Below are 57,671 nucleotides of genomic sequence, written 5' to 3' on the forward strand. Positions count from 1 at the left end.
AGGGCCGACATGCGGACCGCGTTGCGCATGTAGTCGGAGAACACCAGGAAGGTGCCGCCGTAGACGCGGGTGTTGCCGTGCAGGGCGATGCCGTTCATCGCCGCGGCCATGGAGAACTCGCGGATGCCGAAGTGGATCGTGCGGCCGTACGGATCGGCCTGAGGCAGCGGGTTGCCCTTCGGCAGGAAGGACGACGCGGCGTCGATGGTCGTGTTGTTGGAGCCCGCCAGGTCGGCGGAGCCGCCCCACAGTTCGGGGACGACCGCGCCGAGCGACTGGAGCACCTTGCCGGAGGCGGCGCGGGTGGCAACCGACCTGCCCTCCTCGAAGACCGGCAGCGCCTCCTCCCAGCCCTCGGGCAGCTGACCGGCGACGATTCGGTCGAAGAGCCGCGCGCGCCCGGCATCCGCGGCGCGCCACCCGGCGATCCGCTTGTCCCAGGCGGCGTGCGCCTCGGCGCCCCGGTCCAGGGCCCGGCGGGTGTGGGCCAGGACCTCGTCGGCGACCTCGAAGCTCCTGTCCGGGTCGAAGCCGAGCACGCGCTTGGTGGCGGCGATCTCCTCGGCGCCGAGCGCGGAGCCGTGGGAGGCCTCGGTGTTCTGCGCGTTCGGGGCGGGCCAGGCGATGATCGTGCGCATCGCGACGATGGAGGGGCGCCCGGTCTCGGCCTGCGCCGCCTTCAGGGCCGCGTACAGCGCGTGGACATCGATGTCGCCGCTGCCGGCGGGCGCGATGCGCTGCACGTGCCAGCCGTACGCCTCGTAGCGCTTGAGCACGTCCTCGGAGAAGGCCGTCGCGGTGTCGCCCTCGATGGAGATGTGGTTGTCGTCGTAGAGGAGGACGAGGTTGCCGAGCCTCTGGTGGCCGGCGAGGGAGGAGGCCTCGGCGGAGACGCCCTCCTCCAGGTCGCCGTCGGAGACGATCGCCCAGATCGTGTGGTCGAAGGGGGAGGCGCCCTCGGGGGCGTCCGGGTCGAAGAGACCGCGCTCGTAGCGGGCGGCCATCGCCATGCCGACGGCGTTCGCGAGGCCCTGGCCGAGCGGTCCCGTGGTGGTCTCCACGCCCGCGGTGTGCCCGTACTCGGGGTGGCCGGGCGTCCTGGAACCATGGGTCCGGAACGCCTTCAGGTCGTCCAGCTCCAGCTCGTACCCTGCGAGGAAGAGCTGGGTGTACAGGGTCAGCGAGGTGTGCCCGGGGGACAGGACGAAACGGTCACGGCCGGTCCACTCCGGGTCGGCCGGGTCGTGGCGCATCACCTTCTGAAAGATCGTGTACGCGGCGGGGGCCAGGCTCATCGCGGTCCCGGGGTGGCCGTTCCCGGCCCGCTGTACGGCATCGGCCGCTAGGAGGCGGGCGGTGTCCACGGCACGCCGGTCGAGGTCGGTCCACTCGAAGCCGTCGGAGGTCTGCGTGCTCATCTTCAAGAAATCCTCGATCGAAGCGGGATTGCTGGCGGGACGCGTTCAAAAGTAAAAGTCTGACTTTTACGAGGGAAGGTCGAGGTGTGTCAGCCTGTGGTGAAAGTGGGACACCGGCGGCACGACAGGGGCGGCACGAGAAGGACATGGCGGACAGAACAGTCCAAGGCGCCGACGGCGGCGACGGCGACGGGATCAGAACCTTCCCCTTCCCGGTCGACCTGAGTGTCTGCGGGGTCGGCATGCAGGCCGGGCCGATGGGCGCCGGGCGCAGCTGGCACGCGGACGCCCCCCTCCAGCGCGTCCACCGCATCGACTTCCACGTGGTCATGCTGTTCGACGACGGCCCGGTACGGCACATGATCGACTTCGCCGAGTACGAGGCCACGGCCGGCGATCTGCTGTGGATCCGCCCCGGACAGGTCCACCGCTTCTCGGACACCGACGAGTACCGCGGAACCGCCCTGACCATGCAGCCCGGTTTCCTGCCCCGCGCCACCGTGGAGGCCACCGGCCTCTACCGCTACGACCTGCCGCCCCTGCTGCACCCCGGCCCGGCGCGGCTCACCGGCCTGCGCGCGGCCCTCGACCAGCTGCAACGCGAGTACGAGGACACCGCGACCCTCCCGCTGACCCTGCACACGGCGGTCCTGCGCCACTCCCTCACCGCCTTCCTGATCCGCCTCGCGCATCTCGCGTCCAGCTCCGCGGAGGCGGCCCGGCAGCAGGCCGGCACGACGTTCACCCTCTTCCGCGACGCGGTCGAGAAGGGCTTCGCCACCAACCACAGCGTCAGCGCCTACGCCGACGCCCTCGGCTACTCCCGCCGCACCCTCGTCCGCGCGGTCCGCGCAGCGACCGGCGAGACGCCGAAGGGCTTCATCGACAAGCGCGTGATCCTGGAGGCCAAGCGCCTGCTCGCCCACACGGACATGCCGATCGGCCGGGTGGGCGCGGCGGTCGGCTTCCCCGACGCGGCGAACTTCTCGAAGTTCTTCCATCTGCACACCGGGCAGACGCCGGTGACGTTCCGCGCGGAGCTGCGGTAGTGACCTGGGACCGTTGTCGGTTCCCGGTGGGGTGTCGGTCCCCGGTGGGGTGTCAGTTCCCGATGGGCGTCAGTACCCCATCGGGCGGTAGTAGCCCAGCACCGCCGCCAGTTGCGCGAACCACTGCCCCAGCAGCTCGCACGGCTTCGCCGTCACGACGCACTCGTAGACCCTGCCGTCGAGGTGGACGACGGCCGTCATCAGGGCCTTGCCCGAGGGGCTGGCCCTGTAGTGGACGCTGCGGACCTCCTGCCAGGGGAACTCGGCGGTGAAGCCGTGGTCCTCGAAGGTGACGCCCTCCATGTCGACCACGATCGAGTTGTGGCGGTCGACGGCCAGGAACTCCGGGCCCGCCGACGCCGGTTGGGGCGGCATCGCCGGCATCGCCGGCATCGCCGGCACCGGCGGCTGCGGGTGCTGCGGCGGTTGTGGGTACTGCGGCGGCGCCGGGGCGTACTGCGGCGGCGGGGGGCCGAAACCCGGTGGCTGCTGGTGGCCGTACGGCGGCTGACTCGTCATGGTTCCCCCGGTTCCCCGTGCTTCGTCCTCTCCCACGGAAACCTACCCGTCGGCTGTGAAACATTTCCGGGGGCCCGGCGCATCAGTGAAGTGAGAACGGATCGGGTGGCACGGTGACAGGGGGAACCACGTATGGGACGGGTCCGCGCGGACGAGTACGCCGAGTTCGCGGCGGCGCGCTCCGGGCATCTGTACCGGTCCGCGTGTCTGCTCACCGCGGGTGACACGCATCTCGCGGAGGACCTGGTGCAGGAGACGCTCGGGCGGCTGTACGTCCGGTGGGGGAGGGTGTCGCGGGTCGGCAATCCGGCCGGCTATGCGCAGACCGTCCTCACCCGGACCTTCCTCGCCCATCAGCGACGTCGCAGCAGTACCGAGCGGGCGACCGACGCGCTGCCGGACGTGCCGTACTCCACCGGTGACACGCCCCTGCGGCTGACCCTGCTGCAGGCGCTCGCCCGGCTGCCCGCCAAGGACCGGGCCGTGGTCGTCCTGCGCTACTGGGAGGACCGCTCCATCGAGGAGACCGCCGACGCGATGAACGCCAGTTCGGCGGCCGTGCGGACGCGGTGCGTGCGGGCTCTCGGGCGGCTGCGGGAACTGCTGGGCGAGGATCTCGCCGAGTACGCGCGGCCCTGACGGCACCCCGTCCGTTCCCGCTCTTTTCCGTTACCCGTCCTTTCCACTTCTTCCCACCCCATTTCGTTCCTTTCCGTCGCATCACTTCAACCCCCGGGAAACGGTGGTCCGCCATGTCTGGTGAACAGCACAGCGACCCTTTCGAGGAGCGGCTCTCCGCCGCCCTGCACGAGACCGGCGGCGCCTTCGACACCGACCGGGCCGCGCTCACCGCCGCGGGCCGGGTCCGCGGGCGGCGGCTGCGGCTGCGGCGCCGGGCCGCGGTCGTGGGCGGGGCGGCCGGGCTCACGCTCATCGGCGTGGGCGGGGCACTGCTCCTGCCGCCGAGCGCCTCCCACGATCCGGGGCACTCCTCCGTGGCCGCGAAGCCGAAGGGCACCGGCACCCCGACCGTCGCTCCCGTCACCGGTGACGAACTCATCCGCACGCTGGAGCATCTGCTGCCCAAGGGGGAGACCAGCGGCCAGGAGGCGCGGGGCACGGAGGAGTCCCCGGCGGCGCCGTACGCGCACCTCGTCTTCGACGACGGCAAGGGCGCGGGGGCCGTCGGTGTCAGCCTGACCCGGGTCGAGCCGGGCAGCGACGAGGCGCGTCAGGCCACGACCTGCCCGGACAAGACGTTCACCGAGTACGACCACTGCTCCACCAGCCGGCTCCCCGACGGGTCGACGCTCATGCTCCTCCAGGGGTACGAGTATCCCGACCGGCGCGTGGACACCAAGTGGTGGAACGCCGAACTGGTCACCCCGGCGGGCCAGCACGTCTCCGTGAGCGAGTGGAACGCCGCCGCCGAGAAGGACGCGCCCGTCACCCGGTCCGAGCCGCCGCTGACCAAGGCCGAGCTGAAGCGGCTCGCCACGGCCGAGGCGTGGCGCGGATACGCCGATTCCATCCCGCAGAGGCCCGAGAAGCCGACCGCCGCAGCGAGTGCACCCGCCGCGATCACCGGAGCGCGCACCACTCTCCTCGGGCTGCTGCCCAAGGGGCTGCACGTGGTGGCCAAGAGCGCCGACGACACCGACGCCGCCTACGCCGTCGTCGACGACGGCAAGGGCAGGAGCCTCGTCCAGGTCAATGTGCAGGCCGACATGCGGGACGTCGAGCGCGACCTCTTCGGTGACGGCTCCGAGACCCTGGCCGACGGCACCCGGGTCGCCGTCCACCAGGGACCGGGCGAGAAGGGCGGGGAGGGCGTCGTGATGTGGACGGTCGACACCATGCGGACCGACGGCCGGCGTGTCGTGATCAGCGCCTTCAACTCCGCCACCCAGCACGACGCCGCGACCCGCAAGACCCCGGCGCTCACCGTCGAACAGCTCCGGGAGATCGCCCTCAGCCCGAAGTGGCGCTAGGCGTACGGATCGGCGCACGCTCCGGGCGGCTGTACGGCGGCTGTACGGCAACTGCATGACAGTTGCACGGCGGCGGCGCCGGGGGCCGACCTCTGTGTGAAGGCCGAGCCGCCCGGCGCCGCCGGGTGTGCCGAACGCCCGTGTCAGTGACCGAAGTCGAACCAGTTCACGTTCACGAAGTCCGCCGGCTGACCGCTGGTGAAGGTCAGATACACGTCATGGGTGCCGGTGACGGCACTGATGTTGGCCGGGACCGTCGTCCAGGACTGCCAGCCGCCCGTGTTGGCCAGCGCGAAGCTGCCGATGGGAGAGTTGGAACGGCTGTCGAGGCGCACCTCGACCAGTCCGCTCACGCCGGAGCCGGCGCCGCTCGCCACCCGGGCGTAGAACTGGGTGGCCGCCGTGGAGCCGAAGTTCACGCCCTTGTACAGGGCCCAGTCGCCGCCCGCGACATAGCCGATGTCCTGTCCGCCGCCGGTGTCCGTCGTGGTCTCGGTGCTCACGCCGGACTGGCTGTCGTACGACTCGGCCTGGATGGCGCTGTAGGCGTCCCGGTTGCCGGAGGGCGGGGTCGTGGTACCGCTCCCGGCGGACTGCAGGACCTGTACGTAGTCGACGACCATCGGGTGCCCGGACTCGGTGCCGCTGTCCAGGCCGCCGCCCAGCGCGTCGGGGAAGGCGCCGCCCATCGCCACGTTGAGGATGACGAAGAAGCCGTGGTTGGTGGCGTTGGCCCAGGTCGTCGCGTCGACCTGGCTCGCCGTGACCGTGTGGTAGTTGACGCCGTCGACGTAGAAGCGGATCGCCTCCGGGCTCACCGAGCGGTCCCACTCCATCGTGTAAGTGTGGAAGCCCGACTGGCAGGTGGTGTTCGGGCAGGCGACGGAGTTGCCGATGCCGGTGGTCTCGTTGCAGGGGCCGCCGGGGTTGGTGCCGCAGTGCATGGTGGCCCATACCTTGTTCAGGCCCTGGACGTTCTCCATGACGTCCAGCTCGCCGACGCCCGGCCAGTTCTGGTAGTTGCCGCGGTAGGGGGCGCCCAGCATCCAGAACGCGGGCCAGTACCCCTCGGCCGCGGTGCCGGTGACGTTCGGCATCTGCAGGCGGGCCTCGACGCGCAGCTTGCCGCCGGCCGGGGGCTGGAAGTCGGTGCGGGTGGTCTCGATGCGGCCCGATGTCCAGTTGCCGGCCGAGTCGCGCACCGGGGTGATGCGCAGGTTGCCGTTGCCGTCGAGCGAGACGTTGTTCGTGCCGGCCGTCATCGTCTCGACCTCGCCGGTGCCCCAGTTCGCGGGGCCGCCGGGATACGAAGTCCCGGTGTCGTACTGCCAGTTCGAGGTGTTGACGCCGGTGCCCGCCGAGCCGTTGAAGTCGTCCAGGAAGACCTGCGTCCAGCCCGACGGGGGTGTGGGTGCGGAGGCGCTGGCCGGCAGGGTGGCGGCCGTGGCCGCGGCGGCCGCCAGACCGATCGTGGCGAGAACGGCGACGAGGGCCCGCCGCCGTCTGGGTATGCCGGAGGTTTCACTCATGGGGGTGCCTCTCGGGTACGGGGAGATGCGCGGGTGACCTCCGAGAGCCACTTCTGAGAGCGCTCTCAGGGTGGGCCCAATGTGCTCCCCGCTCCTTCGGCCGTCAAGGCTTGAATCAAAGAAAGTCCTTGCTTCCCGGTGGAGTTCATCCGGTGAAGCCGCCCACGTGCTAAAGGGCGCTGCCCGCCTTCCAGTCGGCCCAGGACAGGTTCCAGCCGTTCAGGCCGTTCGACGGCTCCACGGTCTTCTCCCCCGAGTTCTTCACGATCACCACGTCGCCGAGCATCGAGCTCTCGTAGAACTTGTAACCCGCCACGGAACTGTCGTTCGCGCCCTTGGCGTCGTGCAGGCCGACGCAGCCGTGGCTGGTGTTCTGGTGTCCGAACACCGAGGTGGAGGCCCAGTAGTTGCCGTGGACGAAGGTGCCCGAGGTGGTCAGGCGCTGGGCGTGCGGCACGTCGGAGATGTCGTACTCGTCGCCGAGCCCGACCGTGGACGACTCCATGCGCGTCTGCTGGAACCGCTCGCTGATCACCATGATCCCGGACCAGGTGGTGTGCTGGGAGCTGCCGCCGCTCACCGGGTAGGTGGCGATGGCCCTGCCGTCCCGCTCGACGGTCATCTCCTTCGCCGCCAGGTCGACCGTGCTGATCTGCTCGCGGCCGATGTGGAAGGTGACGTCCTTCGACTGCACACCGTATAGACCATCCGATCCCTCGACGTCCTTCAGCCGCAGACTGAGCGTGATCTTCGTCCCGGCCGCCCAGTAGGTCTGCGGACGGAAGTCCAGCCGGGTGTCGCTGAACCAGTGGCCGACCACCTCGACGGCGGGCTCCGCGGTCACCGTGATCGCCTTCTGGACGGCGGCCCGGTCCTTGACGGCGTGCGTGAAGACGACCGACACCGGCATGCCGACGCCGGAGGTGGAGTCAGCCTCGGGCGTGAAGTAGCCGACGAACGTCGCGCCCGGCGACCTGGTGGTGAACGTCGTCACGGTCTCCTCGGCGGCGCCCTTCGCCTTCGCCGTCACGGTGTACTTCGTGCCCGAGTACGGGTTCTTCGCCGACGTCCACTTCGTGCGGGCGTCGTTGTAGGAGCCCGGCAGGGCGGAGCCGTCGTTGCCGGTGACGGTGACCGAGGCCAGCGTGCCGTCGGTGACGGTGACCTCGACGGGGCTGGTGAATTCGGCCTTCCTGGTGCCGGAGGCGGGCGTGACCGCGATCGTCGCCCTCTTGGTCGTGACCGCCCCGGCGGACGCCGTGGTGCCCTTGCCGTCCGTGGCCGCAGGCGCGTCCGTGGACGAACCGCAGCCGGCGAGGGCCGCGGTCGGCACCGCCCCGAGAGCGGCGAGGATCCCGCGCCGGGACCACCGCCGCGGCTGCCGCCCCGACCGGTTCGATATGTGCGAGACGCCCACGACACGCCTTTCCGAGTTGTCCATCTGTGTCTGGGCATCCTGCGCCACTTGTCTGTAGTGATCCTTTGAATCCGAGGGCCGCTCCCTGAGATTCCGGTGAGGACCGATCCGGTGAGGACCGATCCGGTGAGGACCGATCCGGGTGAGGACCCGCGGCCGAAACGGCCAAAAAGCGTGGCTGCCCCTGCCGATCCCCCTGTGAACGAGGTATGAACAGCCGACCGGCGTCCTGAGTCTCCGGTGATGTCCCGCGCCCCGTACGGCTTTTTCGGAGGTATCCGTGACCGAAGTCCGCAAGCGGCACACTGTGGCCATCGTCGGAGCCGGCGCGGCGGGCGCCCTGACCGCCGTCCAGCTCTGCGAGACGGCGACCCGCCGCCGGACTCCCCTCGACGTCGTCCTGATCGACCCGGCCCCGGAGGCGGGCCGTGGCACCGCGTACGCCACCCCCGACCCGCGCCACCGCCTGAACGTGCCCGCGGGCAACATGAGCGCCTACCCCGACGACCCCGGCCACTTCACCCGCTGGCTGTGCCGGCACGGCGAACCACAGGTCACCGGCGCCGACTTCGCCACCCGGTACCGCTACGGCGCCTACCTCGCCGACACCCTCGGCCAGGCCGTCGTCCGCTCCCACGGCACGGCCGCCGTGCGCCGGCTGCGCACCCGCGCCGAGGGCTGCACCGGCACCCCCGACGGCCGGGTGGAGCTGCGCCTCGCCGACGGGGAGCGCCTGGCCGCGGACGCCGCCGTCCTCGCCACCGGCCCCGCCGCCCCGACCGCCGGCTGGGCCCCGCCCGCCCTGCGCACCTCGCTCCGCTTCGTCGGCGCGCCGTGGACGCCGGGCGCCCTGGACGGCCCGCGGGACGCCGCCGACGACGTGCTGCTCGTCGGCACCGGCCTGACCGCCGTCGACCTCGCCCTGACCCTCGACCGCCCCGGCCGCACCGTGCACGCCCTGTCCCGCAGCGGCCTGCTGCCCCAGCCGCACACGCTCGGCCCGGCCGGGGTGATGCCCGCACCGGAGGACCTCGACGACACCTCCCTGGGCAGGCTGCGCCGCGCGGTCTACCGGCACCTCAGCCGCTCCGTGCGCACCCACGGCGACTGGCGCCCCGGCCTGGACAGCCTGCGCCCGCACACCGTGCGGCTGTGGCGCAGCCTCACCCCCGAGGAGCAGGAGGAGTTCCTGGCCCGCGAGGGCGCCCTGTGGAACACCCACCGCCACCGCATGGCGCCCGCCACCGCCGAGCACGTCTCCCGGGCCCGCACCGCCCGCCGCCTCCACGTCCACACCGGTACGGTCGTACGCGCCGGCGCCCACGACGACGGCACCCTCGCGGTCGAGCTCTCGGGCGGCCGCACACTGCACGTCGGCTGGGTGATCGACTGCACCGGCCCCGGACGGCACCTCGACGACCCGCTGTGGCGCTCGCTGCTCGCGTCTGGCGCCGCCGTGCACGGCCCGCTGGGCATGGGCGCCGCCACCCGTGACGGCCGCCTCCTCGACGCCCGCGGCCGCACCGGGCTCCCGCTGTTCACGCTCGGCGCCCCGCGCCGCGGCGAACTGTGGGAGACCACCGCCGTCCCCGAAATCCGCGTCCAGGCAGCCGAGTTGGCCCAGCAGCTGCTGGCGCCCCTCACCCGAAGGCCCCGCACCGGCCGCCGCCCCGTCGACGGGCACGGCCTCGCCCTGTCCACCCACGCCGAGGCGGCCGCCGCCCACCGCACCGGACTCGACCGGGTCCTCAAGGTCCGCTCCGGAGCCGAGGACGCCTTCGCCCGCGCGGTCGCCCTCGACCCCGGCTTCGCCCTCGGCCACGCCGCCCTCGCCCTGCTGGGCCACGAGTGCGCGGCCCCCGTCGACGTGCCCCGCGCCCTCGCCGACGCACAGCGCTCGGCGCGCGAGCGGGCCGACGAGCGCGAGCGCTCCTTCGTGGACGTGGTCACCCGCCGGATCACCTGCGACGACGGGGACGAGACCCTCGTACGCCACCTGCGGACGTACCCCGGGGACGCGCTCGCGCTCGCCGCCGCCGTGCCCACCATCGCCTTCTCCGGGGTGAGCGACCTGCACGACGACGACGCGCTGCGCCTGCTCGAACTGACGTCACCGTCGTACGACGGCCACTGGTTCCACACCTCGCTGCTCGCCTTCCTGCGCCAGGGACAGGGCCGGCTGCACGAGGCGGGCGAACTCGCCCACCGGGCGCTGGCCGCCGAGCCCGCCTCCGGGCACGCCGTGCACGCCCTGGCACATGTGCACTACGAGTCCGGCGCGCACGAGGCGGGCCGCGACTGGCTGGACCGCTGGGTGTCCGGGCGGGGCCGCGGCACGGTCCACCGGGCCCACTTCTCCTGGCACATCGCCCTGCACGAACTGGCCCTCGACGACCCGGACGCGGTCCGCAGGCGCTGGTTCGCGCAGCTCGCGCCCGGCCGGGTCACCGGCGTACGGGCCCTGGTCGACTCGGGGTCGCTGCTGTGGCGGGCGCGGCTCAGCGACAGCTGGCAGGGCGAACTGCCCGCGGCGGACGTGCTGGACTCGGTCGGACGCGAGGTGCTGGAGCGGCCGGCGACCGCGTTCACCGCCCTGCACGCTGCGGTGGCGCTGACCGCCGCCGGCGACCTGCCCGCCCTGCGCCGGCTGCGCGACCACGCGGCGGGCGCCGATCCGGTGCAGCGTGAGGTCGTCGCCCCGCTGTGCGAGGCCCTGGAGGCGCTCCTGGAGGAGCGGTTCCGGGAGGCGGCCCGCGGTCTCGACGCGCTGCTGCCCCTGCTGCGCAGGGTCGGCGGCAGCGCGGCCCAGCGCGAGGTCGTCGAGGAGACGCTGCTGTACGCCCTGGTGTCGGCCGGCCGCTGCGGCGCGGCCCGCCGCCTTCTGGACGCCCGCCTCGACCGCAAACCGGCACCCCGCGACCGCCGGCTGCTGGCCGCACTGCCCGGCTGACCCGGCCTCCCGCCCCCTGCGGGGCCCCGTTTCCGACCAGCGGCGGAGACGGGGCCCCCTCCGTTTCCTTCGCCTGCCGCGGTCGGGCGCTAGTCATCGGCGCACAGCACTGCCTCCTCCGGCTCGTCGTCCTTTAACTATCAGTGCTTACCTACGGTTCCGTAACCTCACGGCCTGCTCAGCTTCACGTACCTCTCTTCACCCCACAGAAGGGACGCTCTGAGGTGATGTCATACAGGTCGAGGAAGCCACTGCCGAGGAGAGCCGCACTGCTCGCCGCCGCGGGCCTGCTCGGTGGACTGCTGACGGTGCCGACGGTGACCGCGGCGGCCGGAACGCCGCAGGCGTGCGCCGCGGCGGACGCCGACATATACCGGCCCCCGGACCACGCCACCGCCGCACCGGGCGACGTCGTCGCCTGCCGCCGGGTCGACTCCCTGCCCATGGTGGTCGGCGGCCCCCCGTCCGACGCGTGGAAGGTGCAGTACGGCTCCACCGACGGGCGGGGCAGGCGGGTCGGCGTCGCCGGCACCGTCGTCGTACCGAAGAAGCCGTGGACCGGACCGGGGCAGCGGCCGCTGGTCGCGTTCGTGCCCGGCACCCTCGGCATCGGACCGCAGTGCGCGTTCTCCAAGCAGCTCGCGGGCCAGTACCAGGACGCCTACGAGGGCCCGAACATCGCGGCGCTGCTCAACGCCGGTTACGCCGTCGCCGCGACGGACGGCCAGGGGTACATGGACGGCCAGGTCCACCCGTACGCCGTCGGCGCCGAGGCCGGCCACGCCACCCTGGACATGGCCCGCGCGGCCTCCCGGGTGCCCGGCAGCGGGGTGAGCCCCGACGCGCCGGTGGGGATCTGGGGCTACTCCGAGGGCGGCTCCGGCAGCCTGTGGGCGGCCCAGCTCGCCCGGTCGTACGCCCCCGAACTCGACGTCGTCGGCTCCGCCTCCGGCGGGATCCCCGCCGACCTCAAGCAGGTGGCGGCCAACCTCGACGGGAAGTTCTTCGCCGGGTTCCTGATGGACGCGTTCATCGGTCTGTCCGTCACCCATCCGGACATGCCGTTCGACGACATCCTCAACGACAGCGGCCGCAAGGCCGTCCAGGACGCCGAGTCGCTGTGCGCCGTCGGCACGGTCACCCGGTTCGCGGGCGCCCGGGTCGAGCAGTACACCGAGGACGGGCTGACCCTCGACCAGCTCTACGCCCTGCGCGGGACGGACGGCAGCACCTGGAGCGAGGTCGTCGACCAGAACAGGCTCGGAGCCGGCGTGGGCACACCGGGATCGGGGGCCCGCTACGAGATCGGCTTCCCGGTCCTGCAGTACCGCGGCCTGGCCGACGAGGTGATCCCCGCCGAGACCGGCCAGAGCACGCGCCGCGCGTACTGCGCCGCCGGGATCACCACCCAGTGGACGCCGTACCTCGGCGACCACCTCACCGGCGACGCGCAGTCGATCGGTGACGTCGTGAAGTGGCTCGGGGACCGGTTCGACGGAACGGAGACGAAGGGCAACTGCTGATCCCCGCGGCGGAGTCCGCCCGCCCGCGAACGTCCCCGCGCCGGAGCCCCACGGCGCGGGGACTCGGCACTCCATCGCGCACCGGCCGGTCCAGGGCGATCTGCCCGAGGGCGGCGGTCAGGGTGGTGAGGCGAGCGGCTGACGCTTCATCAACGGCCTTCCACGTCCACGAAGACGGGATTGGCATAGAACCATGTGTCGGCCCACGGGTCACCGTTTCCGGGCTCGTGGGGGATCGGGCCGTGCGGGTCGACCGACGCGCCCAGATACCCGGCCCCGTGCCGGTTGCCGTCGCTGCCGCGCAGCCGGACGTAGAAGGACTCGTCGCCGGCTATCAGCGGGATGCGCAGGGTGTACGTGCCCGTGCGGCCGGACACGTCCTTGGTCTGTACGACCTTGGTGTCCGGCGCCCGCCAGCTGTCGCGGTCCGTGACCGGGCCGCGCACGGCGCCCCGGATGACGTCCACATGAGCCAACCGGGGCAGGATTCCCCGGGGGTTGGCGCGGGAGGCGGTCGTCACCGTCACGTACAGCGTGATCCTGTCGCCCTTGCGGACCCGCAGCCGGCCGCCCAGCGTGACGCCCCGCCCGAGGTCGCAGTCCCGCTTCAGGCGCACGTCGAGCCCGTCGAGCAGATGCCCGTGGTCGAGCCAGACACGTCCTGCGCGCAGGCCCGCCATCACCGCGCGGTAGCCGTAGCGGGTCACGCCGACGTGGGTGCGGCTGAACTCGCCCGGCCAGAAGTCGCTGCCCGGCTGCGGGGTGTCGGTGTTCACCGGGTCGGGCAGCCTGCCGGTGTTGTCGAAGTTCTGCCCGGCCGGCCAGTCGCCGTTCTTCCAGGTGTCGAAGACGGTCCGGTGGTTGTCGGAGTTGGTGGTGACCGAGAACAGCCGTCCCTCGGCCAGCATCGAGTCCCACAGCCCGCCGACGGTCGCGGTCGCCCAGTCGAAGCCGCCGTAGGTGAGATAGGCGTCCGCCGGGTAGCCGGCGAAGGAGTTGGCGGACGGCTTGTTCTCGTACTCGCCGCGGATCGACGTCGAGCCGCGCCAGCCGGGGATGGCAGCGCCCTGGGCGCCGGGTGCGCCCTCCATGCCGATCATGATCTCGGGGGCGGCGTCGCGCCAGTTGCGCATCTCGTGCGGGGAGTCGATGCCCAGGCGCAGCGGGTGGTTGGCGAGGACGAGGACGTCGTCGACGTACCCGGTGCGGCGCTGTTCGGCCAGCCACTGGACGGCCTTGACCGCGTGGGCCTCGTTGCGGGCCGTGTTCGCGTTGTCGGGGGCGCCGTCGGTGTAGCCGAGGAGCTTGCCGTCGTAGGCGAGCTCGAACTGGGTGAGCAGGCCGACCTCGTTCGGGCCGGGGGCGGCGAAGACCGTGCAGTGCTCGGCGGCCGGGATGTACCACTCCAGGCCCTGGAAGATCAGCTGGCGCGGGTTCTCGGCGCGGGCCTCGAGGATCTCCTGGTGCTCCAGCTCGGCGCCGTAGGAGGCGTGACCGAAGTTGGAGTGCTCGTTGAACACCATCCAGTCCAGGCCGTACGTGGCGGCGGCCTGGGCCTGCTGGGAGAACGTGTACTTCGCGTCATGGCTGTAGACGGAGTGGACGTGGTGGTCGCCCACGAGGTAGGCGAGGCGCGGGTCGTCGCCGCCGAAGCCCCGGCCGGTGGCGGCGACGGCCGGGGCGGCCGCCCCGCCGAGGGCGAACGCGGCGCCGAACAGACCCGCACGGCACAGGAGTTGGCGTCTCGACACGCCCTGGGCGTCGAGATCGGCGGGGGAGACCGCCGGGTCGGCCCAGACGGGCAGCTGCTGCTCGGTCATGGTGCTCCTCGTGGTCCTCGTGGTCCTCGGGAAAGGGGGGTAGTGGGGCAGTGGGTCAGTGGGTCATGAAGGAGGTGACGGGCAGCGCCCGGGAGACGATCCGGACGTCGCCGAGCCGTCCGTACAGGATCTGGTCGATCTTCCCCGCGTACTCGTAGCCGCCGAGCAGCCACGGCAGCCCGGCCGAGGCTATGCCGACGGCGGGGGCGTGCGGGTTGCGGGCCACGGGGCAGCCCTGGACGTACAGGACCGTGTGCCGTCCGTCGTTCACGACGGCGAGGTGCCACCAGGTCTCGCGGGCGGTCTCGTCCCCCCAGTTGGTGGCCAGCTGCTGCTGGTCGAGCGGATGGACCGCCCACTGCGGGCCCGGCCCGTCGGAGATGGACAGCGTGGCGAGCGGCTCGTCCGGGTCGTCCGTGACCTGGCCGACGGAGCCGTTGCGGCCGGTGCGGCTCACCAGGCCGGACCAGGCGTTGTGGCCGGCGTCCCAGTCGGCGGGCAGGCGGTAGAACGCCTCGATGGTGTAACCGCCGCGGAAGGTCGCCGAGTTGAGGGGAGCCGCGTCGACCGTGCGCAGAAAGGCGCCCTTCAGCGGGGACTTGTAGCCCTGGAACTCCAGGCTGCCGTGGCCGGGCTGGTCCGGGTGGTGGTCCGGCGACCAGCCCAGCGTGCCGCCGCCGACCGGGACGACGGTGAGGTCGTTGCCGCGCCCGGAGAGATCACGGACGGTGCCGGAGGGCGCCGACTCGAACCGCCAGTAGGCCACCGTGCCGGGTATCAGCATCTTCGACGCGGGGCGCGCCGGACGCGCGGGCACCGGGTCGAAGCCCGAGAAGCGTTCCTCGAAGTCGATCCCGACCGAGAAGCGGTCCGCGTCGCCGCTCAGCTCGATCTCCTGCCGCTCCAGCTCGTTGAGCCCCTGCGCGGCCCGGCCCAGGATCCACGGGGAGACCGTCTCGACGTCGATGACCTTGCGGTCGAGGTCGAAGTGGTAGAGGCGGATCATCGCCGCGCCTCCGAAGTAACGGTTCTGATAGTTCGTCAGGTGGAGGTGGACCTCGTTGCCCGCCGCGTTCTTGCGGACCGCCCGGCCCGCGGGCCAGTAGTGTCCGTTGAGGGTGAGGAAGATCTGGTCGTGGTCCTCGATCAGCCGGTCCCACAGCTGCTGCCCGTAGGCCGACAACGTGTCGTCCCCGACGACCAGTTCGTGCGTGGTGAGGACGACGGGCGTCTTCGGGTGGGCGGCGAGGACGTCCTTCGCCCAGGCGTACCCCTGCGCGGACAGCCGCCAGTCCAGCGCCAGCACCATCCACACGCGCCCGGCGGCCCTGAACAGGTGAAAGGTGTGGTAGCCGTCCGGGGAGGCGCCCCCGAACGTCGGCTTGCCCCGGAAGCGCTCCGGCCCGAACACATCCAGGTACGGTGTCGCACCGCGCTGGTCGTCCGTCGACGACCGCACGTCGTGGTTGCCGGCCAGGACGCTGTAGCCGACACCCCGCCGGTCGAGGATCCCGAACGCCTCACCGATCGCGGCGACTTCGTCCCGGGTGCCGTTCTGGGTGAGGTCGCCGAGGTGGGACAGAAAGACGATGTTCTCGTCCCTGCCGTGCTCCAGCAGGTAACGCAGGGACGCCTCGACCGGCTTCCTGTCGATGCTGGGGCCGTCGAAGAGGTACTGGGTGTCGGGCATCACCGCAAGGGTGAACCGGCGGCTGTCGGGGTCGGGATGCCGGCCGCTCTCCCCGGCCGCCTCGGCGACGGCCGGCAGCGCGATCCCCGCGGTGGCCGCGGCGGTGGCAGCGGCCCCGAGCAGCGCCGTGGCCCTGAGGAAACCGCGTCTGCCGGCGCCCGCCTGCGCGGCCTCGCCCTGGCTGTGGTCATGCGACGTACACACGTGTGCTCCGTGAGAGTGGTGGGACCGGGCAGGATTCAGAGAACGCGCAGGGTCCAGCTCCAGCGGTGGACACCCGGCGCGATGCGGTACCGGGGTGAGGTGTCGGGCCCGCACGAGGCCGTGCCCAGGCCCCGGTGCGCCGCGTCGATGTGCACGACGCACCCGGGGCGCGGCACCAGCTCGTCGTGGTGCGACGCGGCGGTCAGGTCCTCGGCGCGGTGGCGGGTGACGGACACCTGGCGCGGCTCGTCCAGCACCACCGCGATGCCGGTGGCGTCCGGCGCCGACAGCGTGAAACGCCGCACCCCGTGCCGGCCGCCGCTCTCCTGCGGACGCAGATACGGCGTGAACAACTCGTCCACGGGGACGCGGTGATGACCGACCGGCGCCCCCGCACTCCGGTCCGGATACGACTCCCAGGGCCCCTGCCCGAACCACTCCAGCAGGCCGAGGCCCGGCGTCGTCCCGAAGACCGTGCCGACCCGCGCCACATCGTCGAACACTCCCCCAAGCTCTCGGCTCCGCTCGAGCAGGGGGGACCCCCATGGCAGCTCGGCCTCCTCGTCGACCCGGACGCCGCCCTCGACGGGGGTGAACACCTGCCGGTGCCGTACGACCCCGACCGTGCCGGCGTACTCGGCGGCCACCGTCACCCGGCCGCCGTCGCGCCGTACCGACACGACCTTGCGCACGAGCGAGTCGAGCCCCCAGGCCCGCCAGCGCAGCGCCATGCCGCCCAGCTCGTCGTTGTCGGTGGGCGCCCGCCACAGCGACAGCGTCGGGGCCGCCGTCAGCAGCGGATGGAGCAGGAGGCCCTCGCCGTCGACCTCGACCGGCCGGTCCACGGGAACGTCCCGCGCCACGGCCGGGCCGCGCAGCCGGATCTGCGGCACGCACACCTCGGTCCCGCGCGGCGCCCACGGCAGGTCCTCGGCCGTCGTCACCCGCAGGGTCAGCCAGGCCTCGCCGCCGTCGTGAGGCACCGCGAAGGGCAGCGGCACGGCCGCCGTCTCACCCGGCCGCAGATCGGGGAGCTCGGCGGGCGCGCTCAGCGTACGGCCGTCCGCCAGGGACAGCTCCCACGCGCCGGACAGCCAGTCCAGGCGCCGGAAGTGCTGGTGGTTGGAGAGGACGACCCCCTCGTGCCTGAAACACGCGATGCGCAGCGGCGCCGCGATCTCCCGGTGCTCGTACAGGACGGGCTTCGGGGTGCGGTCCGGGAAGACGACACCGTCCGCGACGAACGCGCCGTCGTGGATCGTCTCGCCGAAGTCGCCGCCGTACGCCCAGCGATGGCCGGGCCCGGCGACACCGTTGTCATACAGCCCGGCGCCCGCGCGTCCGGCCGGTCTTCCGTCGCTCACGCGCTGAAGAATTCCGTGGTCCCAGAACTCCCAGATGAACCCGCCCTGAAGACCCGGGGTGGCCTCGATGGCGGCCCAATGGTCGGCCAGCGTGCCGTTGCTGTTGCCCATGGCGTGGGAGTACTCGCACTGGATGAGCGGCTTGGTCTGCTCCCCGGACAGCGCGTGCGCCACACAGTCCTCGACCGGCGCGTACATCGGGCAGGCGATGTCGGAGGCGAGTTCCGGGTCCGCCCAGCCCCGCTTGGCCGCCCCCTCGTACTGGAGGGGCCGGGACGGGTCGTACCGGCGCACCCAGCCCGCCGCCGCGTCATGGCCCGCGCCGTAGTCGGACTCGTTGCCCAGCGACCAGACGATCACCGAGGGGTGGTTCCTGTCCCGCAGCACCATGCGCGAGACACGGTCCACGAACGCCCCCAGATAGCGCGGGTCGTCGGCGATCTCGTGGGCGTGGTCGTGGGATTCGATGTCCGCCTCGTCGACGACGTAGAAGCCGAGCTCGTCGGCGAGGTCGTAGAGCGCCGGATCGCTCGGATAGTGCGCGGTGCGGATCGCGTTGAAGCCGAACCGCTTCAGCAGCACCAGATCCGCGCGCATGTCGTCGTACGACACCGTCCGGCCCGTCAGCGGATGGAAGTCGTGCCGGTTCACGCCCCTGATGAACACGCGCTCGCCGTTGACCAGCAGGTCCCGGCCCGCGATCTCGACGTCACGGAAGCCGACACGGTGGTACGAGGTGTCGGCGACCGTTCCGTCCGCGCGGTGCAGGCGCACGGTCAGGCCGTACAGCTCGGGCGTCTCGGCGTTCCAGGTGCGCACCTCGGCCACCACGGCCGTCAGACGCGCCTCGCCGAGGAAGCCGGAGACCCGTTCCTCCTCGGCGTTGACCCGGTCGAACTCCGCGTCCTGCGCCAGGAACCGTCCGTCCAGCTCGCCGCTGACGTACCACCCCCCGGGCAGCGCACCGCCCGCGTCCCGCACCCGGCAGTCCACGCGCAGCCCGCCGTCCCGCCGGGCCCGCACGCCGACGTCGGCCAGATACAGCGGGTCCGTCGCGTACAACAGCACCGAGCGCGTGATCCCGCCGTGCCACCACTGGTCCTGGTCCTCGATGTGCGAGGCGTCCGACCACTTGATCACCGTCAGCCGGACGACGGCCCGCTCGCCGGGGCGCACGACGTCCGACAGATCGAACTCGGCGGCCAGATGGGAGTCCTTGGAGACGCCGACGGGCCGTCCGTCGACATGCACGAGGAGCACGCTCTCGGCGGCCCCGATCTGGAGCACGATCCGCCGGCCGGCCCAGTCGGCCGGTATGTCCACCTCGCGCTCGTAGACCCCGGTCGGGTTGTCCGCGGGCGACTGTGGAGGGAATTCTGCATACGGCATACGAAAGTTCGTGTACTGCGGCAGGTCGTCCGTGTCCTGCATGGTCCATACACCGGGAACGTATGCGGTCGACCATCCACCGGTGACCGGCGCGTCAGGCGCCGGCAGCAGTTGGAAGCGCCAGTCGCCGTCCAGACGGACGGCACCCGGCCGACGGTCGACGGCGCTCATCGGCAACCGCCCCCAGGAGGTCACCTCGGGTGCCTCCCAGGGGCGGAGAGCGATCAGTGGATCGGGCCAGCAGGGCACCGGTCATCACCATGCCGTAGTCGGTCGTGCCGTGGGTGCCGTTGAGCTGGGACAGTGCGACCTGGAGGGTCACGTTGTCCGGGTTGGTGAGGGCGATCAGGGGCCAGGCGTAGTCGTTCCACTGCCCCATGAAGGTGAAGATGCCGAGGAAGGCGAGGCCCGGACGGACGACCGGGAGCGCCACGTGCCAGTACTGGCGCAGGAAGCTCGCCCCGTCGATCCGTGAGGCGTCGAGGAGTTCGTCGTGGATGGCGCCCCTCATGTACTGGCGCATCCAGAAGATGCCGAACGCGTTGGCTGCCGCCGGGACGATCAGCGAGGTCATCGAGCCGATCCAGCCGAGCTTCGCCATGATCACGAACTGCGGGATGGCCGCGAGCTGCGCCGGCACCATGAAGATGACCATCAGCAGCGCGAACAGCACTCTGCGGCCCGGGAACTCGAACTTGGCGAAGACGAAGGCCGCCAGCGAGTCGAAGAACAGGACCAGGAACGTCACCGATCCCGCGACCAGCAGCGAGTTGAACATCGAGCCGAAGAAGTCGATGTTGTCGAAGAGGTGGCGGACGTTCTCCAGGAAGTGCGTGCCGGGCAGCAGCTTCGGCGGGTAGGAGAAGATCTCCGACGAGGCGTGGGTCGACATGATGACGGCCCAGTAGAACGGGAAGGCCGAGAGCAGCAGCCCGACGACGAGGACGGCGTGCAGCGCGATCCCTCTGCCGCGGGTTCCCTTGATGGATGCCATGGTGTGCGGGCCTCCCTAGTCTTCGCCCCGGCGCTGCACCAGGCGCCAGTTGATGATCGAGAAGAGGATGACGACGAGGAAGACGCCCCACGCCACGGCGGCGCCGTAGCCGAAGTCGTTGTTGTCGAAGGTCTGCTGGAAGAAGTAGAGGACCATCGTCCGGCCGGCGTGGCCCGGACCGCCCGAGAACGTCGAGTCGTTGGCGGTCGTCTGCAGCAGCACCTGCGGTTCGGAGAAGCTCTGCAGACCGGTGACGGTCGACACCACGAGCACGAAGAGCAGCACCGGCCGCATCATCGGCAGTGTGATCCGGAAGAAGGTCTGCACGGGACCGGCACCGTCCATACGGGCCGCCTCATACAGTTCACCGGGGATTGTCTGCAGTCCCGCGAGGAAGATGATCGCGTTGTAGCCGGTCCACTGCCAGGTCATCAGCGTGGCGATGGCGATCTTGATGCCCCATGGTGTGTTCAGCCAGGCCACCTGGTCGAGGCCGACAGCCTGCAACAGTGCGTTCACCAGGCCGAAGTTGGTGGAGAACACCGAGCCGAAGATGATCGCGACCGCCACCACCGAGGTGACGTTCGGCAGGAAGTAGGCGAAGCGGTAGACGTTCTTGAAGCGGACCGCCGAGTTGAGCAGCACGGCCGTCACCATCGCCAGGAAGATCATGGGGAAGGTGGCCAGCGCCCAGATGACGATCGTGTTCCCGACCGAGTTCCAGAACTCGCTGTCGTCCAGCAGGTACTGGTACTGCGACAGGCCCGCCCACTCCATCGGGCCGAGGCCGTCCCAGCGGTGCAGGGAGACGTACAGGGAGAAGCCGACGGGGATCAGGCCGAAGGCGAGGAAGAGAAGGTAGAAGGGCGAGATGGCGGCGTAGAGGTGCCAGTACCTGCGCACACCGTTTGCGGGCCGCGCGGCGGGCGTGTCCGCCGGTGCCGCCGGGGGTCTGTCCAGTGCGGGGACGGTGGCCATCAGTGGCTCACCCCCAGGTGGTCCGCTATGCGCCGGCATGTGCTCATGGCGTCGCTCCAGGCCTTCTTCGGGTCCTTGCCCAGGACGCCGACGTTCTTGATCTCGTCCTTGAGGGGCTGTCCGAGCGCCACGTCGAACGGGCTGTTGTAGGCGACGGCGATCTTCTGTGCGGCGGGCCCGAAGACGTCCATCGTGACCTGGCCGCCGAAGAACGGGTCGGGCTCCCGCAGCTGCTTGAGGCCGTAGGAGGCGGGAGTGGAGGGGAAGAGGCCCGCGTCCACGAATCCCTGGGCCTGGTTGGCTGCATCCAGTATCCAGGTGATGATCTGGAAGGCCCGCTCGGGCTCCCGGCACGCCTTGGTGATCGACAGGAACGAGCCGCCGTTGTTCGAGGGCCGCACGGGCATCTGGGCCACCCTCCACCTGCCCTTGGTCTTCGGCACACCGCTCTTGATGTCGTTGGTGGCCCAGGAGGCGTTGAGCTGGCTGGGCAGCTTGCCGTCCTGGATGGCCGACAGCTGGTCCGGAGTGCCGTTGACGAAGTCCGAGACGATCCCCCGCCGTTTCGCCTCCACGGCCAGCGCCCAGGCGGCGCGCACATGCTCCTGGTCGCCGATGAAGCGGCGGTCCTTGTCGACGTACCGCTTGCCGCCCTGCTGCACCGCGTTCTCGAAGACGCTGTTGACGTCGGTGAGCAGGGAGGTCCCCGGGATCCGCTTCTTGAGCCGCTCGCCCGCGGCGAAGAACCTCTCCCAGGTGTTCAGCTCCCGGGACACGTCGGCGGGTTCGTACGGCAGCCCGGCCCTGCGGAAGACGTCGTACTGGTAGAAGTGCGCGACCGGGCCGCAGTCGATGGGGAAGCCGACCATCGTGCCGTCGTCGGCGATGCCCTGGTCCCACTTCCACGACAGGTACCGGCTGCGGTACTTGTCCGCGCCCAGCGTCCGCAGGTCCACGAACTGGCCGGCGTTGGGCAGGTAGGACGCCATGTCCTCGCCCTTGAGGCCCGCGATGTCGGGGATGCGGGCGCGGCCGGTCATCGTCGTGATCAGTTTGGACCGGTAGTAGCCGCCGATCTTGATGGCCTGCAGGTCGACCGTGCTGTCGTAGCGGGCCCTGGCCTTCTCGACGACCGTGTCGCCGAGGCCGCCGTCCCAGTACCACAGGACCATGTTCCGGCCGGTCGAGCCGGTCGGAACGGCACAGCCGGCCGCCAGGCCGCCGAGCGCCGTGGCGGCCGCCGGGGCCAGGCCCGCGCGCAGCAGGCCTCTTCGTGAGAGCCGCACAGCTCCCACCGCCTTTCGGATCTGTTCGGGACTTACGTACGGGGTGTCAGTGCTGCCGTGCGGGCGGGGTGACGGGGGCGTACGTCACCGGCGGGCCCACTTGCGCCGGGATGCGGTCCGCGAGGAAGCCGTACGCCCGCCGCAGTCCGGGGTCGGTCAGCGAGCGCCACCAGCGGTCCACGCCGTACCAGCCGGGGGCCGCCAGTGCCCCGCCGTGGTGCCGTACGGACAGTCCGGCCGCGAGCACCGCGAACCGCAGCCGCTCCGTCAGCGGCCACCCGCCGAGCGAGGCCGCGACGAAGCTCGCCCCGAAGACGTCACCGGCGCCCGTGGCGTCGAGGACATCGATGTCAAGCGCCGGCACCTCCGCGTACTCGCCGGTCGTCTGGTCCACGGCGACGGCCCCGGCACCGCCGCGGGTGACCACGGCCACCGGCACGAGCTCGCAGAGCGCGCCGAGGGCCGCCACCGCGCTGTCGGTGCGCGTGTAGGCCATCGCCTCGGTCTCGTTGGGGAGGAAGGCGTGGCACAGGGCCAGCTGGTCGAGCAGGTCGGTGGACCACCGCTGGGCGGGGTCCCAGCCGACGTCGGCGTAGATGTGCGTGCCGTTCGCGGCGGCCTTGGCGATCCACTCGCGCGGTTCGGCCTCGAGGTGCACGAGGGCCGTGCGCGCCTCGGGCGGGTCGCCCATCAACGCGTCCTGCGAGTACGGCGGTTCCTGGCCGTGGGTGACCAGGGCCCTGTCCCCGCCCTGGGCCAGGGAGACGGTGACCGGGGTGGGCCAGCCGTCGGCGGTGCGGGAGAGGGAGACGTCGACGTGCTCCTGGCCGGCGAGGACGTCACGGCAGTACGCGCCGTAGAAGTCGTCGCCGAAGACCGTGGCCAGCGAGGTCCTGAGGCCGAACCGGGACGCTGCCACCGCCAGGTTGGCGATGCCGCCGGGGCCGCAGCCCATGCCGCCCGTCCAGATCTCCTCGCCGGGTGTGGGCGCCTTGCCCAGCCCCGTGAGGACGAGGTCGTAGAAGAGCAGCCCGGTCAGCACCACGTCGGGCCGGTCGTCGTCCACGGATACGTCCTCTCGTTCTGGAGAGCTCGTCAGAACTCTTCATTTCGGTGACCGGAATCGTGCGCCGCTCCTCGACATTGGTCAATACCCGAGCAGAACTGAGCATGGATTTGATTGAAGATGACGAGTAGTGTTCATGGCGTGCTGGCAGAACGACGACATCAACTCATCCTGCGGGCCCTGCGCTCCGGCGGTCCCGCGGCCGTCACCGACCTCTCCGGACAGCTCGGCGTGAGCCCGGCCACGATCAGGCGCGACCTGCTCAAACTGGAGGAGGACGGCCTGCTCACGCGGGTGCACGGCGGCGCGGTCGCGGAGGAGGGGGACCAGCCCTTCGCCGAGGTCGCCGAGGTGCGGGTGCCCGAGAAGGACGCCATAGCGGCGCGCGCGGCGGCGATGGTCAGGGACGGCCAGTCGGTACTGCTCGACATCGGTACCACCGCCTACCGGCTGGCCCGCCAGCTGCACGGCCGCCGCCTCACCGTGATCACCAGCAACCTGGTGGTCTACGAGGAGCTCGCCGACGACGAGGGCATCGAGCTGGTGCTGCTCGGCGGCATGCTCCGCCGCGAGTACCGCTCCCTGGTCGGCTTCCTCACCGAGGACAACCTGCGCCAGCTGCACGCCGACTGGCTCTTCCTCGGCACCAGCGGAGTGCGCCCCGGCGGGCAGGTGATGGACACGACGGTCGTGGAGGTGCCGGTCAAGCGGGCCATGATCAAGGCCAGTGACACGGTCGTCCTGCTCGCCGACTCGGCGAAGTTCCCGGGTACGGGGATGGCGAAGGTCTGCGGTCCCGAGGACCTGGACGTGGTGGTGACGAACGCGCCGGTCGACCCGGCGACCCGCTCCTGCCTGGAGGAGGCGGGCGTCGAGGTGGTCCTGGCGGGAAAGGTGCAGTCGTGAAGCTGACGATTCTGGGCGGCGGAGGATTCCGTGTGCCGCTCGTGTACGGGGCGCTGCTGTCGGACCGTGGCGAGGGGCGGGTCACTGAAGTCGTTCTGCATGATCTGGACGACAGTCGACTGTATGCAGTCGCCCGTGTACTGGCTGAACAGGCGTCGACCGCGGTCGACGCCCCCCGCGTGACCGCCACGACCGACCTCGACGAGGCACTGCGCGGCGCCGACTTCGTGTTCTCCGCGATCCGCGTCGGTGGCCTGGAAGGCCGGGCGAACGACGAGCGGGTGGCGCTGGCGGAGGGCGTCCTCGGCCAGGAGACCGTCGGCGCGGGCGGCATCGCCTACGGTCTGCGGACGGTTCCGGTCGCCGTCGACATCGCCCGGCGGGTGGCCCGCCTGGCTCCCGACGCCTGGGTCATCAACTTCACCAACCCCGCGGGCCTCGTCACCGAGGCCATGTCCCGTCATCTCGGCGACCGCGTCATCGGCATCTGCGACTCGCCGGTCGGCCTCGGCCGCCGTATCGCCCGGGTGCTCGGCGCGAACCCGGGTGAGGCGTGGATCGACTACGTCGGTCTCAATCACCTCGGCTGGGTGCGCGGCCTGCGGGTCGCCGGCCGCGACGAACTCCCGCGCCTGCTCGCCGACCCCGACCTGCTCGGCTCCTTCGAGGAGGGCAAGCTCTTCGGTACCGACTGGCTGCGGTCCCTGGGCGCGATCCCCAACGAGTACCTGCACTACTACTACTTCAACCGGGAGGCCGTCAGCGCCTACCAGCAGGCCGAGAAGACCCGCGGCGCCTTCCTGCGCGACCAGCAGGCCCGCTTCTACCAGGAGATGCGCGACCCCGGCGCCGCGGCCCTCGCCGCCTGGGACCGCACCCGCGCCGAGCGCGAGGCCACCTACATGGCCGAGAACCGGGAGACGGCCGGCGTCGGCGAGCGCGACGCCGACGACCTCTCGGGCGGCTACGAGAAGGTGGCCCTCGCCCTGATGCGGGCCATCGCCCGCGACGAACGCACCACGCTGATCCTGAACGTGCGCAACGCGAGCACCCTCTCCGTGCTCGACCGTGACGCCGTCATCGAGGTCCCCTGCCTGGTCGACGCCAACGGCGCCCACCCGGTCGCCGTCGACCCGCTGCCCGGCCACGCGACGGGCCTGGTGTGCGCGGTCAAGGCGGTCGAGCGCGAGGTGCTCGCCGCCGCCGAGTCCGGCTCCCGCGCGAGCGCCGTGAAGGCCTTCGCGCTGCATCCGCTGGTCGACTCCGTGAACGTCGCCCGTCGGCTCGTCGGGGGCTACACCGCCGTCCATCCCGGCCTGGCTTATCTTAAGTAAGCGCTTTCACCCCCGCTTCCTGGAGACTTCCATGCACGACGAACGCCGCCGGATCGAGGAGCGCGTCGAGCGCCTCCACAATCAGCGCATCAAGCCCGCGATCTACGCGGCCGCCGTCCCCTTCGAGGTGGAGGCCTGGCAGGCCCCGGGGGAGCCGGTGCCCTTCGAGGAGGCGGCGGCGGCCCCGTACGAGCCCTTCTCGATGGACACCCCGTGGGGCCCGCCGTGGGGGACGACCTGGTTCCGGATGCGCGGACAGGTGCCCGCCGCGTACGCGGGCAGGCGCGTCGAGGCCGTCATCGACCTCGGCTTCGTGGGCGACTGGCCCGGCAACCAGGCCGAGGCCCTCGTCCACCGCACGGACGGCACCCCGCTGAAGGCCGTCAACCCGCTCAACCAGTACGTGCCGATCGCCAACCCGGCCGCGGGCGGCGAGGAGATCCACTACCTGGTGGAGGCCGCCTCCAACCCGGACATCCTGGCCAACGACTTCGCCGGCCCGACGCTGTTGGGCGATGTACTGACAGCAGGCGACCGTCCACTGTATACATTCCGCCGTGCCGACATCGCCGTCCTCGACGAGGAGGTCTGGCACCTCGACCTCGACGTCCAGGTGCTGCGCGAGCTGATGCTGGAGCTCGGTGAGCACGACCCGCGCCGGCACGAGATCATGCACGCGCTCGACCGGGCGATGGACCTGCTGGACCTGGACGACATCTCGGGCTCCGCGGCCGGGGTGCGCGCCGCCCTGAAGCCGGTCCTGTCGAAGCCCGCGCACGCCAGCGCGCACATCGTCTCCGGAGTCGGCCACGCGCACATCGACTCCGCCTGGCTGTGGCCGATCCGCGAGACCAAGCGCAAGACGTCCCGCACCTTCTCCAACGTCACGTCCCTGGCCGACGAGTACGAGGAGTTCGTCTTCGCCTGCTCGCAGGCCCAGCAGTACGAGTGGGTGCGCGACAACTACCCGCACGTCTGGGCCCGTATCCAGGAATCCGTGAAGAAGGGCCAGTGGGCGCCGGTCGGCGGTATGTGGGTCGAGGCCGACGGCAACCTGCCCGGCGGCGAGGCCGTCGCCCGCCAGCTCATCCACGGCAAGCGTTTCTTCATCGAGCACTTCGGCATCGAGACCAAGGGGGTCTGGCTGCCCGACTCCTTCGGCTACAACGCCGCCTATCCGCAGCTCGCCAAGCTCGCCGGCAACGAGTGGTTCCTCACCCAGAAGATCTCCTGGAACCAGACCAACAAGTTCCCCCACCACACCTTCTGGTGGGAGGGCATCGACGGCACCCGCATCTTCACCCACTTCCCGCCGATCGACACCTACAACGCCCGCTTCAGCGGCGTGGAGATGTCCCGCGCGGTGCGCAACTACAGCGAGAAGGGCGGCGCCACACGGTCGCTGGCCCCCTTCGGCTGGGGCGACGGCGGAGGCGGCCCCACCCGCGAGATCATGGAACGGGCCCGCCGCCTCAAGGACCTGGAGGGCTCCGCGCGGGTCGAGATCGAACACCCCGACGCGTTCTTCGCCAAGGCCCTCGCGGAGTACCCGGACGCCCCGGTGTGGGCCGGCGAGCTGTACCTGGAGCTGCACCGGGCCACCTACACCACCCAGGCGCGCACCAAGCAGGGCAACCGCCGCTCCGAACACCGGCTGCGCGAGGCCGAGTTGTGGGCGACGACGGCCGCGCTGCACGCGCCGGGCTACGCGTACCCGTACGAGCGGCTCGACCGCCTGTGGAAGACGGTGCTGCTGCACCAGTTCCACGACATCCTGCCCGGGTCGTCGATCGCCTGGGTGCACCGCGAGGCCGAGGCCGAGTACGCCCGGGTGGCGGGGGAGCTGGAGGAGCTCACCGCCGAGGCCGTGGCCGCGCTCGGCGGCGGCGCCACGCGCGTCTTCAACACCGGCCCGTACGACCGCGCCGAGGTGGTCCGCACGGCGGACGGCACCCCGGTGTACGTCCAGGTGCCCGCGAGCGGCAGCGCACCCCTCACCGGCGCCGAGCCCCCGCAGCCCGTGACGGTGTCCGGGCATGTCCTCGACAACGGGCTGGTCCGTGTACAGGTGGCGGAAGACGGCACACTGTCGTCCGTATACGATCTGCGGGCGAACCGCGAGGTCCTCGCGGACAAGGGCAACCTGCTGCGCCTCCACACGGACCTGCCCAACTACTGGGACGCCTGGGACATCGACAAGCACTACAAGAACCGGTACACGGACCTCCTGGAGCCCGACTCGGTCGCCGTCGTCGAGAACCACCCGCTGGTCGGCGCGATCCGCGTCACCCGCTCCTTCGGCAAGGGCTCGACGATCACCCAGACGATCACCGTCCGGGCCGGCAGCTCCCGCATCGACTTCGAGACCGAGATCGACTGGCACGAGGCCGAGAAGATCCTCAAGGCGGGCTTCCCGGTGGACGTCCGGGCCGCGCACTCCTCCGCGGAGATCCAGTTCGGCCACGTCCAGCGCCCCACCCACACCAACACCAGCTGGGAGGCGGCCCGTTTCGAGGTCTCCGGCCACCGCTGGGTGCACATCGGCGAACCCGGCTACGGCGTGGCGGTCGTCAACGACTCGACCTACGGCCACGACGTCTCCCGCACGGTCCGCGAGGACGGAGGCACGACCACCACGGTCCGCCTCAGCCTGGTCCGCGCCCCGCGCGTCCCCGACCCCGAGACCGACCAGGGCCGGCACCGCTTCACCTACTCCCTGCTGCCGGGCGCCGGCATCGAGGACGCGGTCGCCGAGGGCTACGCCCTCAACCTGCCGCTGCGCGTGGCGGATGCGGCGGGCGCGCCCGGACCCGTCGTGTCCGCCGACGGCGAGGGCCTGACCGTCGAGGCGGTCAAGCTCGCCGACGACGGCTCGGGCGACGTCGTCGTACGGCTCTACGAGTCCCGTGGCGGCCGCGCGAGCGGAGTGCTGCGCACCGGTTTCCCACTCGCCGGCGCCCAGGTCACCGATCTGCTGGAGCGCCCGCTGGCGGAGGCGGAGGTGGCGGACGGCGCGGTCGTCGTCGGGCTGCGGCCCTTCCAGATCCTGACCCTGCGTCTGCGGCGCGCCCGGGAGAGCTGAACCATGCCCGTGCAACCCTGGTTCACCGACGCCAAGTTGGGGATCTTCGTCCACTGGGGGATCTACGCGGTCGACGGCGTCCAGGAGTCCTGGTCGTTCTACGACGACATCGTGCCGCACGACCGGTACATGTCCCAGCTCGGCCGTTTCACCGCGTCCCGGTACGACCCGGGGGCCTGGGCGAAGCTGTTCGCCCGGGCCGGCGCCAGGTACGCCGTCCTGACCAGCCGTCACCACGACGGTGTCGCCCTCTGGGACACGGCCCACGGCGAACTCGGCCTGGGCCGCGACTTCATCACCCCGTACGCCGACGCCCTGCGCGCCGAGGGACTGAAGGTCGGCCTCGGGACCGTACGGGGGCTGCCGGCCGGCCATCACCACGGCCCGAGCACCCTCTCACCGGACGGCCGCACGCTGTATCTGACCCTGTTCGACGCCCCGCGCGCCCCGTTCGGCGTGCGTGGGCTGCGGACCGGGGTGCGGCGGGTGACCGTGCTGGGCAGCGGCAGGGAGCTCGGTCACCGGGTCGTCGGCGGTCTGCACGAGGCGCCGGGCGTGCTGTGGATCGATCCGCCCGCCGCGGCCGACCTGGACCCGCATGCCACGGTGCTCGCCGTGGAGCTGGAGGGCGAACTGGAGCTCTACCGGGGGGCGGGCCGCTTCTGACGGCGCTTCACGGCGGTGGGTTCATTCGGGCCGGCCGGTCGCTCCCCGTGACAGCGGCCGACCGGCCCGATCCCCCGTTCCCCCGCGGTGCTTCCCCCGTTCCCCCGTGTACTTCCCCCGTGGTGCTTCCCCCGTTGTTCCCCCGTACTTCCCCCGTGGTGCTTCACCGTTATGAGCCGGCGGGGCGGCCCCTGATACACCCCGGCGCGAAAAAATCTCCAGGAAAAATCTCCGGAGGTCCCGGGAGAGGGAAGAAGTCCCCCCGGCCCAGGATCCGGGGGGACGTCAGAGGTGGTGCGCGGTGGTGCGTGGTGGTGCGCTCAGCCGGTGAACCCGGACGTGATCGAGGTGAACTGCCAGTTGTTCTGGCTGATGCCGGAGCAGTTGCTCACCACGCCGCCACCCGCACAGGGCCGGTCGCGGTTGACGGACCAGAAGGCGAGGCGGGCGATGTGGTGGGAGTTGGCCCAGTCGCGGATCTGGGTCCAGATCGCCGGGGTCGTCGTCTCCTGCTGGTCGGACAGGCCGTTCATGCCGGAGATGCCGATGTGGGAGTACGCGGTGGCGTCGTCCCACCCGAAGGCCGACTTGAGCTTGGCCTTCAGACCTTCGGCGGCATTGACGGTGTTGCCGTACATGTCGGAGCCGCCGCCGAAGTCGAACGGCATGATCGTGAAGACGTCGATGTCGGCGCCGAGCGACTGGGCCTGCTCGATGAGCCGGTTGCCGTAGTAGGTCGGGCCGGTCGTCGAGGTGCCGAAGGTGACGATGGTCTTCAGGCCCGGGTTGTTGGCCTTGACCGTCTTCAGGGCGGTGAGGATCTTCGCCTGGACAGCCTCGTTCTCGAACTCGTCGCTGTTCTCGATGTCCATGTCGACGGCCTTGAGGCCATAGGCGTCGACGACCTTCTGGATCGCCCCGGCGAGCGCGCTCGCGGATGAGCAGTTGGCGCCGAGCTTGCTGCCCTGCCAGCCGCCGAACGACGGGACGATGTCACCGCCCGCGGAACGGATCTGGTTGATCGCGCTCTGGTCGGCGCCGCCGGTCAGCGCCCGGCTGCCGTCCCAGGCGGGAGTGCAGCCGCCCGAGTCGAGCACGAAGGCCATCGTGAACCACTTGATTCCGGTCGCGCTCATCACCGTGGTCGGGCTCGGCGGGTCTCCCCAGCCCTCGTACAGGTACGGTGCGGCCTGTTTGAAACCGGTGCCTCCGCCGCTGCCCGCGTCCGTCGTGACGGAGACGGAGCCCGAGGCCGCGGAGGTGTTCCCGGCCGCGTCCCGCGCCTTCACGGTGAAGGTGTACGGCGTGCTCGGCGACAGCCCGCTGACCGTGGCGGTCGTACCGGAGACGCTGAGCACCTGACTGGAGCCGCTGTAGATGTCGTAGGCGGTGACACCGACGTTGTCCGTGGCGGCGTTCCACTTCAGCGACACGCTGGACGAGGTCTTGCCCGTCGAGGTCAGGCCCGTGGGCGCGGTCGGCGCCTGGGTGTCGCCGCCTCCGCCGCCGCCCGGGCCGTCCAGGCTGATGTCGTCGGCGTAGTACGTGCCCTGCGCGTACCAGCCGTGGACGTAGATGGTGGCGCTGGTCTGCGAGGCGCCGGTCGTGAAGGACACCGACAGCTGGCTGTACGCCGACGGGGACGTCGTCCAGTTCGAGGCACCGCCGTTCACCCCGAGGTAGACGTAGGAGCCGCGCACCCAGCCGCTGAGCGTGTAGGTGGTGCTGGGCTGGACCGCGACGGTCTGGGTGCACTGCGCGTTGTCGCTCGAACTCACCGCCCCCGCAAGGGCCTTGGAGCCGCCGTGCACGGGGGAGGAGACGACCGAGCCGAGGTTGCCGGTGCAGGTCCAGGGGGAGAGGCTGCCCGACTCGAAGCCGGGGTTGGTGAGGATGTTGGCCGCCTGGGCCGTACCGGGCAGGGCGACGGCTCCGGCGAGCGCGAGGGCCGCGGAGCCGGCCAGGGCGAGCAGGCGGTGTCTGAAACGTCCGAGTGTGTTGCGCACGCGATCTCCCTGGAGGAATGGGGGTGTTCGGGAGTGCACGGATGTGCGGAAGGGGTGCGCAACCAAGTTGGTATGGACCAATCACGGTGTCAAGGGGCTGCGCCATGATTGGTCCAGACCGGTGTGGGGTGTGAGTGCGGCCTAGGCGGGCGCGACGGCGGTGGCGGTGGCCGTGGCCGTGGCGGTGGCCTCGGCCGTCGCTTCCGCGGCGGGTTCGAGGACGGGGGCGGGAGCGGGCACCGCCGGGAGCAGGGGCTCGGCCTCGTCCGTCCGCTGCTGCGGAAGCGTCACGGGACGCAGCGGACGCGGTCCGGACACCACCGTGTAGTCCTGGCCCAGGAACGGCGGTTCGATCTCGCCCGGGTCCTCGCCGAGCGCCAGCTGCACCGCCGCCCAGGGAGCGTTGACGCCGCACAGGGACAGCTGGTGCAGGCCGCCCGCCGGGCGCGTGTTGACGTCGAGCAGCACCGGCCGGTCGCCGTACATCCGGAACTGGATGTTGGACAGGTAGTGCAGTCCGAAGCCCTCCGCGATCAGCCGCGCCGGCTCCAGCCACTGCTCGTGCAGCGTGAAGCCGCGACGGCGGCCGTACTTGGTACGGCCCACGGCCAGCCGGACCCGGTTGTCGGGACCGGTGAGGCAGTCGACGGACACCTCCGGCTGTTCCAGGCGCGGCATCACCAGCCAGTCCACGGGCTGATCGGCCCGCTCGAGCGCCTCCACCACCAGGTCCAGCTGGACATAGGGGCCCGGGAAACCGTTGAGGTGGAAGAGCGAGAAGGGGGCTCGCGTGATGACGCGGAAGCCGACCCCGCCGGCGCCGGCGGCCGGCTTGAAGCAGGCCTTGTGGCCGTCCGCCTCCAACTCCTCGACGGCTGCGACGAGTTCGCCGGCCGTCCGGACCCGCCACCAGGGCGGCACCGGGACGCCGACCGAGCGGACCGCCTCGTAGGCGGTCGCCTTGTCCTCGAAGACGGCCACCCCCTCCGGTGTCGGCGCCAGCAGAGCCGTACCGACCGCCTCGAAGTCGGCGCGGTGCGCCACGACGGCCGCCTGGTGCAGCCGGGGCACGAACACGTCGATGCCGCGTCGTGCGCACTGGTCCAGGGCGTATTCGACGTACGCGGCCGGGGACAGGCCCTCCGGCTCCAGGTCGGCGGTGTCGGCGGCGGCGAGGACGGGGGAGTCCGCATCCCCGTGCGTGGCATGGATCTCGACCGCCCGGTCGCTGGGATTTCTCCGCAGCTGATCCATGAAGAACACGTTCTCCGCGTACGTGCGGTTGAGCCAGACGCGTACGCGAGAGAGCATGCAGGCCGCCTTTCGGGGTTTTCGGGCAGGGCGGAGCGGCCCGTGCCCGGGCTGGGGTGGTTGGAGGGACACCAAACCGCCCTGCGCGAAGGGACGTCCGTGGCGGTGGTGTTGGGGCGATCATACGGCTTTCAAGAGCCTCGGCGTGCAACGCGCATGTTACGGATTTCCGGCTTCTGTCGAACAACTTCCCGCCTGCTCGCTCGGGCGGCCGCTCCTCCCGGCCGACCCCCTTCGGACACCCGCCGTCCGGCCGTCCTGCTTTCCCCTTGTCCGGTGACGGTGAATGTGTTCTCGTGTTCATCGGGTGATCGAAAGGGGTGACGGGTGGAGTCGACGGCCGGTGGTGCCGGGCAGTTGCTGGCCATCAGCGACCTGCACATCGGGTACGCCGAGAACCGTGCGCTCGTCGAGCAGATGCGCCCCGGGACGGACGACGACTGGCTGATCGTCGCCGGTGACGTCGCGGAGACCGTGGCCGACATCCGCTGGGTCCTGGAGACCTTCACGGCCCGCTTCCGCAAGGTCCTGTGGGTCCCGGGCAACCACGAGCTGTGGACCCACCCGAGGGACTCCGTCACGCTGCGCGGCGTCCCCCGGTACGACCATCTGGTCGAGATGTGCCGGGACCTGGGTGTGACCACCCCCGAGGACCCCTACCCCGTCTGGGGCGGCCCCGGCGGCCCGGTGGTCGTCGCGCCGCTGTTCCTCCTGTACGACTACTCGTTCCTGCCGGCCGGATGCGCGACCAAGGAGGAGGGCCTCGCGTACGCGCACGGCACCGGCATCGTCTGCAACGACGAGTATCTGCTGCACCCCGACCCCTACCCCACCCGCGAGGCCTGGTGCCGCGCCCGGGTCGCCGCGACGGAACGCAGGCTCGCCGAGATTCCGGACGGCCTGCCCACCGTACTGATCAACCACTACCCCCTCGACCGGCATCCGACCGACGTCCTGTGGCACCCCGAGTTCGCCATGTGGTGCGGCACCGGCCTCACCGCCGACTGGCACCGCCGATTCCGGGTCGCCACGATGGTCTACGGTCATCTCCATATCCCGCGGACCACATGGCTCGACGACGTCCGCTTCGAAGAGGTGTCCGTGGGATATCCCCGCGAGTGGCGCAAGCGTCCCGAACCCCCGGGAAGGCTGCGCCGCATACTGCCGATGGAGGTCGGATCCGGTGATCGAGGAGCTGCTCCCGGACTCGGTCGTGGCCGTGGAACTGCACGGTGACGACGCGATCCAGGACGCCCCGCTCTATCCCGAGGAGGAGGCGCTCATGGCCCGCGCGGTGGCCAAGCGCCGCCGCGAGTTCTCGTCCGTGCGCGCCTGCGCCCGGCAGGCCATGGAGAAGCTCGGTGTCCCCCCGCAGCCCATCGTGACCGGCGAGAGCGGGGCCCCGCGCTGGCCGGACGGGCTGGTCGGCAGCATGACCCACAGCGAGGGCTACTGCGCCGCCGCCCTGGTCCGCGCCGCCGACCTGGCCTCCCTCGGCATCGACGCCGAACCGGACGAACCGCTCCCGCAGGACGTCGTCTCCTACGTCTTCCTGCCCACGGAGAACGAGCGTCTGCGCCGGCTCGCCGAGGAGCGCCCCGGCATCCACTGGGACCGGATCCTGTTCAGCGCCAAGGAGTCCGTCTACAAGGCGTGGTTCCCCCTCACCGGGCGGTGGCTGGATTTCGCGGAGGCCGACATCGAGGTCTTCGCGGACCCCGGCGAGCGGCCGCACGGCGGTCTGCGCGCCGAACTCCTCGTCCCCGGCCCCTGGGTGGGCGGTCACCGCGTCCAGCGGTTCGAGGGCCGGTGGAGCGCCCAGCGCGGCGTCGTGACCACCGCCGTCGCCGTGCCCCACTCAGGGCCCCGCTCCTGAGGGCCCCACTCCTGAGTGCCGGTCTGCCGAGGCCCGGTCTCAGGGCTGCGGACACCACAGGTGCAGCAGCCTGAAGAACTCCTCCTCGTTGCCCGCGAGTCCCGCGTCGGCCAGGGCCCGCTCCGCCTCGGCGAGCACGGCGGGCGGCACGACGACCGGCCCGCCGCCGTCCGGCGGGCCGTCGAAGGCCGCGCGCACCGTATGAAGCAGTCGCAGGTAGGCCTGTACGGCGGTGCGCTCGTGGTCGGTCAGTACGGCGGTGGGCATCGGTCGGCTCTCCCCGGTTCGGTGTCACGGTCGCGCGCCCGCGGGACGCGTACCTCCAGCTTGCCGTCCACCACTGACAACGCCGTTGGGTCACGTGCCGGTTCGCCCGCTTAGCGGAGGCGAAACCTCACCGAAATCCCGTGGGGGAATGCCTCTCTACGCTGGAGGGAACGGATTTCGGGCCGCGCATGCGCAGCTGCGGACGCGGTTCACGGCGACGGGAGGCTGAGACGTGGTCGACGTCTCGCGACGGCGCCCCGCGCGCGCCGCACGGCTGCGTCCGGTGGGCGACGGAGAACTCGAACTGCAGTACCGCGTCGTGCACGGCTACCGCCGTGCCTTCCGCATGGCGGGCGACGGCCCGGCGCTGGTCCTCGTCCACGGCATCGGGGACTCCTCGGCGACCTGGGCGGAACTGATCCCCCAGCTCGCCCGCAGCCACACCGTGATCGCCCCCGACCTGCTCGGCCACGGGGCCTCGGACAAGCCACGGGCCGACTACTCGGTGGCCGCGTACGCCAACGGGGTGCGCGATCTGCTCACCGCGCTCGGCATCGAGTCCGCGACCCTGGTCGGGCACTCGCTCGGCGGGGGAGTGGCGATGCAGTTCGCCTACCAGTTCCCGGAACGCACCGAGCGGCTCGTCCTGGTCAGCGCGGGCGGCGTCGGCCGCGAGGTCATCCCGGTGCTGAGACTGGTGTCACTGCCCGGCGCCCACCTCATGCTGTCCACGCTCCGGCTGCCCGGCATGCGCACACAGGTCGGCCTCGCGGTCCGACTGATGCGGCTGCTGGACACGGACCTCGGCCAGGACGCCCCGGAACTGCTCACCCTCGTCGACGCCTTGCCGGACGAGACCTCGCGCAACGCCTTCATCCGCACCCTGAGGGCCGTGGTCGACTGGCGCGGCCAGGTGGTCACCATGCTCGACCGCTGTTATCTCACCCAGGGCATGCCGACCATGCTGCTGTGGGGCGACCGGGACAGCGTCGTGCCGGTACGGCACGCGTACGGCGCCCACGAGGCGATGCCGGGCAGCCGGCTGGAGATCTTCGAGGGCGCGGGCCACTTCCCCTTCCACTCCGACCCGGCCCGATTCCTCGCCCTGGTCGAGGAGTTCACGTCCACCACCGCACCCGCCGACTGGAGCCGCGACCACTGGAGCGAACTCCTCCTCGCCGGCCGTCCCGCGGGCCACCCCGACACCGCCCGCACCCGTGAACTGGAACGCGACCTGCGCGAGGCTAGCGAACGCAGTGCGACGTGACATTTGCTCGGTCGCCTTCGGGGCGCTTTCAGCCGGTGTCGAGGGCCCGATCGTGCTCAGCCCTTCGGGCCTGCGCGCGTTCGGGCTCTCGACACCGGCGCGCCCCCTTCGGCTCTCTCGCGGCCGACGCGTCGGGAAAGGTGCTCTTGGACGGCCCTTGCCGTTTGCCGGTGTGGCAGGGGTGCCGGGGTTCAGCCGGTGTGCCCGGGGTGATGTTCAGCCCTGGGGGCCCAGATAGCCCAGCGAGGCTTCGATGCGGCCCGCCAGATGGTCCCGCTGGACCGGGCCGCGCAGAGCCGAACCGGCGAGCCAGGGGCGGCACTTGCTGGCGAGCAGCAGCCCGAAGGTCTCGGCGTCCCGCTCCTCGTCGAGGTCGAAGCGGGTACGGGCGGCCGCCCTCTGGACGGTCGCGTGGAGGGCATCCCGGTCCATGTCGTCGCCCAGCAGCCGGGTGGCGACGGCGACGCCTTCGACGTGGTGGCCGGTGTGGTCGGCCGTCATGTGCCACAGCTCGTGGCCGAGGATCACCAACTGGTGGTCGGGCGCGGTGCGTTCCTCGACGACGATGAGGTCCTGGTCGGTCATGTCGAGCCACAGCCCGCTGGCCGTCCCGGGCGGGAAGACGGCCGTACGGAACTGGACGGGACGGCCGCGGCGGCGGCTCATCGCGTCGCACAGTGCGGTGTACAGGTCGTCCGGCCGGGCCGGCGCGGGCAGCGTCAGCTCTCCGACCAGTTCGCCGCACAGCTTGCGCATGTCCCTGCCGATGCCCACAGTTCTCCCCCGGATCACGACTCGGGCCGCTTGACGTTCTCCAGGAGCATGTCCAGCCACTCCGCGACCTTGTCCCGGTGCTGGTCGGTGGGCAGCTGCGCGGCGCGCCAGGCGATCCCTCGCACGCCGTGGTCCTGCAGCAGTCGCTCCAGCGGGTCCTCCGCGGCCTCGGCCGCCGCCCGCTCCCGGTCGGCGAGCTTCTGCAGGAGCTCCTGCTCGGTGCGCTGCAGGACGCCCGCGAGGGCCTCGGGGTCCTCCGCCGTGAGGAATCCGGCGTGCACGCGGAAGAAGCGCTGGATGGCGTCGCCGTGCTCCATGGTGGGGCGCCGGTCGCCGTTGATGAGGGCGCCGGCCTGCTGCCGGGACATGCCCGCGCCGTCGGCTATCTCCTGCTGGGTGTACCGGCGCCCGTTCGGCTTGAGCCGGGTGCGGCGCAGCAGGTCGAGGCGTTGCAGGAACCTGGCCTGCACATCGGGCTCGCCCGCGGGGCGGCCGCTCAGCAGGGCCCTGACCACGGGCTCGGGGACGCCGCAGGCGACCGAGAGCCGTCCGACGTGGAAGACCTCGGTGTGCGGTACGCCGAGCCGGTCGGCGAGCGCGGCGACGCGGGCGACGACGGCCGGCAGCTGGGCGGTCGCCGTGGCACCCGGATCCACGTAGCCATCCGTCACCGACAGAACTCCTACGTCTCTCATGGGCTTCAGTGGCTTCTCACAAGCGATTGCCGTGAACTTCCCGGAGAGTAGCGGGTGCTTCGAACTCACATCCAGGTCTCGCCACAACTGTGGCCAATTTCAGCCGTCAACAGGCATGAAATGCCACGATAGTTGACATGACTCTTGTCGGGGCAGCAGGATCACAACGCCGCGTGAAGGCCGCATAGGCAAGAGGGGTGACCTCCCGATGGCATATCAGGCAGGTGGGCAGCGGCCGGCGCCGCGGCCCGTCCCCGAGGGTCTTGAGGCCCAGGCGTATCTCCAGGACCACGCCGCGCTTCTGGAGGCCGTCGCGTTCCCGTCCGTCGTCTTCGACCACCGCTGGGACGTGGTGCTGGCCAACGGTGCGTTCGAGGCGCTCTTCCGCGGTGTCGGGCCGCACCCCACGGCCATGCCGTGGGACAACCTTCTCCGGTTCGTCCTGTTCCACCCCGACGCGGGAACGGTTCTCGGGGAGCACGAGGCACGCTGGTGCCTGCCGATGCTCGCGCACTTCAAGGCGGCCCTGGAGCGGTACGGCCACGACCCCGAGCTGCAGGCCGTCCGCCGGGAGATCGCCCAGGACCCCATCATGGAGGCCGCCTACCGGCACGGACTGCCGCACTGGATCCGAGCGGTGGGCGACGAGGCCATGGAGCACGACGGTGCCGTCCGCCCCCTGATCCACCCCGACCCGCGCTGGGGCGCCACCGAGTGCCGCATCGTCGGCGACACCCCCAGGATGCTCCAGGCGATGGGCTACACGCGCCTCACCCTGGTCCTGCGCGACCCCCGCCGCCCCTCCGCGGCCCCGCGCCGCCCCCGCCGCACCCCCGGCACCCCCACCCACCTGACCGTCGTACCGGCCCCGGACGCCTGACCCGGCACCGTCGGCGTTCAGGTCGCCGACGGCGCCGGGCGGCACCCGCGCCCACCCCGTCCCGGGGGTCACGGCTCCCGGCGGCACGCCCGGTCCGTGTGACGGTATTCGGCCGACTTCGGGGAGTCCCCGGGCATGCGCCCCGCCTCACCCGGCGGCCACGACCAGCACCAGCGGCACGCTCCGGCACGGGACCAGCCGTGTCCCCGCGAACGTGGTGGCGCGCGCCCGCTCCAGCACGGCCCCGAAGTCCGGCCCCCGGGTGAGGGAACCGGCGAGGTGCGAGGGGTCCGCCGAGGCGGCCACCCGGCCGCGGGCGTTCACCAGGTGGGCCGGGCCGGGCAGCTCCCGCAGCAGGGGCAGCGCGGCCGTCTCGAAGTGCCGCAGATACACGTCGGCCGCGGCCACGCCCACGAAACGGCCCGCCACCGTGACCGGCGCAGACAGGGTGAGGCTGTACTCGTCGGAGCAGAGGTAGTCGACGTACGGCCCGGCCACGGCCCGCCGCCCGGTGTCGCGGGGCAGGGCGAACCAGTCCCAGTGCGTGTAGTCCGAGTAGGCCGACTGGTTCGGGTCGAGATCGAGCAGCAGCGGTCGTACGTCCCCCTCGGAGTCCGTCTGCCACCACTCCAGCCACGCGGGTACGTCAGTCAGCAGACCCGGTGCCGCGACGAAACCGGCTCCCGAGACCAACTCCTGCCGGGTCAGCCGCAGATGCAGCCCCGGACGCAGCGCGGCCAGATCGACGGAGGCGGGCCGGCGGCCCTGCTCGCGCACCCGGGCCAGCAGCGCGGCAGTCTCGGCCCGGGTCTCGGCCACGGCGTCGAAGACCGCCTCCAGCGCCTCGCCCACCCGGGACGCCACGCGCTCCTCGGCCGACGCGTCGAGCGTGGCGGCGCCGGGACGGGAGCTCCTGCTCATGGCGCCCTCCAGCGGACGGGGACCGTCGACGGGTCCTGCCGTCGGCGGGTCCTACAGGGTGAGGCGCACGGCGATCAGCCGCGCCGTCGACTCCTGTACACACCTTTCGGCCAGCGTGCCGGCCGAGGCGTGGGCCCCATCTTGCACGGCCGAGATCACGGAGCGGTGACGGTCGGCGGCTTCTTCACGATATTCGTCGTCCCCGAACACGAGGCACAGCAGCGCCCCCACCTCCGTCTGCAGGGCCACCTGTTCGCGGGTGAGCCGGGCGGACTGCGCGGCGGCCGCCAGCTCCACGTGGAACCGGCCGTACATGCGGCTGCGTGCCGGCGCGTCCTCGGCCCGCGCCAGCTCCTCGGCCGTACGGCGCAGTTGCACGAGATCGTCCGGCTCCGTGCGCTGCGCGGCGAGCCGGGCCGCGGCGCCCGACAGAGCGGCCCAGTGGTCGCCGAGGTCGCGGAGTTCCTCGGTGCTCCAGCCGCGCAGCCGGGCCTTGAGCCGCTCCTCGCCCGGGACCTCGGGCAGGGAGACGAAGCTGCCCCCGCCGCGTCCCCGGCGGGTGGTGACCAGGCCCTGCTGGCGCAGCGCCATGAGCGCCTCCCGCAGGGTCACCGTGGACACGCCCAGCTGCCCGGCCAGCTCGCTCTCCCCGGGCAGCTGCTCGCCGTCGGCGAGCAGCCCCAGCTCTATGGCGTCACCGAGCCTGCGGACGACCGCGTCCACCCGCGCCTGGTTGTCGACCGGCGCGAACACGGCTCTGCGGGCCCCGCCGTCGGTCGGTTGCTTCACGGTCACCACCTTGCACGTTGACTCAAGTTTTACCCTAAGGGAGCCTTGAGATTTGAACTATGACTTCATATGTTTCCCTTCAACGATCAAGAGCGCCAGAAAGGTTCCCGTCCATGGAGGGAATTGCGATCCGGCTCGAAGGACTGCGGAAGTCGTTCGGGGACACGGCCGCCGTCGCGGGGGTCGACCTGGACATCCGGGACGGCGAGTTCTTCTCGATGCTCGGCCCGTCCGGATCCGGCAAGACCACCGTCCTGCGCATGATCGCCGGCTTCGAGACCCCCACCGGCGGCCGGATCGAACTGGCCGGACAGGAGGTGACCGGCCTCGCCCCCTTCGAGCGGGACGTGCACACCGTCTTCCAGGACTACGCCCTCTTCCCGCACATGACGGTCGAGCAGAACGTCGCCTACGGCCTCAAGGTCCGCAAAGTGCCCAAGGCGGAGCGCCTGGTCCGCGCACGCAAGGCGCTGGCCGAGGTACGCCTGGACGGGTACGGCAAGCGCCGCCCCTCCCAGCTCTCCGGCGGCCAGCGCCAGCGCGTCGCCCTCGCCCGCGCCCTGGTCGGCCGCCCCCGCGTCCTGCTGCTCGACGAACCCCTCGGCGCCCTCGACCTCAAGCTGCGCGAGCAGATGCAGGTCGAGCTCAAGGCGCTCCAGCGCGAGGTCGGCATCACCTTCGTCTTCGTCACCCACGACCAGGAGGAGGCCCTGACGATGAGCGACCGCATAGCCGTCTTCCACCAGGGCGTCATCGAACAGGTCGGCACCCCCGCCGAGATCTACGAACGCCCGGCCACCCCCTTCGTCGCGTCCTTCGTGGGCACCTCGAACCTTCTGGTGGGCGAGTCCGCCCAACGCGTCGTCGGCAGCCTGGGCACCTACAGCATCCGGCCCGAGAAGATCCGTGTCCTGAAGGAGTCCGCGCCTGCGGACGAGCCCGAGCACGCCACCGCCGTCGGCACCGTCGCCGAGGTCGTCTACCTGGGTGACGCCACCCGATTCCTGGTCGACCTCGACGCCGGCGGCCGCCTCACCGCCCTCCAGCAGAACCTCGAGACCTCCGCCGAGGACGTCGCCGCCTACCGCGGCTCCCGGGTCCGCCTCCAGTGGCACCGCCGCCACACGGTCCAGGTCCCCGACGCCGCCCGCTGAACCCCTCCTCACCCATGGAGAACCCCGTGCGCCACACCCGAACCCTCCAGGCAGCGGCCGCCGCGGTGCTGCTGCTCGCCGCCACCGCCTGCGGATCCTCCGGCTCCGGCGGCGGCTCCTCGGCCACCGGCCTCAACCCCCCCGACCTCAAGGCCCAGACGAAGCTCGGCAAGGCCGAGGGCCAGGTCAACCTGATCGCCTGGGCCGGCTACGTCGAGGACGGCTCCAACGACCCCAAGGCGAACTGGGTCGGCGACTTCGAGAAGCAGACCGGCTGCCAGGTCCACTCCAAGGTCGCCGCCAGCTCCGACGAGATGGTCAAGCTGATGAAGACGGGGGAGTACGACGCCGTCTCCGCCTCCGGCGACGCGTCCCTGCGCCTGATCGCCTCCGGCGACGCCGCCCCCGTCAACACCGCCCTCGTACCGAACTACAAGGACGTCTACGGCGACCTGAAGCTGCAGGCCTGGAACTCGGTCAAGGGCAAGGCGTACGGCATCCCGCACGGCCGCGGCGCCAACCTGCTGATGTACAACACCGAGAAGGTCACCCCCGCCCCCACGTCCTGGTCCGCGGTCTTCGACGACGCCTCGAAGAACCAGGGCCACGTCACGGCCTACGACTCCCCGATCTACATCGCCGACGCGGCCCTCTATCTCAAGGCCACCAAGCCGGAGCTGGGGATCAAGGACCCGTACGCGCTCGACCAGAAGCAGTTCGACGCCGCCGTGGCCCTGCTGAAGAAGCAGAACGCGAACATCGGCGAGTACTGGAGCGACTACCTCAAGGAGATCTCCGCCTTCAAGAGCGGCGACTCCGTGGTCGGCACCACCTGGCAGGTCATCGCCAACCTCGCGGCGGGCGAGGGCGCCAAGGTCAAGGCCTTCGTGCCCAAGGAGGGTTCCACCGGCTGGTCGGACACCTGGATGCTGTATGCAAAGGCCAAGCATCCGAATTGTGCATACAAGTGGCTGGACTGGATCATCTCGCCGAAGGTCAACGCCCAGGTCGCCGAGTACTTCGGTGAGGCGCCGTCCAACGCCAAGGCCTGCGCCGAGACCAGCGACAAGAACTTCTGCACCACCTACCACGCGGCCGACACCGCCTACTGGAAGAACATCGCCTTCTGGAACACGCCCATCGAGCAGTGCCTGGACGGCCGCACCGACGTCAAGTGCGTGCCGTACGCCAAGTGGGTCCAGGCCTGGACCGAGATCAAGGGCTGAACCACATGACCGTCGTCGCGCAGACCGCCGGGCAGCCCTCCAGGGGCACCGTCCGGCGGCTCGCCGGACTGCTGCACCGCCGCCCGCGGCTCCGGCTCGCCCTGCTGCTGACCGCCCCGCTGCTGTGGCTGGTCATGCTCTATCTCGGCTCGCTGACCGTGCTGTTCGTCTCCGCGTTCTGGACGACGAACTCCTTCACCTCCGAGGTCGTGAAGGTCTGGTCGACCGACAACTTCCACGAGCTGTTCACCACCCCCGTCTACCGGCAGGTGATCCTGCGCAGCATCGGCGTGGCCCTCGCGGTCACCGTCCTGTGCGCGCTGATCGCCTTCCCGGTCGCCTTCTACACCGCGCGGGTGGCCCGGCCGAAGTGGCGCCCGCTGCTCGTGGTCGCGATCCTCACCCCGCTGTGGGCCAGCTACCTGGTCAAGGTGTACGCCTGGCGGCTGATCCTGTCCCAGGGCGGACTCGCCGACTGGATACTGGCGCCGTTCGGCCTGAGCGGCCCGGGCTTCGGACTCCCGGCCGCCGTGCTGACACTGACGTACCTGTGGCTGCCGTACATGATCCTGCCGATCCACACGGCACTGGAGCAGCTGCCCGCCAACCTGCTCGACGCCTCCGCCGACCTGGGCGGCCGCCCCGGCCGCACCTTCCGCTCCGTCGTGCTCCCGATGGTGCTGCCCTCCGTCGCCGCCGGATCGGTCTTCACCTTCTCGCTCAGCCTCGGCGACTACATCACCGTGCAGATCGTCGGAGGCAAGACCCAGCTCATCGGCAACCTCGTCTACTCCAACATCGAACTCAACCTGCCCATGGCCGCCGCGCTCGGCACGGTCCCCGTCGTCGTGATCGTGCTCTATCTGCTGGCGATGCGCCGCACGGGCGCGCTCAGCAGCCTCTAGAGGGGTGTTCTCGTCATGCAGCTCTCGCGTCCCGCGCGCATCGCGCTGCGCATCGCCGCCGGGTTCGGCTTCGCGGTCGTCTACGTGCCGCTGCTGCTGGTCCTCGTCAACTCGCTGAACCCGGACCGGAGCGCGAGCTGGCCGCCGCCCGGACTGACCACCCACTGGTGGTCGGTGGCCTGGCACAACTCCGGCGCGCGCAGCGCCCTGTGGACCTCCGTCAAGGCGGGCCTCGGCGCCACCGCCATCGCCCTCGTCCTCGGCACGCTCATCGCCTTCGCGGTGGTCCGGCACCGCTTCTTCGGCCGTGACGCGCTCTCCTTCGTGGTCGTCCTGCCGATCGCGCTGCCCGGCATCGTCACGGGCATCGCGCTCAACTCGGCGTTCGGCACGGTCCTGGAGCCGCTCGGGGTGGGCCTCGGCCTGTTCACCGTGGTCGTCGGCCACGCCACCTTCTGCATCGTGATCGTCTTCAACAACGTCGTCGCCCGGCTGCGCCGCACCTCCGGCTCGTACGAGGAGGCGGCGATGGACCTCGGCGCGAACACCTTCCGCGCCTTCGCCGACGTCACCTTCCCGCTGGTGCGCTCGGCACTGCTCGCGGGCGCGCTGCTCTCCTTCGCGCTCTCCTTCGACGAGATCGTGGTGACCACCTTCACCGCCGGGCCCGGCATCCAGACGCTGCCCATCTGGATCTTCGACAACATGACCCGCCCCCAGCAGGCGCCGGTGGTGAACGTGGTGGCGGCCGTGCTCGTTCTGCTGTCCGTGGTCCCGATCTACGTCGCCCAGCGGCTGTCGGCGGACACCGCGACCGGCAGCCGGGTGTAGGAGGACCCGGACCACCTACGCAAAGGGCTTGCGCACCTTGCGCTACTCTTGCGCGCATGACGCGACGACTTGCGGAAGTGGCGAAGAAGGTCGGGGTCAGTGAGGCCACGGTCAGCCGGGTGCTCAACGGCAAGCCCGGAGTCTCCGAAGCCACCCGGCAGGCGGTGCTGTCCGCTCTCGACGTCCTCGGCTACGAACGGCCCACGCAGCTGCGCGGTGAACGCGCCCGGCTCGTGGGCCTCGTGCTGCCCGAGCTGCAGAACCCCATCTTCCCGGCGTTCGCCGAGGTGATCGGCGGCGCGCTGGCCCAGCTCGGGCTCACCCCGGTGCTGTGCACCCAGACCAAGGGCGGGGTCTCCGAGGCGGACTACGTGGCGCTGCTGCTGCAACAACAGGTCTCCGGCGTCGTCTTCGCCGGCGGCCTGTACGCCCAGGCCGACGCGCCGCACGACCACTACCGGCTGCTCGCCGACCGCAACATCCCGGTGGTGCTGGTCAACGCGTCCATCGGGCACCTCGGCTTCCCCGGCGTGTCCTGTGACGACGCGGTGGCGGTGGAGCAGGCCTGGCGGCACCTGGCCTCGCTCGGCCACGAGCGCATCGGGCTCGTGCTGGGTCCCGGCGACCACGTGCCGTCCGCGCGGAAGCTGGCCGCGGCCCGGGCGATCGCAGGGGAGCTGCCCGAGGAGTTCGTCGCGCGGGCCATGTTCTCCATCGAGGGCGGTCACGCGGCGGCCTCGCGGCTGATCGACCGGGGCGTCACGGGCATCATCTGCGCGAGCGACCCGCTCGCGCTCGGTGCGATCAGGGCCGCCCGGCGCAAGGGACTCGGCGTCCCCTCGCAGATCTCCGTCGTCGGCTACGACGACTCCGCGTTCATGAACTGCACCGAGCCCCCGCTCACCACCGTCCGCCAGCCCATCGAGGCCATGGGCAGGGCGGCCGTGGAACTGCTGAACACCCGGATCGGAGGCACCGTCGTAGCGGCCGAGGAGCTGCTGTTCGAGCCGGAACTGGTGGTGCGGGGCTCGACCGCGCAAGCCCCCCGTCCCTGAGATCCAATCCCCTGTCGAATAATTACAGATTCTGCGCGACATCTTGCGGACAGGTGTCGGCGGTGCTTGAGTGTGCGGCGCCCACCGCTCCTGCCTTGAGGGGTCCACCGATGAGAAGCACCGGGTTCCGCCGTTCCCTCGCCGCGATCGGCGTCTGTTCCTCCCTCGCCCTCGCCGCGTCCGCCTGCGGGTCGGGCGACGACGACGCGGCGAGCGGCAAGACCCGCATCACGGTCAACTGCGAGCCGCCCAAGAGCGCCAAGGTCGACCGGCAGTTCTTCGAGGAGGACATCGCCTCCTTCGAGAAGCAGAACCCGGACATCGACGTCGTCGCGCACGACGCCTTCCCCTGCCAGGACCCGAAGACCTTCGACGCCAAGCTCGCCGGCGGGCAGATGGAGGACGTCTTCTACACGTACTTCACCGACGCCCGGCATGTCGTCGGCATCAACCAGGCGGCCGATCTCACGCCGTACCTCAAGGACCTGAAGAGCTACGACACCATCCAGAAGCAGCTGCGGGACATCTACACCGTGGACGGAAAGGTCTACGGCATACCGCGTACTGGATACAGCATGGGGTTGATCTACAACCGCACACTCTTCGAGAAGGCCGGCCTCGACCCCGACAAGCCCCCGGCGACCTGGGACGAGGTCCGCGCCGACGCCAAGAAGATCGCCGCCCTCGGCAACGGCACCGTCGGATACGCCGACTACAGCGCGCAGAACCAGGGCGGCTGGCACTTCACCGCCGAGCTCTACTCGCAGGGCGGCGATGTCGTCGGGCCGGACGGCAAGAAGGCGACCATCGACACCCCCGAGGGCCACGCCGTCCTGCAGAACCTGCACGACATGCGCTGGACGGACAACTCGATGGGCAGCAAGCAGCTCCTCATCATCAACGACGTCCAGCAGATGATGGGCGCCGGCAAACTCGGCATGTACCTCTCCGCCCCGGACAACATCCCGATCCTGGTCAAGGAGAAGGGCGGCAACTACAAGGACCTCGCCCTCGCCCCCATGCCCGGCGGCAAGGGCACCCTCATCGGCGGCGACGGCTACATGTTCAGCAAGAAGGACACGCCCGCCCAGATCCGGGCCGGCCTGAAGTGGCTCGACCACATGTTCCTCACCCCCGGATCCGGCTTCCTCGGCGACTACGCCCGCGCCAAGAAGCAGGACGCGCCCGTGGGCCTGCCCGAGCCGCGCCTGTTCACCGGCGCCGCCGACGCCAAGGACCAGCAGGTCAAGAAGGCCAACGCCAATGTCCCGGTGGAGAACTACCAGGCCTTCCTCGACGGCAACCAGCAGCTCCAGATGAAGATCGAGCCGCCGGACGCCCAGCAGATCTACTCCGTCCTCGACGGCGTCGTCTCCGCCGTCCTCACCAAGAAGGACGCGGACATCGACCAGCTCCTGAAGGACGCGTCCGGCAAGGTCGACAGCATTCTGGCCCGGAGCTGACCGCCATGACGAAGACGGCCGAGCGGCGCCCGGTCGAGGAGGCCGCCGTCCACCCGGTCCAGGCGCCGCCCCCGGCAGGGGACCGGGGGCGGCGCCGCCTGGCCGACCAGGCCCGCGCCTACGGGTTCCTCCTCGGCGGCCTGATCTGCTTCGCCCTGTTCTCCTGGTACCCGGCGATCCGCGCGGTCGTCATCGCCTTCCAGAAGTACACGCCCGGATCCCCGCCCGAATGGGTCGGCACCGCCAACTTCACGCGCGTCTGGCACGACCCCGAGTTCACCGCGGCCTGGCGCAACACCCTCACCTTCACCCTGCTGGCCCTGCTGATCGGCTTCGCCGTCCCCTTCGTCCTCGCCCTCGTCCTCAACGAACTGCGGCACGCGAAGGCCTTCTTCCGGGTCGTCGTCTACCTGCCGGTGATGATCCCGCCCGTGGTCAGCGCCCTGCTGTGGAAGTGGTTCTACGACCCCGGAGCCGGCCTCGCCAACGAGGCGCTGCGCTTTTGGCACCTGCCCACCTCGAACTGGTCCAACGGCGCCGACACCGCACTGGTCTCCCTGGTGATCGTGGCGACCTGGGCCAACATGGGCGGCACCGTCCTCATCTACCTGGCCGCCCTGCAGTCCATCCCCGGCGAGCTGTACGAGGCCGCCGAACTCGACGGCGCGAACCTGCTCCAGCGCATCCGGCACGTGACGGTCCCGCAGACCCGGTTCGTCATCCTGATGCTGATGCTCCTTCAGATCATCGCCACCATGCAGGTGTTCACCGAACCCTTCGTCATCACCGGCGGGGGACCGGAGAACGCCACGGTCACCGTCCTCTACCTCATCTACAAGTACGCCTTCCTCTACAACGACTTCGGCGGTGCCTGCGCGCTCAGCGTGATGCTCCTCGTCCTGCTCGGCGCCTTCTCCGCCGTCTACCTGCGGCTCACCCGCTCCGAGGGGGACGCATGAGCACCCGGACCCTGATCTCCCCGGCCACGCTCGCCCGGCCCCGCGGCAAAGTCCTCTACTGGAGCGTGTTCACCGGCGTCGTCCTGCTCTTCGCTCTCGCCTTCCTCTTCCCGGTCTACTGGATGGTGACCGGCGCGATGAAGTCCCCGGACGAGGTCGCCCGGACCCCGCCGACGCTGATCCCGAACCACTGGCACACCAGCGGCTACACCGACGCCTGGGACCTGATGCAGCTGCCGCAGCACCTGTGGAACACGGTGGTGCAGGCGGCCGGCGCCTGGGCGTTCCAGCTGGTGTTCTGCACGGCCGCCGCCTACGCCCTGTCCAGGCTGAAACCCGCCTTCGGCAAGGTGATCCTCGGCGGCATCCTCGCCACCCTGATGGTCCCGGCCCAGGCGCTGGTCGTCCCCAAGTACCTGACCGCCGCCGACCTCCCGCTGATCCACACCAGCCTGCTCAACGACCCGCTCGGCATCTGGCTGCCGGCCGTCGCCAACGCCTTCAACCTGTACCTGCTGAAGCGGTTCTTCGACCAGCTGCCGCGCGACGTCCTGGAGGCCGCCGAGATCGACGGCGCGGGCAGGCTGCGCATCCTGTGGTCGGTCGTCCTGCCCATGTCCCGGCCAGTGCTCGGCGTCGTCTCGATCTTCGCCCTGGTCGCGGTGTGGCAGGACTTCCTGTGGCCGCTGATGATCTTCTCCGACACCGGCAAGCAGCCGATCAGCGTGGCCCTGGTCCAGCTGTCGCAGAACATCCAGCTCACCGTGCTCATCGCCGCGATGGTGATCGCCAGCATCCCGATGGTGGCGCTGTTCCTCGTCTTCCAGCGGCACATCATCGCCGGGATCAGCGCGGGCAGCACCAAGGGCTGAACCGGCCCCGAAACCACCCGACACAGAAAGGCCCGCACCGTGGGACAGCCCACCCCTGCCCGCACCGCCCGGACCGACCGCGACTGGTGGCGTTCGGCCGTCATCTACCAGGTGTACGTCCGCAGCTTCGCGGACGGCGACGGCGACGGCACCGGGGACCTCGCGGGAGTCCGCGCGCGACTGCCGTATCTCGCCGAACTCGGCGTGGACGCCCTGTGGTTCAACCCCTGGTACCTCTCGCCCATGAAGGACGGCGGCTACGACGTCGCCGACTACCGTGCCGTCGACCCGGCCTTCGGCACCCTCGCCGAGGCCGAGAAACTCATCTCCGAGGCGCGCGAGCTGGGCATCCGCACCATCGTCGACATCGTGCCCAACCACGTCTCCGACCAGCACCCCTGGTTCCGGGCGGCCCTCGCCGCCGGGCCCGGCAGCCCCGAGCGCGAGCTGTTCCACTTCCGGCCCGGACGCGGGGCCGACGGCGAACTCCCGCCCAACGACTGGCCGTCCCAGTTCGTCGGATCCACCGAACCGGTGTGGACCCGCCTGCCCGACGGCGACTGGTACCTGCACCTGTTCACCCCCGAGCAGCCAGACCTCAACTGGGCCCACCCGGCCGTCCGTCAGGAGCACGAGGACATCCTGGGCTTCTGGTTCGAACGCGGTGTCGCCGGCGTCCGCATCGACTCGGCGGCCCTGCTCGCCAAGGACCCGGAGCTGCCCGACCTGGCCACGCGACCCGAGCCGCACCCGTTCGTCGACCGCGACGAACTCCACGACATCTACCGCTCCTGGCGGGCCGTCGCCGACGCCTACGACGGCGTGTTCGTCGGCGAGGTCTGGCTTCCCGACCCGGAACGCTTCGCCCGCTACCTGCGCCCCGACGAACTCCACACCGCCTTCAACTTCTCCTTCCTGTCCTGCCCCTGGGACGCCGGACGGCTGCGCGCCGCCATCGACAGCACCCTCGCCGAGCACGCCCCCGTCGGAGCCCCGGCCACCTGGGTGCTGTGCAACCACGACGTGACGCGTACGGTCACCCGTTACGGCCGTGAGGACACCGGCTTCGACTTCGCCACCAAGGCCTTCGGCACCCCGACGGACCTGGCGCTCGGCGCCCGCCGGGCACGGGCGGCCGCGCTGCTGTCGCTGGCGCTGCCCGGGGCGGTGTACCTGTATCAGGGGGAGGAACTGGGGCTGCCGGAGGCCGAGATCCCGGTCGACCGCATACAGGATCCGATGTACTTCCGATCGCATGGTGTCGACCCGGGCCGTGACGGCTGCCGGGTGCCGCTGCCGTGGGTGGCCGACGCGCCGTATGCGGGATTCGGTTCGCGCGAGGAGCCGTGGCTGCCGCAGCCGGCCGACTGGACATCGTATGCGGTCGACCGTCAGCAGCAGAACGCCTACTCCATGCTGAGCCTCTACCGCAAGGCCATCGCCACCCGCCCGGTCTTCGGTGACGGCCCCCTGGCCTGGCTGCCCGCCCCCGAGGGTGTGCTCGCCTTCTCCCGCGCGCAGGGCGTGATCTGTGTGGTGAACCTCGCCGCCGTGCCCTCCGAACTGCCCGCGCACTCCCGGCTCCTGCTCGGCAGCGGCCCGCTGGACGATGCGGGCCGGCTGCCGCAGGACACGGCGGCCTGGCTGCTCGCCTGAGCCGCATCCGCACCTCTTGCTGTCCCACGTACCCCCACAACGAAGGGATCGGCACATGTACAACAGCACCGCCAGACATGTCAGGCGCATGTCAGCAGTGGGGGCGGTCGTCGCCCTCGGCGCCGGCATGCTCGTCGCCGTGGCCCCCGCCGCCCACGCGGCCTCGGGTGCCACACTCCCCTTCACCTCCGTCGAGGCCGAGTCGGCGAGCACCACCGGCACGAAGATCGGTCCCGACTACACGCAGGGCACCCTGGCCTCGGAGGCCTCCGGGCGGCAGGCCGTACGGCTGACCTCCGGGCAGCGGGTGGAGTTCACCGTGCCGCGTGCATCCAATGCCGTGAATGTTGCATACAGCGTCCCGGACGGTCAGTCCGGTTCGCTCAACGTGTACGTCAACGGCACCAAGATCGCCAAGACGCTCCCGGTGACCTCCAAGTACTCCTACATCGACACCGGCTGGATCCCGGGTGCGAAGACCCACCACTTCTTCGACAACGCCCGGCTGCTGCTGGGGCAGAACGTCCAGGCGGGCGACAAGATCGCCTTCGAGTCGACGGGCACGCAAGTCTCTCTCGACGTCGCGGACTTCGAGCAGGTCGCGGCGGCCGCCACCCAGCCCGCCGGATCGGTGTCCGTCGTCTCCAAGGGCGCCGACCCCAGCGGCAGCGGCGACTCCACCCAGGCCTTCCGGGACGCCATCGCGGCGGCCCAGGGCGGGGTGGTGTGGATCCCGCCGGGCGACTACCGCGTCACCTCCTCGCTGGGCGGTGTGCAGAACGTGACCCTGCAGGGTGCGGGCAGCTGGTACTCGGTCATGCACACCTCGCGGTTCATCGACCAGTCCGGCTCCTCCGGCAACGTGCACATCAAGGACTTCGCGGTGATCGGCGAGGTCACCGAGCGCGTCGACTCCAGCCCGGACAACTTCGTCAACGGCTCCCTCGGCCCGAACTCGTCCGTCTCCGGCATGTGGATCCAGCACATGAAGGTCGGGCTGTGGCTGATGGGCAACAACGACAACCTGGTGGTGGAGAACAACCGCATCCTCGACACCACCGCCGACGGCCTCAACCTCAACGGCACCGCCCGGGGCGTCCGCGTCAGCAACAACTTCCTGCGCAACCAGGGCGACGACGCGCTCGCCATGTGGTCGCTGTACTCGCCGGACACGAACTCCAGCTTCGAGAACAACACGATCTCGCAGCCCAACCTCGCCAACGGCATCGCCGTCTACGGCGGCACCGACATCACGGTGAGGAACAACCTGGTCTCCGACACCAACGCCCTCGGCAGCGGTATCGCGATCTCCAACCAGAAGTTCCTCGACCCCTTCAACCCGCTCGCGGGCACGATCACGGTCGACGGCAACACCCTCGTCCGCGCCGGCGCGATCAACCCCAACTGGAACCATCCGATGGGCGCCCTGCGCGTCGACTCCTACGACAGCGCGATCAACGCGACCGTCAACATCACCAACACGACGATCAACGACAGCCCGTACAGCGCCTTCGAGTTCGTCTCCGGCGGCGGACAGGGGTATCCGGTCCGCAACGTCAACGTGACCGGAGCGACCGTGCAGAACACGGGGACGGTCGTGGTCCAGGCCGAGGCCCAGGGCGCCGCCGCCTTCCGCAACGTCACCGCCACCCGAGTCGGCGCCGCGGGCATCTACAACTGCCCCTACCCGGCGAACTCGGGCTCCTTCACGCTCACCGACGGCGGCGGCAACTCCGGCTGGAGCAGCACCTGGTCGGACTGCTCCACCTGGCCCCAGCCCGGCCAGGGCAACCCGGACCCCGACCCGAACCGCAACCTCGCCAAGGGCCGGCCGGCCACCGCCACCGGCTCGCAGGACGTCTACACGCCGGGCAAGGCGGTGGACGGCGACGCCTACAGCTACTGGGAGTCCGCCAACAACGCCTTCCCGCAGTCCTGGACGGTCGACCTCGGCTCCTCCTACGCGGTCCGTCGACTCGTGCTGAAGCTGCCGCCGCCGTCGGTCTGGCAGGCCCGTACCCAGACCATGTCGGTGCTGGGCAGCGCGGACGGCTCGGCGTACTCGACGGTGCTCGCCTCGCGGGACTACCGCTTCGACCCGGCGACCGGCAACACCGTGACCGTGTCCCTGCCGTCCGGCACGAACCTGCGCTACCTGCGGCTGAACGTCACCGCCAACAACGGCTGGCCCGCGGCCCAGTTCGGTGAGGTGGAGGCGTACCTGTCTTCGTGACGTCCTGCGGGACCCCGCGCTTCGCCGCCTGGATCTGCTCGTACACATGGGTCCGCGGACCGGCGAAGCGCGGGTCCCGGATGTGTACTCTCGCCCGGGCCGGCCACCTGCCTCCGGCCGACCCGGCAGCCGGACGCGGCGGTGCGGCGCCGAGTCCGTGACACCGGCGGGAATGCCGGAAGTACCGGGCGGAGCGAGCCGTGCCCGCCCGGTCGCCTTCCTCGTGCGTATGCCTGCGGCCGTTCGCGAAGCCCCGAGGGACGGGGCGTCGGGGTCAGCTGAAGACCACGGTCCGGTTGCCGTGGATCAGGACGCGGCCCTGGCAGTGCCAGTTGACGGCGCGGGCCAGTGCCAGGCGTTCGGCGTCGCGGCCGACGGTGACGAGTCGGTCGGCACCGGCCCGGTGGTCGACCCGGATGATCTCCTGCTCGATGATCGGTCCCTCGTCCAGATCGGCGGTGACGTAGTGGGCGGTCGCGCCGACGAGCTTCACCCCGCGGCGGTGGGCCTGGTGGTACGGCTTGGCTCCGGCGAAGCTCGGCAGGAAGGAGTGGTGGATGTTGATGGCCCTGCCTTCGAGCCGCTTGCACAGGTCGTCGGAGAGCACCTGCATGTAGCGGGCGAGGACGACGAGGTCGATGTGGTGTTCCTCGACCAGAGCGAGCAGCCGGGCTTCCGCCTGCGGCTTGGTGCCGGCCGTGACGGGGACGTGCTCGAACGGCACGCCCTCGGCCGTCGCCAGCGGCTCCAGGTCGGGATGGTTGGAGGCCACCAGGACGATCTCGGCGTCCAGGGCGCCGCTGCGCCACCGGTAGAGCAGGTCGGCCAGGCAGTGGTCGAATCTGGACACCATTACCAGCACCCGCGGCTTGAGCGCGGCGTTCCTGAGCTGCCAGTCCATCCCGAACTCGGCGGCCACGGGCGCGAACGTGTCCCGCAGCCGGTCCAGGGTGACCTCGGTGCCGGGGGCGGCGAAACTCGTGCGCAGGAACACGATTCCGTGGTCGGCGTCGTCGAACTGCTGGTGCTCGGTGATGTCGCAGCCGTGCCCGAGCAGGAACGACGTCACGGCGTGCAGGATGCCGGGGCGCTCGGGGCAGCTGAGGGTGAGGATGAACTCGTTCTCCATACGAGGCTCCTCAGCGGTATTCCGTGCAGGCGTCGACCAGCCAGGCGGCCAGGTACGAGGCGAACGAGGAGCGGACGAGCAGCCAGACACCGGAGGTCCCTTCTCCTCGTTCACCTCGCACCACGAGGGTGACCGGTGCCTGTGCCAGCAGCGTGGTCAGGCAGGAGCCGACGGGAGTCACCCGCGGATCCAGGTCGACGGCGCAGCCCTGGGCCAGCACCTCGCGCACGAGGTGTCCGGACAGGGCCAGCGTGGTGCGCTGCGCCGAGACGTCGGTGACGGTGGCGAACTCGTCACCGATGGCCGAGCGCAGCCGTGCGAGGAGGTCGTCCTGCCGGCCGTCCGAAGCGACCAGCAGCCATTCGTCCGGGCCCATCCACAGGACCTTGACGTCGTCCGACAACTCGGCGCGCAGGGGGCCCGGCAGGGTGATGTCCAGGCAGGACTCGACGGCCTTCGCCGCGGCGCTGCCGGGCTGCACCCGCAGGGTGAGCTGGGTCAGGTGGGGCAGTTCCCGCACGTGCAGTCCGGTCGGCAGCTGCGCGAACTTGTCCTGCCACTCGGAGAGCGGGCTGAAGCGAGTGGGTGTCTCAACCGTCACGGCGAGCTCCCTCCTTGTCGAAGAGCACGGGGTCGGTCACGGTCACCGGGACGGTCCGGCCGTCCAGCGGGACGTAGAGGGTCTCGCCGATGCGCCGGGTTCCCGAGCGCACCAGGGCCAGGGCGAACGTCCGCTGGAGGGCGTCGCTGCGGTAGCTGGAGGTGACGTGGCCCAGCATGGGTACCGGGGGTGCCGGGATGTCGCTGGTGGCGATGATCTGGGCGCCTTCGGGGAGCAGCACGTGCTCGTCGGCCGGCAGCAGGCCCACCAGTTGCTTGCGGTCCTCGCGCCGGTTCTCCGCGCGGGTGAAGGACCGCTTGCCGACGAAGTCCGGCTTCTTCTTCGACACGACCCACGACATGCCCAGGTCCTGCGGGGTGATGGTGCCGTCGGTGTCCTGCCCGATGATCGGGTAGGCCTTCTCGGCGCGCAGCACGTGCATCGTCTCGGTGCCGTACGTCGTGAGGCCGAACCCGCTGCCGGCCGCGTGGAGGGCTTCCCACACCGTGATGCCGTACCAGGCGGGCACGTTGATCTCGTAGGCGAGCTCACCGGAGAAGCTGATCCGGCACACCCGCGCCGCCACCCCGGCGACGGTGGTGTCCTGCCAGGACATGAAGGGGAAGGCGTCGTTGCTCACGTCCAGGCCCGGGGCCACCAGGGCCAGTACGTCCCGGGAGCGGGGGCCGACCAGGGGGATCGTCACCCAGTGCTCGGTGACGGAGGTGAGGTGCACCCGCAGGTCGGGCCACTCCGTCTGCAGCCACTCCTCCATCCATTCGAGGATCTTGGCCGCGTTGCCGGTGGTCGTGGTCAGCAGGAACTCCTGCTCGGCCACCCGGATCACGGTGCCGTCGTCGATGGCCATGCCGTCCGCGCCGCACATCACGCCGTAGCGGACCCGGCCCGCCTTGAGGGTGCTCATCAGGTTCGTGTACAGCCGGTCCAGCAGTACGCCGGCGTCCGGGCCCTGCACATTGATCTTGCCGAGCGTGGAGCCGTCCATCATCGCCACGCCGGTACGGGCGGCCCGGCACTCGCGCAGTACGGCCTCCTCCATGGTCTCCCCGGCCCGCGGGTAGTACCAGGGGCGCTTCCACTGGCCGACGTTCTCGAACAGGGCGCCGTGCTCGACGTGCCAGGGGTGGATCGCGGTCACCCGGACCGGGTCGAAGAGCTCGCCGCGGTTGCGGCCCGCGAGGGCGGCGAAGGAGACCGGCACGGCGGGCGGCCGGAAGCGGGTGGTGCCGAGGTCGGCGACGTCCACCCCGAGGGCCTCGGCGACGATGCCCGAGGTCATCACGCCCGAGGTACGGCCCTGGTCGTGGGCGGTGCCGATGGTGGTGTACCGCTTGACGTGCTCCACCGACCGCAGGCCCGCCCCGGTCGCCCGCAGTACGTCGGAGACGGTCGCGTCGCGCTGGAGGTCGACGAACTGCGACGCGCCTTCCTGCCCGTCGTGACCGTCCTGGGGGCTCGGCACCCGCCAGAGCACCCGCGTCGGCGCTCCGTCCGGGAGCGGGGCGGTCGACGGCAGGGCGATCATCCGACCGGTCCTGCCGAGGGCCGACAGCGCCTGCCAGGCGGCGTCCACGCCGTCGGCGAGACAGCCGGAGAGAGTGAACGTACCGCCGGCCGCCCCTGCCGTACGGACGTTGCCGGGCGCGTCGGCGGGGACGAAGGCGCCGATTCCCGCGTCGTAGCGCAGGGTGCCGCGGGCCTGGCTGAACAGGGCCACCGCGGGGTTCCAGCCGCCGGAGACCAGCAGCAGATCGCAGTCGACGCCCTGCCGCTCGCCGAGGTTTCCCTGGTCGAAGGGGGCGACATGGGCACGGGTCACGTGCTCGATGCCGCTGGTGCCGGTGACGACATGGCCCGCGCGGATGCCGATGCCGCGTTCTGCGCAGGCGGCGCGCCAGTGCTCCGGCACCTCCTCGCGTGCGTCGACCACCGCGGCGATCCGCACGCCCGCGTCGGCCAGTTCGAGGGCGGCCGGGTAGGCGCTGTCGTTCGTGGTGAAGACGACGGCCCGCTGCCCGGGCAGGACGCCGAAGCGGTTGAGGTAGGTGCGGGCCGAGCCGGCCAGCATGATCCCGGGGCGGTCGTTGTTGTCGAAGGCGACCGGACGCTCGTAGGCGCCGGTGGCGTACACGACCTGCCGGGCGCGGATCCGCCAGATCCGCTGCCGGGAGACATGGGCGGGCGCCGCGGCACCGAGGTGGTCGGTGCGCTTCTCCAGGGCCAGGACGAGTCCGTCGTCGTAGTGGCCGAAGGCGGTGGTGCGCGAGAGGATCCGTACGTCGGGGTTGTCGGCGAGTTCGGTGAGGACCTCGTCGACCCACGTGAGAGCCGGCGCGCCGTCGATCAGTTCCCGGCTGCCGAGCAACGACCCGCCCGGCCGCGGGAGTTCGTCTACGAGGATCACTCGGGCTCCGGCACGGGCGGCTGCCAGTGCGGTGGTCAGTCCCGCCGGGCCCGCCCCGACGACCAGGAGGTCGCAGTGGGCGTGCATGGTGTCGTAGCGGGCGGTGTCCGGCTCGCCGGCCAGCCTGCCCTGGCCGGACAGACCCCGGGCGACCAGACCGTCGTACAGCTCCACCGTGGTGGCCGTGAGCATGGGCTCGGGGAAGGGGGCCTCGATCTGGACGAGCGCGTTGGGCTCTTCGGCTCCGGCGGCCAGGACACCGCGCGGGCGGCCGTACTTGATGCTGTTGGCCACGTGGTGCACGCCGTTGGCCAGCAGGGCCGAGGAGAGGGTGTCGCCGGGGTGCCCGGTGCAGGCGATGCCGTCGAAGGTGAAGGAAAGGGTGGTGTCGCGGTCGACGTGACCGTGGCCGGGGGCGCGGAACGGGGTGTTCATCGGGTGGCCTCCTGGCCCCTCGCCCGCGTCTGCGGTACGGCGGGTGCGGTGCTCGGCGGGATGGAAGGGCGCTCGGCACCGGTCTCGTAGACGGCGAGGAACTCGTGGGTGACGGTGTCGCGCACGGCGTTGAACCAGCGCCGGCAGCCGGCCGAGTGCACCCACCGTTCGGCGAACGGGCCCTTGGGGTTGTCGCGGAAGAAGACGTACTGGGCCCACTGCTCGTCGTCGAGCGCGTAGGGATCGTCGGGGTAGGCGATGTGCGCCTGACCGCCGTAGTGGAACTCGATTTCCTCGCGCTCACCGCACCAGGGGCAGGCTATGAGCTGCATGTCGATCTCCTTGGCCGGGGCGGTGGTCAGTGGGCGACGGCGGCTGCGCCGTGCTCGTCGACCAGGGCACCGGTGGTGAAGCGGTCGAGGGTGAAGGGCGCGTTGTAGGGGTGCGGTTCGCCGGTGGCGACGGTGTGCGCGAAGCACCAGCCGACGCCCGGTGTGGCCTTGAAACCGCCGGTGCCCCAGCCGCAGTTGAGGTAGAGGTCGTCGACGGGGGTCAGGCCGACGATGGGGGAGGCGTCCGGAGTGGTGTCGACGATGCCGGCCCAGGTGCGCAGCATGTGGGCGCGTGCGAACACGGGGAACAGCTCCAGGGCGGCGGCCATCTGACGCTCCAGGATGTGGAAGGCGCCGCGCTGTCCGTAGCCGTTGTAGCTGTCGATGCCGGCGCCCATGACCAGCTCGCCCTTGTGCGCCTGGGAGACGTACAC

Annotated in this window: 46 protein-coding genes (2 of these 46 running past the window's edge); 23 read left to right on the top strand and 23 right to left on the bottom strand. The window is 71.0% G+C overall.

The annotated features are described in order from the left end of the window. A protein-coding gene (tkt, locus tag ACIPSA_RS13535; protein WP_402633097.1) for a transketolase crosses the window boundary here: on the bottom strand, window positions 1-1,418 show its 5' portion. Its footprint begins 658 nt before the window's first position; only the first 1,418 of its 2,076 coding nucleotides appear in the window; the start codon lies at window positions 1,416-1,418; its stop codon lies off the left edge, out of view. Window positions 1,419-1,564: 146 nt separating this feature from the next. On the opposite strand from tkt, the gene ACIPSA_RS13540 reads away from it, so the two are divergent. Beyond that, window positions 1,565-2,467, top strand: a complete 903-nt coding sequence (locus ACIPSA_RS13540; protein ID WP_402633100.1) for a helix-turn-helix domain-containing protein — start codon at window positions 1,565-1,567, stop codon at window positions 2,465-2,467. 69 nt (window positions 2,468-2,536) lie between these two features. On the opposite strand, the gene ACIPSA_RS13545 is transcribed toward ACIPSA_RS13540, so the two are convergent. After that, on the bottom strand, window positions 2,537-2,986 hold the full coding sequence (locus ACIPSA_RS13545; RefSeq protein WP_402633103.1) for a hypothetical protein: 450 nt from the start codon (window positions 2,984-2,986) through the stop codon (window positions 2,537-2,539). Between the two features lie 132 nt (window positions 2,987-3,118). Between ACIPSA_RS13545 and ACIPSA_RS13550 the strand changes: the two genes are divergently transcribed. After that, window positions 3,119-3,625 carry a SigE family RNA polymerase sigma factor gene (locus ACIPSA_RS13550; protein WP_402633106.1) on the top strand — a complete coding sequence of 169 codons (507 nt, stop codon included), beginning with the start codon at window positions 3,119-3,121 and terminating at the stop codon, window positions 3,623-3,625. A 113-nt stretch (window positions 3,626-3,738) separates the two neighbouring features. Then, the gene (locus ACIPSA_RS13555; RefSeq protein ID WP_402633108.1) at window positions 3,739-4,977 is read left to right on the top strand and encodes a hypothetical protein; all 1,239 of its coding nucleotides are present in this window, start codon (window positions 3,739-3,741) and stop codon (window positions 4,975-4,977) included. 143 nt (window positions 4,978-5,120) lie between these two features. Here ACIPSA_RS13555 and ACIPSA_RS13560 read toward each other — a convergent pair whose 3' ends face one another. Continuing rightward, entirely contained in the window at window positions 5,121-6,506 is a 1,386-nt protein-coding gene (locus ACIPSA_RS13560; protein ID WP_402633111.1) for a glycoside hydrolase family 16 protein, read from the bottom strand. A gap of 169 nt (window positions 6,507-6,675) precedes the next feature. Then, entirely contained in the window at window positions 6,676-7,923 is a 1,248-nt protein-coding gene (locus ACIPSA_RS13565; protein ID WP_402633781.1) for an Ig-like domain-containing protein, read from the bottom strand. A 280-nt stretch (window positions 7,924-8,203) separates the two neighbouring features. Here ACIPSA_RS13565 and ACIPSA_RS13570 point away from each other — a divergent pair, with 280 nt between their 5' ends. Beyond that, window positions 8,204-10,873, top strand: a complete 2,670-nt coding sequence (locus ACIPSA_RS13570; protein WP_402633114.1) for an FAD/NAD(P)-binding protein — start codon at window positions 8,204-8,206, stop codon at window positions 10,871-10,873. Window positions 10,874-11,100: 227 nt separating this feature from the next. Beyond that, window positions 11,101-12,396, top strand: coding sequence for a lipase family protein (locus ACIPSA_RS13575; RefSeq protein ID WP_402633116.1), 1,296 nt, complete (start codon window positions 11,101-11,103; stop codon window positions 12,394-12,396). Between the two features lie 149 nt (window positions 12,397-12,545). Here ACIPSA_RS13575 and ACIPSA_RS13580 read toward each other — a convergent pair whose 3' ends face one another. From ACIPSA_RS13580 to ACIPSA_RS13610, 7 genes are read right to left on the bottom strand one after another with little or no spacing between them, the layout of a single operon-like run. Then, a complete protein-coding gene (locus ACIPSA_RS13580; protein WP_402633119.1) occupies window positions 12,546-14,216 on the bottom strand; it encodes a histidinol-phosphatase in 1,671 nt (556 codons plus the stop codon). A 55-nt stretch (window positions 14,217-14,271) separates the two neighbouring features. Beyond that, on the bottom strand, window positions 14,272-16,110 hold the full coding sequence (locus ACIPSA_RS13585) for a LamG-like jellyroll fold domain-containing protein (RefSeq protein WP_402633122.1): 1,839 nt from the start codon (window positions 16,108-16,110) through the stop codon (window positions 14,272-14,274). 35 nt (window positions 16,111-16,145) lie between these two features. After that, window positions 16,146-19,034, bottom strand: a complete 2,889-nt coding sequence (locus ACIPSA_RS13590) for a glycoside hydrolase family 2 TIM barrel-domain containing protein (RefSeq protein ID WP_402633125.1) — start codon at window positions 19,032-19,034, stop codon at window positions 16,146-16,148. Further along, window positions 18,958-19,857, bottom strand: coding sequence for a carbohydrate ABC transporter permease (locus ACIPSA_RS13595; RefSeq protein WP_402633127.1), 900 nt, complete (start codon window positions 19,855-19,857; stop codon window positions 18,958-18,960). The genes ACIPSA_RS13590 and ACIPSA_RS13595 overlap by 77 nt, the downstream gene beginning before the upstream one ends. A 15-nt stretch (window positions 19,858-19,872) precedes the next feature. Then, window positions 19,873-20,835, bottom strand: a complete 963-nt coding sequence (locus tag ACIPSA_RS13600; protein WP_402633130.1) for a carbohydrate ABC transporter permease — start codon at window positions 20,833-20,835, stop codon at window positions 19,873-19,875. Next, window positions 20,835-22,121, bottom strand: coding sequence for an ABC transporter substrate-binding protein (locus ACIPSA_RS13605; protein ID WP_402633132.1), 1,287 nt, complete (start codon window positions 22,119-22,121; stop codon window positions 20,835-20,837). The genes ACIPSA_RS13600 and ACIPSA_RS13605 overlap by 1 nt, the downstream gene beginning before the upstream one ends. Before the next feature lie 46 nt (window positions 22,122-22,167). Then, window positions 22,168-23,187 (bottom strand): PfkB family carbohydrate kinase, encoded by a 1,020-nt coding sequence (locus tag ACIPSA_RS13610; RefSeq protein WP_402633135.1) that lies wholly within the window; start codon window positions 23,185-23,187, stop codon window positions 22,168-22,170. Between the two features lie 141 nt (window positions 23,188-23,328). Here ACIPSA_RS13610 and ACIPSA_RS13615 point away from each other — a divergent pair, with 141 nt between their 5' ends. Genes ACIPSA_RS13615 through ACIPSA_RS13630 form a run of 4 tightly spaced genes read left to right on the top strand, consistent with a single transcriptional unit; the run spans window position 23,329 to window position 29,175 of the window. Beyond that, window positions 23,329-24,093: a DeoR/GlpR family DNA-binding transcription regulator gene (locus ACIPSA_RS13615; RefSeq protein WP_402633138.1), complete on the top strand. Its 765-nt coding sequence runs from the start codon at window positions 23,329-23,331 to the stop codon at window positions 24,091-24,093. Beyond that, window positions 24,090-25,427 (top strand): 6-phospho-beta-glucosidase, encoded by a 1,338-nt coding sequence (locus tag ACIPSA_RS13620; protein ID WP_402633141.1) that lies wholly within the window; start codon window positions 24,090-24,092, stop codon window positions 25,425-25,427. The genes ACIPSA_RS13615 and ACIPSA_RS13620 overlap by 4 nt, the downstream gene beginning before the upstream one ends. Before the next feature lie 31 nt (window positions 25,428-25,458). Next, complete coding sequence (locus ACIPSA_RS13625; RefSeq protein WP_402633144.1) at window positions 25,459-28,509, top strand: alpha-mannosidase; 3,051 nt, start codon at window positions 25,459-25,461, stop codon at window positions 28,507-28,509. Between the two features lie 3 nt (window positions 28,510-28,512). Continuing rightward, the gene (locus ACIPSA_RS13630) at window positions 28,513-29,175 is read left to right on the top strand and encodes an alpha-L-fucosidase (RefSeq protein WP_402633147.1); all 663 of its coding nucleotides are present in this window, start codon (window positions 28,513-28,515) and stop codon (window positions 29,173-29,175) included. A 320-nt stretch (window positions 29,176-29,495) separates the two neighbouring features. Here ACIPSA_RS13630 and ACIPSA_RS13635 read toward each other — a convergent pair whose 3' ends face one another. After that, the gene (locus ACIPSA_RS13635; protein ID WP_402633150.1) at window positions 29,496-31,181 is read right to left on the bottom strand and encodes a carbohydrate binding domain-containing protein; all 1,686 of its coding nucleotides are present in this window, start codon (window positions 31,179-31,181) and stop codon (window positions 29,496-29,498) included. 141 nt (window positions 31,182-31,322) lie between these two features. Next, window positions 31,323-32,492, bottom strand: coding sequence for an ATP-grasp domain-containing protein (locus ACIPSA_RS13640; RefSeq protein ID WP_402633153.1), 1,170 nt, complete (start codon window positions 32,490-32,492; stop codon window positions 31,323-31,325). 327 nt (window positions 32,493-32,819) lie between these two features. Here ACIPSA_RS13640 and ACIPSA_RS13645 point away from each other — a divergent pair, with 327 nt between their 5' ends. Both ACIPSA_RS13645 and ACIPSA_RS13650 read left to right on the top strand, forming a co-directional pair. Beyond that, window positions 32,820-33,728, top strand: coding sequence for a metallophosphoesterase family protein (locus ACIPSA_RS13645; RefSeq protein WP_402633156.1), 909 nt, complete (start codon window positions 32,820-32,822; stop codon window positions 33,726-33,728). Beyond that, complete coding sequence (locus ACIPSA_RS13650) at window positions 33,676-34,368, top strand: 4'-phosphopantetheinyl transferase (RefSeq protein ID WP_402633159.1); 693 nt, start codon at window positions 33,676-33,678, stop codon at window positions 34,366-34,368. Before ACIPSA_RS13645 ends, ACIPSA_RS13650 begins: the two co-directional genes overlap by 53 nt. Window positions 34,369-34,407: 39 nt before the next feature. On the opposite strand, the gene ACIPSA_RS13655 is transcribed toward ACIPSA_RS13650, so the two are convergent. Further along, window positions 34,408-34,635, bottom strand: a complete 228-nt coding sequence (locus ACIPSA_RS13655; protein WP_402633162.1) for a hypothetical protein — start codon at window positions 34,633-34,635, stop codon at window positions 34,408-34,410. Between the two features lie 232 nt (window positions 34,636-34,867). Here ACIPSA_RS13655 and ACIPSA_RS13660 point away from each other — a divergent pair, with 232 nt between their 5' ends. After that, complete coding sequence (locus ACIPSA_RS13660; RefSeq protein WP_402633165.1) at window positions 34,868-35,902, top strand: alpha/beta fold hydrolase; 1,035 nt, start codon at window positions 34,868-34,870, stop codon at window positions 35,900-35,902. Window positions 35,903-36,118: 216 nt separating this feature from the next. On the opposite strand, the gene ACIPSA_RS13665 is transcribed toward ACIPSA_RS13660, so the two are convergent. Beyond that, complete coding sequence (locus ACIPSA_RS13665; RefSeq protein ID WP_402633783.1) at window positions 36,119-36,658, bottom strand: toxin-antitoxin system, toxin component; 540 nt, start codon at window positions 36,656-36,658, stop codon at window positions 36,119-36,121. 32 nt (window positions 36,659-36,690) lie between these two features. Then, window positions 36,691-37,347 (bottom strand): helix-turn-helix domain-containing protein, encoded by a 657-nt coding sequence (locus tag ACIPSA_RS13670; RefSeq protein WP_402633168.1) that lies wholly within the window; start codon window positions 37,345-37,347, stop codon window positions 36,691-36,693. A gap of 232 nt (window positions 37,348-37,579) precedes the next feature. Between ACIPSA_RS13670 and ACIPSA_RS13675 the strand changes: the two genes are divergently transcribed. After that, window positions 37,580-38,251, top strand: a complete 672-nt coding sequence (locus tag ACIPSA_RS13675; RefSeq protein ID WP_402633171.1) for a hypothetical protein — start codon at window positions 37,580-37,582, stop codon at window positions 38,249-38,251. A gap of 147 nt (window positions 38,252-38,398) precedes the next feature. Here ACIPSA_RS13675 and ACIPSA_RS13680 read toward each other — a convergent pair whose 3' ends face one another. Both ACIPSA_RS13680 and ACIPSA_RS13685 read right to left on the bottom strand, forming a co-directional pair. Continuing rightward, window positions 38,399-39,172, bottom strand: coding sequence for a cache domain-containing protein (locus ACIPSA_RS13680; protein ID WP_402633174.1), 774 nt, complete (start codon window positions 39,170-39,172; stop codon window positions 38,399-38,401). A 51-nt stretch (window positions 39,173-39,223) separates the two neighbouring features. Beyond that, the gene (locus ACIPSA_RS13685; protein ID WP_402633177.1) at window positions 39,224-39,970 is read right to left on the bottom strand and encodes a FadR/GntR family transcriptional regulator; all 747 of its coding nucleotides are present in this window, start codon (window positions 39,968-39,970) and stop codon (window positions 39,224-39,226) included. 104 nt (window positions 39,971-40,074) lie between these two features. Between ACIPSA_RS13685 and ACIPSA_RS13690 the strand changes: the two genes are divergently transcribed. The 10 genes from ACIPSA_RS13690 to ACIPSA_RS13735 all read left to right on the top strand — a co-directional run bounded on the left by ACIPSA_RS13690 (window position 40,075) and on the right by ACIPSA_RS13735 (window position 52,315). Then, complete coding sequence (locus tag ACIPSA_RS13690; protein ID WP_402633180.1) at window positions 40,075-41,115, top strand: ABC transporter ATP-binding protein; 1,041 nt, start codon at window positions 40,075-40,077, stop codon at window positions 41,113-41,115. A gap of 26 nt (window positions 41,116-41,141) precedes the next feature. Continuing rightward, window positions 41,142-42,341, top strand: a complete 1,200-nt coding sequence (locus tag ACIPSA_RS13695) for an ABC transporter substrate-binding protein (protein WP_402633183.1) — start codon at window positions 41,142-41,144, stop codon at window positions 42,339-42,341. A gap of 5 nt (window positions 42,342-42,346) precedes the next feature. Further along, window positions 42,347-43,246, top strand: a complete 900-nt coding sequence (locus ACIPSA_RS13700) for an ABC transporter permease (RefSeq protein WP_402633186.1) — start codon at window positions 42,347-42,349, stop codon at window positions 43,244-43,246. 15 nt (window positions 43,247-43,261) lie between these two features. Then, on the top strand, window positions 43,262-44,077 hold the full coding sequence (locus tag ACIPSA_RS13705) for an ABC transporter permease (protein WP_402633189.1): 816 nt from the start codon (window positions 43,262-43,264) through the stop codon (window positions 44,075-44,077). A gap of 56 nt (window positions 44,078-44,133) precedes the next feature. After that, window positions 44,134-45,132, top strand: a complete 999-nt coding sequence (locus tag ACIPSA_RS13710) for a LacI family DNA-binding transcriptional regulator (RefSeq protein ID WP_402633192.1) — start codon at window positions 44,134-44,136, stop codon at window positions 45,130-45,132. A 110-nt stretch (window positions 45,133-45,242) separates the two neighbouring features. Continuing rightward, a complete protein-coding gene (locus ACIPSA_RS13715; protein WP_402633195.1) occupies window positions 45,243-46,595 on the top strand; it encodes an ABC transporter substrate-binding protein in 1,353 nt (450 codons plus the stop codon). A gap of 5 nt (window positions 46,596-46,600) precedes the next feature. Next, window positions 46,601-47,554 carry a carbohydrate ABC transporter permease gene (locus ACIPSA_RS13720; RefSeq protein ID WP_402633198.1) on the top strand — a complete coding sequence of 318 codons (954 nt, stop codon included), beginning with the start codon at window positions 46,601-46,603 and terminating at the stop codon, window positions 47,552-47,554. Further along, on the top strand, window positions 47,551-48,426 hold the full coding sequence (locus ACIPSA_RS13725) for a carbohydrate ABC transporter permease (protein WP_402633201.1): 876 nt from the start codon (window positions 47,551-47,553) through the stop codon (window positions 48,424-48,426). The genes ACIPSA_RS13720 and ACIPSA_RS13725 overlap by 4 nt, the downstream gene beginning before the upstream one ends. Window positions 48,427-48,465: 39 nt before the next feature. Then, window positions 48,466-50,082, top strand: coding sequence for a glycoside hydrolase family 13 protein (locus ACIPSA_RS13730; protein ID WP_402633205.1), 1,617 nt, complete (start codon window positions 48,466-48,468; stop codon window positions 50,080-50,082). Between the two features lie 55 nt (window positions 50,083-50,137). Further along, the gene (locus tag ACIPSA_RS13735) at window positions 50,138-52,315 is read left to right on the top strand and encodes a discoidin domain-containing protein (protein WP_402633208.1); all 2,178 of its coding nucleotides are present in this window, start codon (window positions 50,138-50,140) and stop codon (window positions 52,313-52,315) included. 274 nt (window positions 52,316-52,589) lie between these two features. On the opposite strand, the gene purU is transcribed toward ACIPSA_RS13735, so the two are convergent. The 5 genes in view from purU to ACIPSA_RS13760 are tightly spaced (at most 26 nt apart) and all read right to left on the bottom strand, a layout consistent with a single transcriptional unit that may run on beyond the window. Continuing rightward, window positions 52,590-53,444: a formyltetrahydrofolate deformylase gene (gene purU / locus ACIPSA_RS13740; RefSeq protein WP_402633211.1), complete on the bottom strand. Its 855-nt coding sequence runs from the start codon at window positions 53,442-53,444 to the stop codon at window positions 52,590-52,592. 10 nt (window positions 53,445-53,454) lie between these two features. Continuing rightward, on the bottom strand, window positions 53,455-54,045 hold the full coding sequence (locus ACIPSA_RS13745; RefSeq protein WP_402633214.1) for a sarcosine oxidase subunit gamma: 591 nt from the start codon (window positions 54,043-54,045) through the stop codon (window positions 53,455-53,457). After that, complete coding sequence (locus ACIPSA_RS13750; RefSeq protein WP_402633217.1) at window positions 54,035-56,905, bottom strand: 2Fe-2S iron-sulfur cluster-binding protein; 2,871 nt, start codon at window positions 56,903-56,905, stop codon at window positions 54,035-54,037. The genes ACIPSA_RS13745 and ACIPSA_RS13750 overlap by 11 nt, the downstream gene beginning before the upstream one ends. Then, a complete protein-coding gene (locus ACIPSA_RS13755) occupies window positions 56,902-57,237 on the bottom strand; it encodes a sarcosine oxidase subunit delta (protein ID WP_402633220.1) in 336 nt (111 codons plus the stop codon). Before ACIPSA_RS13755 ends, ACIPSA_RS13750 begins: the two co-directional genes overlap by 4 nt. 26 nt (window positions 57,238-57,263) lie before the next feature. Next, window positions 57,264-57,671, bottom strand: partial view of a sarcosine oxidase subunit beta family protein gene (locus ACIPSA_RS13760; protein WP_402633223.1) — the 3' end only. It continues 864 nt past the right edge of the window; only the last 408 of its 1,272 coding nucleotides appear in the window; its start codon lies off the right edge, out of view; its stop codon occupies window positions 57,264-57,266.

The sequence above is a fragment of the Streptomyces sp. NPDC086549 genome (assembly GCF_044746205.1).
Classification (GTDB): domain Bacteria; phylum Actinomycetota; class Actinomycetes; order Streptomycetales; family Streptomycetaceae; genus Streptomyces.

What these genes read in the sequence shown, in the direction of transcription:
- ACIPSA_RS13540 (WP_402633100.1), top strand. Translation starts at nt 1,565, where the DNA reads ATGGCGGACAGAACAGTCCAAGGCGCCGACGGCGGCGACGGCGACGGG.
- ACIPSA_RS13545 (WP_402633103.1), bottom strand. Translation starts at nt 2,986, where the DNA reads ATGACGAGTCAGCCGCCGTACGGCCACCAGCAGCCACCGGGTTTCGGC.
- ACIPSA_RS13550 (WP_402633106.1), top strand. Translation starts at nt 3,119, where the DNA reads ATGGGACGGGTCCGCGCGGACGAGTACGCCGAGTTCGCGGCGGCGCGC.
- ACIPSA_RS13555 (WP_402633108.1), top strand. Translation starts at nt 3,739, where the DNA reads ATGTCTGGTGAACAGCACAGCGACCCTTTCGAGGAGCGGCTCTCCGCC.
- ACIPSA_RS13560 (WP_402633111.1), bottom strand. Translation starts at nt 6,506, where the DNA reads ATGAGTGAAACCTCCGGCATACCCAGACGGCGGCGGGCCCTCGTCGCC.
- ACIPSA_RS13575 (WP_402633116.1), top strand. Translation starts at nt 11,101, where the DNA reads ATGTCATACAGGTCGAGGAAGCCACTGCCGAGGAGAGCCGCACTGCTC.
- ACIPSA_RS13580 (WP_402633119.1), bottom strand. Translation starts at nt 14,216, where the DNA reads ATGACCGAGCAGCAGCTGCCCGTCTGGGCCGACCCGGCGGTCTCCCCC.
- ACIPSA_RS13590 (WP_402633125.1), bottom strand. Translation starts at nt 19,034, where the DNA reads ATGAGCGCCGTCGACCGTCGGCCGGGTGCCGTCCGTCTGGACGGCGAC.
- ACIPSA_RS13595 (WP_402633127.1), bottom strand. Translation starts at nt 19,857, where the DNA reads ATGGCATCCATCAAGGGAACCCGCGGCAGAGGGATCGCGCTGCACGCC.
- ACIPSA_RS13600 (WP_402633130.1), bottom strand. Translation starts at nt 20,835, where the DNA reads ATGGCCACCGTCCCCGCACTGGACAGACCCCCGGCGGCACCGGCGGAC.
- ACIPSA_RS13625 (WP_402633144.1), top strand. Translation starts at nt 25,459, where the DNA reads ATGCACGACGAACGCCGCCGGATCGAGGAGCGCGTCGAGCGCCTCCAC.
- ACIPSA_RS13630 (WP_402633147.1), top strand. Translation starts at nt 28,513, where the DNA reads ATGCCCGTGCAACCCTGGTTCACCGACGCCAAGTTGGGGATCTTCGTC.
- ACIPSA_RS13640 (WP_402633153.1), bottom strand. Translation starts at nt 32,492, where the DNA reads ATGCTCTCTCGCGTACGCGTCTGGCTCAACCGCACGTACGCGGAGAAC.
- ACIPSA_RS13655 (WP_402633162.1), bottom strand. Translation starts at nt 34,635, where the DNA reads ATGCCCACCGCCGTACTGACCGACCACGAGCGCACCGCCGTACAGGCC.
- ACIPSA_RS13665 (WP_402633783.1), bottom strand. Translation starts at nt 36,658, where the DNA reads ATGCGCAAGCTGTGCGGCGAACTGGTCGGAGAGCTGACGCTGCCCGCG.
- ACIPSA_RS13675 (WP_402633171.1), top strand. Translation starts at nt 37,580, where the DNA reads ATGGCATATCAGGCAGGTGGGCAGCGGCCGGCGCCGCGGCCCGTCCCC.
- ACIPSA_RS13680 (WP_402633174.1), bottom strand. Translation starts at nt 39,172, where the DNA reads ATGAGCAGGAGCTCCCGTCCCGGCGCCGCCACGCTCGACGCGTCGGCC.
- ACIPSA_RS13690 (WP_402633180.1), top strand. Translation starts at nt 40,075, where the DNA reads ATGGAGGGAATTGCGATCCGGCTCGAAGGACTGCGGAAGTCGTTCGGG.
- ACIPSA_RS13700 (WP_402633186.1), top strand. Translation starts at nt 42,347, where the DNA reads ATGACCGTCGTCGCGCAGACCGCCGGGCAGCCCTCCAGGGGCACCGTC.
- ACIPSA_RS13705 (WP_402633189.1), top strand. Translation starts at nt 43,262, where the DNA reads ATGCAGCTCTCGCGTCCCGCGCGCATCGCGCTGCGCATCGCCGCCGGG.
- ACIPSA_RS13710 (WP_402633192.1), top strand. Translation starts at nt 44,134, where the DNA reads ATGACGCGACGACTTGCGGAAGTGGCGAAGAAGGTCGGGGTCAGTGAG.
- ACIPSA_RS13715 (WP_402633195.1), top strand. Translation starts at nt 45,243, where the DNA reads ATGAGAAGCACCGGGTTCCGCCGTTCCCTCGCCGCGATCGGCGTCTGT.
- ACIPSA_RS13720 (WP_402633198.1), top strand. Translation starts at nt 46,601, where the DNA reads ATGACGAAGACGGCCGAGCGGCGCCCGGTCGAGGAGGCCGCCGTCCAC.
- ACIPSA_RS13725 (WP_402633201.1), top strand. Translation starts at nt 47,551, where the DNA reads ATGAGCACCCGGACCCTGATCTCCCCGGCCACGCTCGCCCGGCCCCGC.
- ACIPSA_RS13735 (WP_402633208.1), top strand. Translation starts at nt 50,138, where the DNA reads ATGTACAACAGCACCGCCAGACATGTCAGGCGCATGTCAGCAGTGGGG.
- purU (WP_402633211.1), bottom strand. Translation starts at nt 53,444, where the DNA reads ATGGAGAACGAGTTCATCCTCACCCTCAGCTGCCCCGAGCGCCCCGGC.
- ACIPSA_RS13750 (WP_402633217.1), bottom strand. Translation starts at nt 56,905, where the DNA reads ATGAACACCCCGTTCCGCGCCCCCGGCCACGGTCACGTCGACCGCGAC.
- ACIPSA_RS13755 (WP_402633220.1), bottom strand. Translation starts at nt 57,237, where the DNA reads ATGCAGCTCATAGCCTGCCCCTGGTGCGGTGAGCGCGAGGAAATCGAG.